This window comes from Microbacterium sp. Z11_20 (assembly GCF_057197605.1).
The window spans coordinates 905,657-960,214 of the sequence record NZ_JBXVOQ010000001.1 but is presented as its reverse complement, the minus strand read 5'-3'; the positions used below and the strand labels follow the sequence as shown (position 1 = coordinate 960,214).

Here is a 54,558-nt window from a genome sequence, read left to right as displayed (position 1 = left end):
TTGATCGGTCTCCTGGGGGGTGTCGTGCTCTTCGCGCTCCTGGGAAACGTCTTCAACCTCATGCGGATCGAGGTCTGGTACCAGCAGCTCTTCCGCGGCCTGATCATCCTCTTCGCCGCGGCACTGTTCGCCAACAAGGTCGCCCATCCCCGTCGCCCCAGACGCCCGACCACAGTGAAAGAACCCGCACCGGCGGCGTGAGCCCACGGCTGCAGACCTCGAACAAGGAGAGACATCATGGCAATGACGAGCAACGACGGCCGGGGCATGACCCCCGACGAGCTCAGCGAGTTCCTCACCACGGGCCGCCGGTTCGCCAAGATCGCGACGGTGAACGAAGACGGCTACCCCACCGTGAGCCCGGTCTGGTACACGTGGGACGGAGCATCCTTTCTCATCGTCAGCAAGGAGCGGACCGGGATGGTGAAGAACCTCCGACGGGACCCGCGCTGCGGCATCCTGATCGACAACCCCGAGTTGCCGTACAAGCGCGTCAGCGCGAAGGCGGACGTGGAGTTCCTCGGTGAAGACTTCGATTACATCGAGCCGATGAAGGAAATGATCCTGCGCTATCTCGGGCCCGAGGGCATGGAGTACGGCGAGAGCACCTTCCAGTTCCCGCGGGTGCCGTTCCGCGTGCACCCGGTGAAGATGACGAGCTGGAACGGTGGCGGCTTCGACCGCACCTTCACGAAGGACACCGTCTGGACGGACGCGAAGTGATCTCCGACCGGCTCGCCGGTAAACGCATCCTTCTGACCGGCGGCGGCTCGGGAATCTGCCTCGCCATCGCCCAGCGTTTCGCGGCGGAGGGAGCGACCGTCTCGGTCAGCGACATCAATCCCGAGGCGCGGACCGTCGTCGAGGAGTCGGGAGCGCGGTTCTCCGTCGTGGACGTGGCCGACCCGGCGGCGGTTCAGGAGTGGGTCGACGCCGAAGTCGACGCGCTCGGCGGCCTCGACGTGGTCGTGGCCGGGGCCGGGTACGAGCTCGTGGGAAAGGCGACGGAGATCTCCGTCGAGCAGTGGGATCACCACATGGCGGTCATGCTCCGTGGGCCGTTCGTCACGTTCAAGGCCGCACTGCCCCACGTCATCGACGGTGGGGGCGGCTCGCTGATCGCCCTGGGCTCTCAGCTCGCGTTCGCCGGGTTGACCGGCTTCACGTCGTATGTGCCCGCCAAGCACGGTGTGATCGGTCTCGTCCGGGTGCTGGCGATCGATTATGCCGAGCACGGCATTCGCGTGAACGCCCTCTGCCCCGGTCCGACCGACACGCCGCTCATCCGGCGACAGCTCGTGGGCGTCCCGAACCCCGAGGAGCTGTTGGCCACGTGGGAGGGCGACACCCTTCTGAACCGTCTCGGTCGTCCGGAAGAGATCGCCGCCGGCGCCGTCTTCCTCGCCAGCGACGAGTCCAGCTTCATGACGGGCTCCTCACTCATGATCGACGGCGGGTACACGGTTCGATGACCTACCCCGCAGGCGCGCCCACCGATCCAGAACGTCGCCACGGTCTCGTGCCGGACGGCCAGACCCGAGCGGGAGCAGAGACATGATCATCGACTTCCACACGCACGTCGATGAAGCACCCGCGTTCGGCTGGGTCGATCCGCCAGAGAAGATCGTCGGGCTGCTCGATGAGGCGGGCATCGACCGTGCGGTGATCATGACCTACACCGATCTCCCCGGCTCAAACCCCGATGCGCTCGACTACATCACCGATGCCGCGCGGCGATACCCGGATCGTCTCGTGCCCTTCGTGCGGGTGAACCCGAACTTCCAGGAGGAGATGCCCGGCCTCATCGCGCAGGCCGTTGTCGCGGGAGTCCGGGGGATCAAGACGCATCCCACCACGACCCTGGCGCATCCCGCCGGTGAGGCGACGATCGCGCTGCTCCGCATCGCCGCCGGCGCGGGACTGCCCGTGCTGTTCCACTGCGGAGACGACCCGTACACCACTCCGCAGGCTCTCGGGCTCGCCGCCGCCGCGGTTCCGGAGTGCGTCGTCGTCTTCGGCCACATGGGCGGCTACTTCCACGTGCGCGACGCCATCGCGACGGCGGAGCGGCTTCCGAACGTCGTCCTGGAGACCTCCGCGATGCCGCACCCCGAACTCATCGAGGTCGCCGTCGCCGCGGTGGGCGCAGAGCGGGTGGTGTTCGGCAGCGACGGGCCGGGGTGCAACCCGGCGCTGGAAGTGGCGAAGATCCGCCGTCTCGGGCTCACCCCAGAGGTGGAGAGCGCGATCCTGGGTGGAAACGCCGCCCGGCTACTCGGTCTGGAGACAGCACGATGATCGACGCCTTGGTGATCATCGGCGACAACCTGTTCGGTCCGTCGCTCGACGTCGCACGGTGCCTCGACGAAGCGGTGGCAGCCGGGGTCGAAGCGGTCATCGCGGCGCCCGCACGCGGCCGCGATTACGCACTGCCACCCGCCAACGACAGGCTCCACCGGTCGGCCGCCGGGGACGCCCGCATCCATCGGCTCGCCCGGGTGGACCCCAACCAGGGTGCGCAGGCGCTGCAGGAGCTCCGCCGCGGCGCGGAAGAGCTCGGCTGCGTCGGCGTCTATCTCGATCCGGACCAAGAGGTGTTCCGCATCCAGGACGCCCAGCCCGTCGTGGCGCTGGCGGCTGAGCTCGGACTGCCTGTCGTGATCGTCGCCGGAGTGACGAACCGATCCGAACCGCTTCAGGTGCTCGACCTCGCGCGCGCGGTACCCGACGCCCAGCTGGTGCTCACCTCCGGCGGCCAGATCAACATCTCCGGGTTGAGCATGGTTGACGCCTGGGCGGCACTTCGAGGGGCCCCGAACATCTCCGTGCTTTCGAACGGGGAGTACCGGCAGGACTTCCTCGAGCAGATCGTCAGCGAGCTCGGACCCGAGCGGCTGCTCTTCGCCTCCTTCGCGCCCGCCTACGACCAGGCATTCGAAGTTGCGCGGATCCGCAACATGAAGATCGCTCCGCACGAGAGGGTGCTCGTCGAGGAGGACAACGCCGTCCGCGTGTTCCGCCTCCCGGCAGCCTCCGCACGCATCAGCAGGCACGCGCGGGATCACTGAGCGGGATGGGGTGCGCAGGCGCGCGTCATCCGGGCAGGTAGCCGCGATCCGCGCGGCGACCATAATGAAGCATGGACGCGACGGCGCTGGGTCCTGAGGAATCTCGGGAACTCGCGGCCCTGCGCCGCCGGGCCTATGGCCCTGACCCCGATATCGTCTCCGATCCGGCGGCGGTGGCACGGCTCGAGGCGCTCGAACGGGCGTCGCACCACCGGATGCTGCAGGACGGGGGGCCGGCTCCTTCGCCGCCGGACCGGCCGCCTGCCCCCGCGGCTCCCGCACCGGATGACCGGTCGGCCGGGGAGCCCGATGTCGTGAGGGCTGGCGCGCCCGGCGGCGCCGACGGCGGTGACGCTTCGGATGAGCTCCCGCCCGATGACCCGGCGGGCCAGGAGCGGCCGCTCACGGGCGCGCTTCTTCTCCGCGCGCGGGCGCTGCTTCGGCGACGCTGGGTCGGCGGGGCCGCGGCGATCGTGCTCGTGACATGCCTGGTGTGGGGTGTCACGCAACTGTCGGCACCCCGCTCCGACAGCAGCCTCGGCCGCATCCCGGCGGGCGAGGAGGGCGAGCGGATCGCGCAGCAGGGATTCCTGGATGCCGCGGATGTCACCGTCCAGGAGGTGCAACGCTTCGAGGCGTACGAGCAGCTTCAGATCTGGCTGGTGCTGGCGACGACGGGGGAGCGGTGCCTCGTCATCGAGGCGGAGCGGTACGGCACCCTGGGGGTCAACTGCACGCCCGCCGGGCTCGACCCCCTCATCGATCTGCGGATCTGGCGCGGCATGCGCGCGAACGTGTTCGGCGACCTGCCGGCGAACACGTTCCTCCGCTTCGTGCACAACGGCGATCGCGTGCACGTGTGGGTCCGCGCGCCGGCACAGGGGAGCTGAGCCGCTCCCTGCGCCGAGAGCGTCAGATGTCGGCGCTGTCTCCCGGATCCAGGGCGAGGAACTGCCCACTGTGCTGCTCGGTCGCCCACTGCAGGCGGGCACGGCCCATGTCGCGCCCGGCGACGGAGAGGGTCATGTCGTGCGTGCCGAAGGCGCGGCGCGGCGCGACGGCGAGCACGAAGTCCATCGCCTCCCCGATCTTCAGCCACGGCGCTCCCACGGGCGCCGCGAGCAGCTGCACATCGGCTCCCTTCGGCACGGCATACGAGTCGCCCGGGTAGTAGAAGGCACCGTTGACGAGCACTCCGACGTTGTCGACGACGGGGATCGACTCGTGGATGACGGCGTGCCGGCCGCCGAAGAACTCGAGGCGGAACGGGTCGAGCTCGACGGTGTCGCCAGGAGCGACCACGGTGATGTCGTAGCCCGCTGCCGCGTGCGCGACCCCGGCCGGGGCGAAGATCGGCACGCCCCCCGTGGCCTTGAGGATGCGATCCAGCTGCTCGGCCGTCCAGTGATCGGTGTGCTCGTGCGTGACCACGATCCCGATGACGGTCCCCAGGTCGGTGAGGGGGGTGGTGAAAACCCCGGGATCGATGATGAGCTGCTTGCCTGACGCCTCGACGCGCAGCGTCGCGTGCTCGTATTTGGTCACTCGCATACCGGCGAGTCAACCGGTCCGCCGGCCCGACGGCAACCGCCCCCGGCATCGTGTGCGACGATTTGGCCGACCCGGAGAGGGCATGGCATAATCGAACGGTTGTCTGACGGCCCCATCGTATAGTGGCCTAGTACGCCGCCCTCTCACGGCGGTAACGCGGGTTCGAATCCCGCTGGGGTCACCAACACCGAAAAGTGCCTGTCCGTCTGGACGGGCACTCTTTCGTTGCCCACGCAAGAGGCCGGGGCGCAGGCGCACCCGGGGAAGGATGGCGACATGTCGAGCAACCCGTACGACTCTCGTCCCTGGCTCTCCTCCTACGCCGACGGCGTTCCCGCCGACATCCAGCCGCCCTCACAGACTCTGCCGGAGATGATGGCTGCCAGCATCGGCACCTTCCCCGGTCGCCCGGCGCTGGAGTTCTTCGGAGCGACGACCACGTACCGACAGCTCGGCGAGCTGATCGATCGTGCCGCGGAGGGGCTTCGACGCCTCGGCGTGCGGCGCGGCGACCGGGTCGCGCTCGTGTTGCCGAACTGCCCGCAGCACGTCATCGCCTTCTATGCCACGCTGCGGCTCGGCGCCATCGTGATCGAGCACAACCCGCTGTACACCGCTCGCGAATTGCGTCACCAGTTCGAAGATCACGGCTCGCGCTTCGCGATCGTATGGGACAAGGTCTACGACACCGTCGCGGGGTTCCCCTCCGATCTCGTTGTCGAGCGGATCGTCAGCGTCGACATGACCGAGGCGCTGCCCTTCGGCAAGCGCGCCGCCCTGCGTCTGCCGATTCCGAAGGCCCGCGAAGCGCGCGAGCGGATGACCAGCACCCCCAAGACGCGGCATCCCCACACCTGGCGGAGGCTCGTCGCCTCCCGGCGTCTCCCGCGGCGGGTGCCCGGACCGGCGCTCGACGACATCGCGCTGCTGCAGTACACCAGCGGGACGACGGGAACGCCGAAGGGAGCGATGCTCACGCACGCCAACCTCCGCGCGAACGCCATGCAGGGCCGAGCCTGGGTGCCCGGGCTCGTCGACGGGGAGGAGACGTTCTACGGGGTGCTGCCCCTCTTCCACGCCTACGGGATGACGCTGTGCCTCACCTTCGCGATGAGCATCGGCGCGAAGCTCGTGCTGTTCCCCACTTTCGACATCGAGCTCGTGACGGATGCGGCGAAGAAGAGCCCGCCGACGTTCCTTCCCGCCGTTCCCCCCATCTACGACCGGCTCGCACGCGCGGCGTCGCGCGGCACGATCGACCTCTCCAGCGTGCGGTTCGCGATCTCCGGAGCGATGAGCCTTCCGGTGGCGACCGTCCAGCGCTGGGAGGAGGCCACCGGTGGTCTCCTCGTGGAGGGCTACGGCATGACCGAGACTTCGCCGGTCGCCCTCGGTAACCCGATGGGGCCGACGCGCCGCCCCGGCACGGTCGGCGTGCCCTTCCCGAGCACGGAGATCCGGGTCGTGGACCCCGATGACCCGTCGGTGGACCGGCCTCTCGGGGAGACCGGCGAGCTGCTGCTGAGGGGCCCGCAGGTCTTCCAGGGCTACTGGCAGCGCCCGGGTGACACCGCCGCCACGTTGCTCGCCGACGGGTGGCTGCGTACCGGCGACATCGCCTCCGTGTCGCCGGACGGATTCGTCACGATCGTCGACCGGCTCAAGGAGCTGATCATCACCGGCGGATTCAACGTCTCCCCGACGGAGGTGGAGGACGCCCTCCGGACCCACCCCGACGTCGCGGAGGCGGCCGTCGTCGCCCTTCCCCGCTCGAGCGGAGGGGAGGAGGTGGCAGCTGCGGTGGTCTTGCGCGACGGCGCCCAGCTGGACGTCGAGGCGCTCCGCGACTACTCCCGCAAGCACCTCGCGGCCTACAAGGTGCCGCGGCGCATCGTCGCCGTCGACGACCTGCCGCGCTCGCTCATCGGCAAGGTGATGCGCCGAGAGGTACGCGAGCGTCTGCTCGCCGGCGACTGACCAGCGCGCGGCTATCGGCCGCAAGAGCCCCGCCGGTCGCGTACCGTGGAGGGGGAACGAGGAGGAGACGCCATGCGGATCGTGCAGTCATCCGATTGGCGGGATCAGATCCCGTTCGACGTGCCCACCCCCGCGGCCGATGCCGCGCCGGGCGAGGACACGCGGTGCTTCGCATGCGGCGCGGGGTCGGAGCCCCTGCCCCGCACCGAGTTGTGGGCGGTGAAGCATCGCCACCCGAACAACCACGCCGGTTACGTGCGCTTCTACTGCTCCGCACACACCCCTGCCGCGCCCGCCCCGCCTCCGGCGGCGGCGACGGCGCCCAGCCGCCCCGCCCGCCGCCCCGCCGGCCCCCGTGCCGCCCGCCCGGAGGCTGCCCCGCGCCGCCCCGCGCCGTCGGATACCGTGCGGGCGATGTGCCCGGAGTGCTACGTCGAGGTGTCGGCGACCGGCGAGTGCGGGATGTGCGGCCGCCAGGTCGCCTGATCCCGAGCCGGATTCACGCGTCCTCGACCCCCGCGCCGCGGGCGCGCGTGCGGCGGACGAGCCGGGCCACGCTCCACACGACGGCCCCGGCCGCGGCGAGCACAGCGAGCCAGGGCAGGAGGAAGCCGATGGCGATGACGAGCCCGTTGAGAGCTGCGACCAGCCCGTTCCATCCCGCCGCCACGCCGTCGGTGAACCCGGCGGGATCGGCCTGGACCGGGATCGACCGCGGCGCCACGTGGACGGTGAGGGTGGACATCTCGATTCGGCCGTCCAGTGATGCGAGCTGCTGGCGGTCGGATTCGAGGGCCGCCTGACGCTCCGAGAGCGCGCTCTCGGCCGCGAGGAGATCGGCCACATCCGCGGCCTGGGCCATGAGCTCGGTGAGCCGGGTGACGGATGCCTCGGCAGCCGCGACCCGAGCGCGCAGGTCGATGGCCTGGTCGGTGACGTCCTGGCGCGACACGGTCGACGAGGTCACATCCCCCACGTCCGACAGGCGTGCGATCGCCGCGTCCAGCTGATCGGCCGGAAGGCGGACGGTCACCGAGCCCCCGTCGCCGGGGATCGGCGCGGGGTACACCAGCACCTCGGAACCGTCCCCGACCTCGCCGACGGCGCGCCCGTCCGCGCCCACACTGAGGGACTCGACGTAACCGCCGCGCTCCTGGGCGTCCAGGGCGATCGCATCGGCCGCCGCCGCGACATCGTCGACGACGACGCTCGCCGAGCCGGTGGAGATCACGTCGCGCGGGCCCTCCGCGGCTGTGGTCTCGTCCGCGGCGCCGAGCTGCCCCTCCACCGCCGACTCGGGGATGAGTGCGATGCCGCCGTCTCGGGAACCGCTCATCGGTGCAACGGCCGAGTTCTCGCCGGCGGCGCCCGGGAGGGAGGACAGGACTGCGGGCGCGATCACCGCCGCGGCGACCACCACCGCCGCGGCGGCGCTGCCGATCGACCAACCGATTCGCCGGTGCCGGCGGTGCCGGCGCCGGTCGGCTTCGATGCCGGCGAACACGCGGCGCTCGATGACGCCGACGCGCTCGTCGCTGAGACGGGGGAGGACCGTCGGATCGACCTGGGTGGGGTTCATGCGTTCTCCGTCTCGGTCACGGCTGTCCGCACGCGCGTGCGGATGCGGGAGAGACGATTGCGTACGACACCGTGGCTCACGCCCAGGTGCTCCGCCGCTTCCTGATAGGCGTAGCCCTCTGCGGCGCACAGCCGGAAGATCTCCCGATCGAGGTCGCTCAGCCCTTCGACCTCGCGGAGTATCGCGTCGACGGTCAGGGCGTCCACGACTTCCTTCTCGATGTCGACCGGGGCCGGGATGCGGTCATCCAGGTCGGCGGTTCGGCTGCGATCGCGGCGTCGCGCACGCAGGCGATTTGCCGCCTGCAGGCGGCAAATGGTCGCGAGCCACGGCAGGAGGGAGGCCCCCTGCAGCTGGAAGCCGGGCAGCTTCTGCCACGCCAGGACGAACGTCTCCTGCGCGACGTCCTCCGCATCGGGGCCGTCGTTCAGGAGGCGGTGAGCGATCCAGTAGACCGGTCGCACGTACGCCCGATACAGCGCGCGGAAGGCGAACTCCGATCCGCTGGCGGCGTGCGCCACCAGCGCCGCGTCGTCGACCTGCTCGTGGGCCATGTCGTTCCGTCCTCGCCCGCGCACCGTCGCGGCCGGATCATTGTCTCTCACCCAGGAGGTGTCCACCGGGACCGGATCGTCTCGGCGTCTCTTCGGCGGCTGCTGCGCCGCGGTAGACTGGACGGCGCGAGAGGGAGTATCCCGACAGCACGCATTCGTCATCACGGGCTCCTTCTGCGGCGTCCCGGTGCGTGCCGCGACCCCGGTCGCGGGGAGAGACTTTCGGCTCCTATACCCTCATCCTTCGAAAGGCCCCCATGGACCTGGAACTGCCGCTGTGGTTCGAGATCGGCTCCCTCGTCGTGCTGACGCTGATTCTGGTCGCCGACCTGCTGCTGATCCTGAAGCGGCCCCACATCCCCTCGACGCGGGAGTCGACCCTGTGGGTCGTCTTCTACGTCACGCTCGCACTCATCTTCGCGGCGCTCATGTGGGTCTTCGCCGGCGGTGAGTACGCCGGGCAGTTCATCGCCGGGTGGCTCACCGAATACAGCCTGTCGATCGACAACCTGTTCGTCTTCGTGCTGATCATGTCCCAGTTCTCCGTGCCGCGTCGCTACCAGCAGGAAGTGCTGATGGTGGGCATCATCATCGCGCTCGTCCTGCGCGGTGCGTTCATCCTGGTCGGGGCGGCCGTCATCGAGAACTTCAGCCCGATCTTCTACGCCTTCGGCGCGTTCCTCGTCTACACCGCGATCCGGCAGGCCTTCCCCGGCGGTGAACATGAGGATGAGGCCAAGCGGGAGAACTTCATCGTGCGTCTGCTGCGCCGCACCATCGATATCAGCGACGAGTACGACGGGTCGAAGATCCGCACGGTGGTGGGCGGAAAGAAGATGTGGACGCCCATGGTCATCGTCTTCGTGGCGATCGGGGTCACGGACCTGCTCTTCGCGATCGATTCGATTCCCGCGATCTTCGGTATCACCCAGAGCGCCTTCATCGTCTTCACGGCGAACATCTTCGCCCTGATGGGTCTGCGCCAGCTCTACTTCCTCCTCGGCGACCTTCTGGATCGTCTTCGCTACCTGCACTACGGCATCGCGTTCATCCTCGCCTTCATCGGCGTGAAGCTCATCTTGCACGCGATGCATGTCAACGAGCTGCCCTTCGTCAACGGCGGGGAGCACATCGAGTGGGCACCGGAGATCTCCACCGGCGCGTCGCTCGTCGTGATCGTCGCCGCGATGGCCGTTGCCACCATCGCGAGCCTTCTCGCCTCGGCGCGCGACCGTCGGGCGGCCACGGCCGTCGCGGCTGCCGCGCAGGTCGCCGCGGAGAAGGGCACCCCGCCGACCGCCGAGGAGCCCTCGCCGGGGGAGAAGCGCGGGCACTGACCCGCCCGGAGCGAGGACCCCGGTTGTCGGACGATCGGGCCGGGCGCGGTGGTATCGTGGGGCCGTGCGGATCGCTCGCCTTCTCCTTAGCGGCCGCGGCGGGACCTCGTAACAGGCCTCTCTCGTCGCGGAGTTCGTCGCTGGCTTGATCTCACCCGAGGAGAACGGCAGAACCCATGGGCACTCCCCACCCCGTCATCACGTCCATCCCCGATCGTCCCCGCACCCTCGCGGAGAAGGTCTGGGACGACCATCTCGTCGTCAAGGGCGAGAACGGTGAACCCGACCTGATCTACATCGACCTGCACCTCGTGCACGAGGTGACCAGCCCCCAGGCCTTCGACGGTCTGCGCGCCGAGGGACGCCCGGTGCGGCGGCTGGACCTCACCATCGCGACGGAGGACCACAACACTCCGACCCTCGACATCGGGAAGCCGATCGCCGACCTCACCAGCCGCACCCAGATCCAGACGCTGCGCAACAACGCGGCGGAGTTCGGCATGCGGCTGCACTCCCTCGGCGACAAGGAGCAGGGGATCGTGCACGTGGTCGGGCCGCAGCTGGGCCTGACGATGCCGGGCATCACCGTCGTGTGCGGCGACAGCCACACCTCCACTCACGGCGCGTTCGGCGCGATGGCCTTCGGGATCGGGACGAGCGAGGTCGAGCACGTGCTGGCCACGCAGACCCTGCCCCTCAAGCCCTTCAAGACGATGGCGATCACCGTCGAGGGCGAACTGAAGCCCGGGGTCACCGCGAAGGACATCATCCTCGCCGTGATCGCCAAGATCGGCACCAACGGCGGCCAGGGCTACGTTCTGGAATACCGCGGCTCCGCCATCCGCGCCCTCTCGATGGAGGGACGGATGACGATCTGCAACATGTCGATCGAAGCGGGCGCGCGCGCCGGCATGGTCGCACCGGATGAGACGACCTTCGCCTACCTCAAGGGCCGCCCGCACGCGCCAGAAGGTCAGGACTGGGAGGAGGCGGTCGCCTACTGGCGCACGCTCCCCAGCGACGACGGGGCCGTCTACGACGCCGAGGTCTTCCTCGACGCCGACGAGCTCGAGCCGTTCGTGACGTGGGGTACCAACCCCGGCCAGGGCGTCTCGCTCAGCGATGTGGTGCCCGACCCCGAGGCTCTCGCCGACGAAGGCGACAAGGCGGCCGCGCGCCGCGCGCTGGAGTACATGGACCTCACTCCCGGCACGCCTCTCAAGGACGTGCGCGTGGATGCGGTCTTCATGGGTTCGTGCACGAACAGCCGCATCGAAGACCTCCGCGCCTTCGCCTCCATCATCCGCGGGCGCACCAAGGCGGAGGGCGTCCGCGTGATGGTCGTCCCCGGTTCGGCGCGGGTGCGCCTCGAGGCGGAGGCTGAGGGCCTGGACAAGATCATCGAAGAATTCGGCGCCGAGTGGCGTTTCGCCGGGTGCTCGATGTGCCTGGGCATGAACCCCGACCAGCTCGCGCCGGGGGAGAGGTGCGCCTCGACGTCGAACCGCAACTTCGAGGGGCGTCAGGGCAAGGGCGGCCGCACGCACCTGGTCTCGCCGCTCGTGGCGGCCGCCACGGCGATCCGCGGGACGCTGTCGAGTCCGAGCGACCTGTCCCCCCTGCACGAGGCCGCGTCCATCCGAGCGGAGGCCTGACATGGACAAGTTCGTCACGCACACCGGTGTCGTCGCCCCTCTCAAGCGCTCGGGCGTCGACACCGACCAGATCATTCCGGCCGTCTACCTCAAGCGCGTCACCAAGACCGGTTTCGAAGACGCACTGTTCGCCAGCTGGCGGCAGGATCCCGACTTCGTCCTGAACCAGCCGGCGTTCTCGTCCGCATCGATCCTCGTCCCCGGCCCGAACTTCGGCACGGGATCCAGCCGGGAGCATGCGGTGTGGGCGCTTCGCGACTACGGCTTCCGCGTCGTGCTCAGCCCCCGGTTCGCCGACATCTTCCGCGGCAACTCCGGCAAGCAAGGCCTGGTCGCGGGCGTCATCTCCGACGACGACCTCGCGCGGATCTGGGCGGCCGTGGACGCGCAGCCGGGCGTTTCCATGACGGTCGACCTCGAGGCGCGCGAGGCGCGCCTGGGCGACATCCGAGTCCCCTTCGACATCGACGATTACACTAGGTGGCGGCTTCTCGAGGGGCTCGACGACATCGGGCTCACGCTGCGTAACGAAGACAAGATCGCGCAGTTCGAGGCTCGCCGCGAGGCATGGCGACCGCGGACGCTGCCCGTTCGCTAAGCCCCGCCGGCCGCACCCGGGCCGGCGTGAAACTCCCTCGTCAACACCAAGTGAGGTCCACCGCATGAGAACACTCGTCCCCGACACCGGCGCCGCATACTCCGGCCCGGCAGGCGAATCCGGCGAAGTCCTCTCCATCCGTGGTGGACGACCGCTCACCGGTCGGGTCGAGGTCAAGGGCGCCAAGAACCTCGTCACGAAGGCGATGGTGGCCGCCCTCCTGGGAGAGACCCCGAGCATCCTCCGCGACGTGCCCGACATCAGCGACGTCCAGATCGTCCGCTCGCTGCTCGAGGTCCACGGCGTGCGCGTGGAGGACGGTGCGCAGGACGGCGAGATCCGGCTGGACCCGAGCGGCGCCGCCACCGCGCACTTCGAGGAGATCGACGCCTACGCCGGTTCCAGCCGCATCCCGATCCTCTTCTGCGGTCCCCTGCTGCATCTTCTCGGCGAGGCGCTCATCCCCGATCTGGGCGGCTGCCGCATCGGCGACCGGCCGATCAACTTCCACATGGACGCGCTGCGCGCCTTCGGCGCCGTCGTGGACAAGAGCTACGAGGGCATCCGCATCACCGCGCCCAACGGGCTGCACGGCGCCCCGATCGAGCTGCCCTACCCGAGCGTCGGTGCCACCGAGCAGGTTCTGCTCACGGCCGTCCGGGCCAAGGGGATCACCGAGCTTCGCGGCGCCGCCATCGAGCCGGAGATCATGGACCTGATCGCGGTGCTGCAGAAGATGGGCGCGATCATCTCGTACGAGCCCAACCGCGTCATCCTGATCGAGGGCGTCGAGTCGCTGCGCGGGTACGACCACCGCGCGATCTTCGACCGCAACGAGGCGGCATCGTGGGCGTGCGCGGCTCTGGCCACCGACGGCGACATCTTCGTCGGCGGCGCCAAGCAGCAGGAGATGCTCACGTTCCTCAACGTCTTCCGCAAGGCCGGCGGATGGTTCGACGTGCGCGAGGACGGCATCCAGTTCCGCCGTGGGGGCGCGCTCAAGCCCGTCGTGGTGGAGACCGACGTCCACCCCGGCTTCATGACCGACTGGCAGCAGCCGCTCATCGTGGCGCTGACCCAGGCCCAGGGCACGTCGGTCGTGCACGAGACGGTGTACGAGAACCGCCTGGGCTTCACCGAGGCCCTCGTGCAGATGGGCGCCGACATCGTCGTGCACCCGCAGGGCATCGACAGCCCCGACCGTCGCGTGCCGCGGCGCTCGCTCGAACAGGCCGCGGTCATCAACGGCCCGACTCCGCTCCACGGCGCGGATGTCGTGGTTCCGGACCTCCGCGGCGGGTACAGCTACGTCATCGCGGCGCTGGCGGCCGAGGGCGAATCGGTGGTGCGCAACATCGGCATCATCCGCCGCGGCTACGAGAAGTTCCTCGCGAAGCTGGACGCGCTGGGCGCCGACTTCGACGTCATCGGATAGTCGTGGCACTCACCCGTCGCGCGTCGAGCGAGAAGACCCGGCCGAGCGCCTACTGGCTGCTGGGCGGCTTGATCGTTCCGGCTATCGGCGTCCTGGCCAAGATCGAGATCTCGGGGGAGGAGAACCTCCCGCAGGAGGGGGCATACGTCATCGCCCCCAACCACTACTCGGAGCTGGACCCCCTGATCGTCGCCGTCGCGGTGTGGCGGATGGGTCGCGCGCCGAGCTTCATGGCGAAGGAGAGTCTGTTCCGCGTCCCGGTGCTGGGTGCAGCGATGCGTGCGGCCAAGATGGTGCCCGTGGCGCGCACGTCCTCGGGGGCGTCGGCTCGCGAGACGATCCGCAACGCCGAGACTCTCGTGAAGACCGGGCGGGGTGTCGTCGTCTACCCCGAAGGCACGCTCACGCGCGATCCCGACATGTGGCCGATGCGGGGGAAGACCGGCGCTGTGCGTCTGGCGCTCGCGGGGGACCTTCCGGTGATCCCCATCGCGCACTGGGGCGTGCAGGAGATCATGCCCCGATACGGCAGGCTCCGTCTCTGGCCGCCCCGTCGCCGGGTGCGTCTGGTGGTGGGCGAACCGGTCGATCTCTCGGAGTTCCGCGCCCGCGGGGCCCAGCCGGCGGTGCTCGCCCAGGCCACCGCGGTGGTCATGGACCGGATCACCGAACTGCTCGAGACGCTCCGCGGCATCCCGGCTCCGGCCGATCGCTGGGACCCCGCCGTGCACGGGCAGACCGAGACGGGGCGCCTTGAGCCGTAGGCAGGATGCGGCGATGCCGCGCGTCGCGGTTCTGGGCGCCGGAAGCTGGGGCACGACCTTCGGGAAGGTGCTCGCCGACGGTGGCGCCCACGTGACCATGTGGTCGCGCCGTCCCGAGCAGGCGGAGGAGATCCGCCAGGCGCACCGGAACACCCAATACCTCCCCGGCATCAATCTGCCGCGGTCCCTCACCGCCACGTCGCACCTCGCCGAGGCCCTCGATGGCGTCGATCAGGTGTACCTGTCGGTGCCGAGTCAGGCCCTGCGTGAGAACCTGGAAGCGGTCCGGCCGCTGGTGTCGAACTCCGACGCTCCGATCGTCTCCCTGATGAAGGGCGTGGAGAAGCGGACCGGGCAGCGGATGAGCCAGGTGATCGAGGAGGAGCTGCAGTGCGATCCCGACCGGATCGCCGTGGCCTCCGGACCCAACCTGGCCCTGGAGATCGCGCGCGAGCAGCCCACAGCGGCGGTCATCTCCTCGACGAGCCAGGCCACCGCCGAGGCCGTCGCCCTGCGGGCGCGCAATCGGTATTTCCGCACCTTCGTGAACACCGACGTCATCGGCACCGAGTTCGGCGGCGTCCTGAAGAACCTCATCGCGGTGGCGATCGGCATCGTCGACGGTGTCGGGTACGGCGAGAACACGAAGGCGTCGATCATCACGCGAGGGCTGGTCGAGATGACCGATTTCGCCGTGGCGCAGGGCGCGCACCCCGAGACGCTGCAGGGTCTGGCCGGGCTGGGCGATCTCATCGCCACCTGCCAGTCGCCGCTCAGCCGCAACAACACCGCCGGGCGTCTGCTCGGCCAGGGCGTGAGCCTGCCGGATGTAGTCAAGCAGATGCAGCAGACGGCCGAGGGGCTCGCCTCCGTCGCGCCGATCCTGCAGCTGGCCCGTGCCGTGGGCGTGGAAATGCCGATCGTGGAGCAGGTCAAGATGGTGCTGGATGGCACCATGGACCCTCGCGACATCGCGCCCCACCTCACCACCGACGACGACAAGCCCACGGGCGAGAGGACGCAGAATGGACAAGCCGGCGGTCGTGGTGCTCTTTGGCGGTCGCTCCAGCGAGCACTCGATCAGCTCCGCGACGGCGGGCGGCGTCCTCCGGGCGATCGACCGTGACCGCTACCGGGTGATCCCGGTCGGGATCACCCGCGAGGGTGCGTTCGTCCTCGAAGACGACGACCCCGACAAGTTCGCGCTCGACGCGGCGCGGCTTCCCGAGGTCGTCGACAACGGCACCCGCATCCGCTGGCCGGAGTCCGCCGCGACGCGCGAGCTCACGCTGGTGGATGCTTCGGGGGAGCGGTCGCTCGGCGACGTGGACGTGGTCCTTCCCATCCTGCACGGGCGGTTCGGCGAGGACGGCACGGTCCAGGGGATGCTCGAGCTGCTGGGCGTGCCCTACGCCGGCGCGGGTGTGCTCATGTCGGCCCTCGGGATGGACAAGAACGTGGCGAAGACCGTGTTGCGTTCGGCCGGCGTGCCGGTTGTGCCGTGGGTGGCGGTCACACGCGCCGACCTCGCGCGCAACCGCGACCTCTGGGAGCGGCGGATCGCGTCGCTCGGCCTCCCCGTCTTCGTGAAACCGAACCGGGCCGGGTCGAGCGTGGGCGTCTCGAAGGTCACGTCGTGGGACGAGTTGCAGCCGGCGCTGGAGACCGCGTTCGCCGAGGATGGGCTGGTGCTGGTCGAACAGGCCGTGATCGGACGGGAACTGGAGTGCGGCGTCCTCCCCGCCCGTGATGGCGCGCCTCCCCGCGTGAGCGTGGCGGGGGAGATCGTCGTCACCGGGCGCGACTTCTACGACTTCGAGGCGAAATACCTCGACGCGCCGGGCATCGAGCTGGTGTGCCCGGCCGATCTCCACGACGGCGAACTCGCCGAGATGCAGCGCATCGCCGCGCGATCCTTCGAGGCCCTGGGGGGTGAGGGTCTCGCGCGGGTGGACTTCTTCTACACCGGTGCCGAGTTCTTCGTGAACGAGGTGAACACGATGCCGGGGTTCACGCCGATCTCCATGTTCCCGCGGTGCTGGATCGCGTCGGGGATGACGTATCCCGAGCTGGTGACCGAGCTGATCGAGGACGGCCTCTCGCGCGCCTGACCCCTCCGTCGACTCGCCAGCTTACGTCGCGTTTTCGCTCAGAACGCGACGGATCCTGGCGACTGGACGGTCAGGTGCGGGGTGTGCAGGCCGCGCCCGTCGTGGCGAGCTCCCGGTCGAGGATGGGGGACAGGGCGCGCAGGGTGTCGGCGCTACCCACGACGTTGAAGTCCAGGTAGACCTCCACGGCGGGTGTGCGGCCGAAGGTCGTGAACCGGTAGCGGTTCTCTTCCCCCTCGGATTCGTCGATGATCCAGTCCACGCCCTCCACCGTCTCGCACCGGAGCGTCGAGGGCCCCGGCTCCTCGACCCCGCACGTGAGGATGATCGCCGCGGGAGAGCCCCACGCCCCCGTCGCCTGCGCGTCGGTCCAGCGCCGGTCCTGTCCCGCGACGGTCTCGGGAAGCCGCACGGACACCGCGGCGCACGCCGGGTCGTCGGCGTGCTCGGCGGCCTGGAGCGATACCGTCGCGGCGCAGGACGACATCCCCAGGGCGAGGAGGGCGGGGACGACCGCGGCGGCGAGAAGGCGGCGCAGGCGGGTCACACCTCCAGGCTAACCCGCCCGGTAGCGTGGGCGGTGTGAACCGGACAGTGGGCGCGACCAGCGAGGGCGAGCTCCTCCGCCGCATCCTGTCGCGCCTCCCGGCCTCGACGGCGCTGGTCGGGCCCGGCGACGATGCGGCGGTGATCGCGGCACCGGATGGGCGTGTGGTGGCCACCACCGACACGCTCGTGCACGGCCCGGACTTCCGGCTGGCGTGGTCTGACCCCTACCGCCTGGGGTGGAAGGCCGCCGCGGTCAACCTCGCCGACGTCGCCGCGATGGGTGCCCGGCCGACCGCGCTCCTGGTGGCACTGGCACTGCCGGATGCCACCCCGCTCGACTTCGTCGACGGCCTCGCGGACGGGCTGGCGGCCGCGTGCGCGCACCTCGCGCCGGGATGCGCGATCGAGGGTGGCGACCTCACCGTCTCGGACACGCTCACCATCGCGGTGACGGCTCTGGGCTCCCTGGACGGACGGGAGCCCGTCCGTCGCTCGGGGGCGCGCCCGGGCGACGAGGTGCGCATCATCGGCGACCTCGGAGTCGCCGCGCGCGGCCTCGCGGTGCTGTTCGACCGGTTCGTGGACGGCGACGGCGCGCCGGTCTGCGTCACCCCCGCACGCCTCGACGCCCTCGATGCCGGCGACGCGGAGGCGGTGGCGCGGCAGCTGGCCCCGATACCGCCGATCGCCGAGGGCGTCGCGGCCGCATCGAGCGGGGTCACGGCGATGATGGACGTGTCCGACGGCCTGGCGCTGGATGCTGTGCGCCTGGCGGACGCGTCCGGGGTCACGCTCGACCTGGACAGCGCTGCGCTCGGCGGCGACCCCCGAGCAGCCCTCGACGGCGGCGAAGACCACGCCCTGCTCCTGACCATCCCGCCCGGTTCCGAGAGCGTCGGGCGGCGGATCGGCGTCGTGCGCCCCCGCGGCTCCGCGCCGCTCACGCTCGATGGTGCACCCTACGCCGCGGGCGGAGGGTGGGACCCCTACCGCGACTGGGACGCCGGACGCGGCTGAGCCCACCACATCACGGTGTCTCCGTATGAGCGGGAGCGCAGCGGTTCCAGACCCGCCGCGGCCCACGACGGCTCGGACGAGCGGCGGCCGCGCTCCACGATCACCACGGCGTCGGCGCCCAGGTGCGGGACGAGTGCCTCGAGTGCGTCGGTCAGCTCCGTCTCCGGCAGGTCGTACGGCGGATCGACGAAGACCAGGTCGTACGGCCCGCGGCTGGTCGCGCGCAGGAACGTCGACACCGCGGTGCGGTGCACGCGGACCACGGTGCGCACCGCGGCGGTCCGGGTGACCGAGTCGGCGTTGCGGCGGATGACGGATGCTGCGCCGGAGGAGTTCTCGACGAGGTCGACGCTGATCGCGCCACGGCTGGCCGCCTCCAGCCCCAGGGCACCCGAACCCGCGTACAGGTCGGCGACGCGTGCGCCCTCGAGCAGATCCGCCGCATCCAGCGCACTGAACAGCGACTCGCGCACCCGGTCGCTGGTGGGTCGCGTGCCGGCGGGCGGTACCGCGATTCCCATGCCGCCTGCGGCGCCGGCGATGATGCGTGTCATCGTCTCACCCTACAAAGCCCCGGCGCCGGTCGTGTCGCCGCGGGTGCCTAGACTCGGAGCATGCCCGGCCTCTCGCTCGCCTCGCGTCTGGACGGCGCCGTAGGCGGCAAGACCGCCGCCGCCTTCGAGCGGGCGTTCGGCATGACGACGGTGGGGGATCTGCTCACGCACTATCCCCGGCGCTACGCCACCCGGGGCGAACTGACTCCCATCGACTCCCTGCCGATCGGCGAACCGGTCACGATCGTGGCCGAGGTGGTCAGCGCCGGTGAGCGGCGCATGCAGAACCGCAAGGGTTCGATCCTCGAGGTCGTCATCAGCGACGGCGATGGCCGCCTGACGCTCACGTTCTTCAACCAGGCATGGCGCCTGAAGGACCTGCATCCCGGCCGTCGTGGCATCTTCTCCGGCAAGGTCGGCGAATACCGCGGCGCCACCCAGCTGTCGCATCCCGACTACGAACTCTTCGAAGACGTCGAGACGGCGCGGATGTCGGCCGAGGCGTACGCCCACGTGCCGATTCCCATCTATCCGGCGACCAGCACGGTTCCCAGCACCCTCGTGCAGAAGACCATCGCGCTCGTCCTGGATTCTCTCCAGCACGTCGACGACCCGCTCCCCGACGACCTGCGCACCCGGTACGGGCTGCTCGATGCGCGCACCGCGCTCGAGCACATCCACCGGCCGGATTCCGAGGACCAGGTGGGGCCGGCCGTGGCCACCCTGCGCATGCACGAGGCGTTCGTGCTGCAGGCGGCCCTGCTCCAGCAGCGCCAGTTCGTCCGGGCCCTCTCGGCCACCCAGCGCGCGGCGATCCCGGGTGGGCTTCTCGAGCGGTTCGACGCGGCGTTGCCGTTCGATCGAACGCCCGACCAGGTCACGGTGGGCGACCAGATCGCCGCAGACCTCGCGGGCGACTGGCCCATGAACCGGCTCGTGCAGGGCGAGGTCGGATCGGGAAAGACCCTCGTGGCGCTGCGCGCCATGCTGCAGGTCGCCGAATCCGGCGGGCAGTCCGCGCTCATCGCTCCGACCGAGGTTCTCGCCGGCCAGCACGTGCGCTCGATCGCGCGGATGCTGGGACCGCAGCTGGCGCCCGAGCTGATGCCGACGCTGCTGACCGGACAGCTCTCCGCCGCGGAGCGGAGGAAGGCCGCGCTCCGCGTGGCCTCGGGTCAGGCGCGCATCGTCGTGGGCACGCACGCGCTGCTGAGTTCGACCACGACGTTCGCCGACCTCGGCCTGGTCGTCGTGGACGAGCAGCACCGCTTCGGCGTCGAGCAGCGCGAAGCCCTGCGCGCGAAGGGGACGGCCCCGCACACCCTCGTGCTCACCGCGACCCCCATCCCGCGCACCGTGGCGATGACCGTCTTCGGAGACCTGGACGTCTCGACCATCCGCACGATGCCGGCCGGGCGCGCGGGGATCCAGACCTTCGTGGCACCCGTCGCGGAGAAACCGGGGTGGTTCGCCCGGGTGTGGGACCGCGTGGCCGAGGAGGTCGGTCAGGGGCGGCAGGCGTTCGTCGTCTGCGCCGCCATCGACGCCGATCAGGGGGTCGAAGACGACACGGCGGAGGAGATCGTGGCCGATGCGGGGGAGGCCCCCCGCACGCGATGGGGGGTCGTTCAGGTCGCCGACGTCCTGTCGCGGCATCCCGCCTTCACCGGCATCCGGATGGCGACCCTCCACGGCAGGATGCCCGCGGATGCGAAGGACGCCGTCATGCAGGCCTACGCGCGCGGCGACATCGACGTGCTCGTGGCAACGACCGTCGTGGAGGTGGGTGTGGACGTGCCCAACGCGTCCACCATGGTCATCCTCGAGGCCGACCGGTTCGGCGTCTCGCAGCTGCACCAGCTGCGAGGCCGCGTCGGTCGGGGCGGGGTGCCCGGTCTGTGCCTTCTGGTGACGGAGTCCTCGCCCGGCACGCCGGCGCGGGCGCGGGTGGAAGCGGTTGCGCGCACTGTGGACGGGTTCGAGCTCGCCGAAGTCGACCTGGAGCTCCGTGGCGAGGGAGATGTCCTGGGCGCCGCCCAGTCCGGCGCGCGGTCTTCGCTGCGCCTCCTCCGGGTCGTCGCCGACGCGGATCTGATCACGCAGGCCCGCGCCGCGGCCGATACGGTGATCGCCGAGGACCCGACCCTGGCACGCCACCCGGGGCTCGCTGCGGCCATCGATCGCCGGGTCGGCGCGGAGGAGCGCGCGGCACTGGCGAAGGGGTGAGCGGTCTCCCCGGTAGGCTGGGCCCATGAACAGCCGGATCGCGGTCGTCCCCGGGTCGTTCGACCCGCCGACGCTCGGTCACCTCGATGTGATCCGACGCGCTGCGGCGCTGTACGACGAGCTGCACGTCCTCGTGGTGCACAACCCCGGCAAGGAGGCGATGCTGCCGATCGCGCAGCGCCTTGCGCTGCTCGAGCAGTCCGTCGCCGAGAGCGGCATCGACGGCGCCCAGATCGTCGTGGCCTCCTGGACCATGGGACTGCTGGTGGACTACGCCACCGACGTCGGGGCGGGCGTGCTCGTCAAGGGCATCCGCTCTCAGGTGGACGTCGCGTACGAGACCCCGATGGCCATCGTCAATCGCCACCTCGCCCATGTCGAGACGGTCTTCCTCCTCCCCGACCCCGCTCACGCTCTCGTTTCCAGCTCTCTCGTGCGACAGGTCGCCGCTCTGGGCGGGGACGTGTCGCCGTTCGTCCCGCCGGCCGTCTCCCGGTTCCTCAACACCGGCGCCCGCGACTGAGCAACCCCGCCCGCCCGCAGCACGGGTACCATTGAGCACCGTGAGAAACCGACCTGGACCCTTCTCCGTGGCCGTCCGCGACATCGTTCGCCGCCCCGGAGAGATGCGCGAATTCGAGCTGGAGGTCCCCGCACCGGAGAAATGGGGCGAGGGACTCGTCTCCATCCCCGAGGGCGAGCCGATCGGCATCGAGCTGCGAGTGGAATCGGTGCACGAGGGCATGCTCGTGTCCGGAATCGCGGATGCGACGTACTCCGGCGTCTGCGGACGTTGCCTCATCGACATCACGCAGCCCGTCGAAGTCGAGTTCCAGGAGCTTTTCGCGTATCCTGGGGATGAAGCGGAGGACTTCGAGGTTCGCGACGACCGTGTGGATCTGGAAAATCTCGTCCGAGACGCGATGGTTCTCGCGCTTCCGTTCCAGCCGGTGTGTCAGCCGGATTGCCCCGGCCTCGACCCGGCCACGGGTGAGCGAATGGCCAGAAGCACCGAGGAACGCCCGCAGGAAACCGTCGATCCTCGATGGGCCGCCCTGCAGCAATTCACCCCAGAGCCCGGCGATGACGCACCGCGCCACGATGTCCAGAACACAGGAAAGAGTTAGCCATGGCAGGTAACCCCCCGAAGCGGAAGGTATCCCGCTCCAACACCCGCTCGCGCCGCGCGCAGTGGAAGGCCAAGGGGACGGCCCTGGTCAAGACGATCGAGAACGGCAAGGTCGTCTACAGCCGTCCCCACCAGGCGAAGGTCGTCACTGACTCGCAGGGCACCGAGCTGTTCCTGGAGTACAAGGGCCGCAAGGTCGCAGACGTTTGACGTCGACGGCATCCGCCGTGACCGACGTATCTGAGCGCCACGCGCTCACCGACGAGCTCGGGGTCGACATCGACCCCGAGCTTCTGTCGCTGGCGCTCACACACCGCTCCTTCGCGTATGAGAACGGCGGCATCGCGCACAACGAGCGCCTGGAGTTCCTCGGGGACTCGGTGCTCGGCCAGGCCGTGACGGTGCGCCTGTTCACCCAGCATCCAGAGTTGGACGAGGGCGAATTGGCCAAGCGGCGCGCGAGCGTCGTCTCGACGGTCGCTCTGGCGGAGATCGCGCGTGCTGTCGGGCTGGGAGCGCACCTGCTGCTGGGACGCGGCGAAGACCTCACGGGTGGGCGCGACAAGGATTCCATCCTCGCCGACACCATGGAAGCCGTGATCGGCGCGACCTACCTGTCGGCGGGGCCCGAGGCGGCCACCGCGCTGGTCCTGCGGCTCACGGAGCCGCTGCTGGCCGATCCGGATCGATATGGTGCGGCGATGGATCCGAAGACGAGCCTCCAGGAACTCGCTGCCCGTCGCGGGATGTCGGCGCCGGCGTACGTGGTGGATGCACGCGGGCCCGACCACGACCGCCGATTCACGGCCACCGTGCGGGTGGGCGACCTCGCGGGCGTGGGCGAGGGATCGAGCAAGAAGCAGGCGGAGATGGCGGCCGCGCTCACGGCGTGGCGCGAACTCAGCGACGGTGCCTGAGCTTCCCGAAGTCGAGGTCGTCCGCTCCGGTCTCGAGCCGGCCGTCACCGGTGCCCGCATCGCCGGCGTCTCGGTGGTGGACGAGCGGGCGCTCACCCGCCACGACGCCCCGGGCGCCGCCTTCGAGGCCGCGCTCACCGGTCGGACGATCGAGGGCGCGGCGCGACGGGGCAAGTTCCTGTGGCTTCCGCTGACCGGGGGTTCTGACGCGCTGATCGCGCACCTGGGGATGAGCGGGCAGCTGCTGCTCCGCTCGCCCGGCACCGCCGCCGAGCGCCACGAGCGCATCCGGATCGAGCTGGAACACCCGGTGCACGGAGAGGTCGCCGTGGTCTTCGCCGACCAGCGAACGTTCGGCTCGCTCGCCATCGATGCGCTGATTCCGACGTCCGACGGTGCCCCGGGCGGGCAAGGGACCGCGCGCAGCGAGGTGCCGACCCAGGTGGCGCACATCGCCCGGGATCCCCTCGACCCCGCGTTCGATGACGCAGGGTTCCGCGCGGCGCTGGGCCGGAAGAACTCCGGGGTCAAACGCGTGCTCCTGGACCAGACGACGGTCAGCGGCATCGGCAACATCTACGCGGATGAGGCGCTGTGGGCCTCGCGGCTGCATCCGGAGACGCCCGCGAGCACCCTGTCCACCCGGGCCGCCCGACGGCTCCTCGCGGAGGTGCGCACCGTCCTGGAGAAGGCGCTGGCCGAGGGGGGAACGAGCTTCGACGCGCAGTACGTCAACGTCAACGGCCAGGCCGGCTACTTCGCCCACTCCCTCAATGCGTACGGCCGCACCGGGGAACCGTGTCCCCGATGCGGCCGGCCGATCGTACGCGTATCGTTCATGAACCGCTCGAGCCACTACTGCCCGCACTGCCAGAGGCCGACCCACCCGGCGTAGCGCTCACGCGGGGAGAACCTTCTTCCATGCGCCCTCGTAGGCGATGGGCGCGAACCCGATGGCCTCGTTGATGCTCAGCATCGGCCGGTTCTCCTCGGCGTTGTACGTGATCACCCGTGGCGAGTGCGGCGCGATCTCGCGCCAGGCCAGGAGCGCCGCGCACTTGACGAGCATGCCCAGCCGGTGCCCGCGGTGCCCTGAGAGCACGAGCGTGTCGTCCTGCATGGTGGCCCGTGCGGGGTCGTTGCCGATGACGAGTTCGTTGAACGCGACGAGATCACCGGAGTCGACGTGCTGAGCGGCGGTCACCAGCATCCGCCGGCCGGCGTCGAGGTAGACCTTCTCATGTCGCTCCAGGCGCCCGGCATCCCACACCTCCTCGTCGAACTCCAGCGCGGCGGCGGGTGCATCGGTGATCATCCGCGACTTCATCCAGGCGTAGCCGTCGACGAACTCCGGCGGCGTGGGTAGCTCCCACTGCACGATGCGATAACCGGCCGCCGCCGTGGTGGCCTCCTCGAGCAGACGCTGCAGGTGTGCGTCCAGCGCGGGATAGGTGAGATCCAGTGCGCTGTTGCGCTCGACCTGTTCGAGTGTGTACCCGTTCGCCAGGTAGAACCGGGCGGCGCGGTCGCGGGGGATGCTGCCGAAGCCCGTCGGGGGCTGGAGGCGGGGGCCGTCGTCGGCGGGATGCTCCGCCCACGACTGCAGCACGGTGCGTCCGTGGTCTCGCGCCGCGCGTTCCACCAGCCGGTAGGCGGCGGTGCCGATTCCGCGGCCCCAGGCCGAACGGCGCAGCTCGATGAGCCAGGAGGCGACGCGCGAGCCCTCCTCGAGCGGGATGTCGACGCCCACGCGGCCGACGACCTCACCGTCCCAGACCGCGAGCCACACGACGCGCAGCTCCGTCGGATCGGGGGCGTAGGCGGGAAGCACCTCGCGCGGCTCGAGGCGGAAATCGTCGTGTCCGGCGATCTCGGCGTACACGATGTTGCGGACGCGGACCATCTCGACGAAGTCGCCGGCGTCAGGCGATTGCACGGAGGCGGGAATGGACAGGGGGCGCAGCTCGAGGCCGGCCGGGGTGGTGCTCATGGGAGGTCCTTCGAGGGAGGGAGGGGGAGGGGATCGGCTGTGCGGGGTGGCCGTTCCGCGGCATCCGTGTGCAAAATTCAGGAGACACGCCGGGCGGGAGTACCGGAGAGGCGCCGAAGTGGCGGATTCTCCTGAGTTTTTAACGGCCGGGGCGTCGGTCTGCGGCCGGAGCATACCGCGGGGAGGGCGGTGGGAAGGGTGGCGCGGTGCGGAGCGCGGGGCAGCTGCGACGCGCGGCTTCGGACGACCTGTGAGGCTAGCGGCAATCCCGTCGGTCGGTCAAGCGTCCGTCGAGCAACCGCTGCAGCCCGACGCGTCGGCGCCCGCCTTGGGCGCGTCATCGGCACGGCATCGCGGGTCGCGGGGGCGACTCCGGTACCGTGAGGCAGTGAGAATGCCTGTCCGGAAGGCGTATCCATGCACCTGAAGAGCCTGACGATGAAGGGCTTCAAGTCGTTCGCGCAGCCGACGACTTTCGCCTTCGAGCCCGGCGTGACGTGCATCGTCGGTCCGAACGGGTCGGGCAAGTCCAACGTCGTGGATGCCCTCGCCTGGGTGATGGGCGAGCAGGGGGCCAAGACCCTGCGCGGCGGGAAGATGGAAGACGTCATCTTCGCCGGGACATCCACGCGCGGACCCCTCGGTCGCGCCGAGGTGCATCTGACGATCGACAACAGCGACGGCGCCCTGCCGATCGAGTACTCCGAGGTGACGATCAGTCGCACGCTGTTCCGCACGGGTGCCAGCGAATACGCCATCAACGGCGAGACGTGCCGTCTCCTGGACGTGCAGGAACTCCTGAGCGACTCGGGCCTGGGCCGCGAGATGCACGTCATCGTCGGCCAGGGGCGGCTGGACAACGTGCTGCAGGCCTCGCCAGAAGAGCGCCGCGGCTTCATCGAGGAGGCGGCCGGAATCCTCAAGCACCGCCGGCGCAAGGAGAAGACCCTCCGAAAGCTCGACGCGATGGAGGCCAATCTCACGCGCCTGAGCGATCTGGCCGGAGAGCTGCGACGCCAGCTGAAGCCCCTCGGACGGCAGGCCGAGATCGCGCGGGAGGCCGCGACGATCGCCGCGATCGTGCGCGACGCCAAGGCGCGCCTGTTCGCCGACGAGCTCGTGACCCTTCGCGCCCAGCTCGCCGACCACGCCCGCGCAGAGCACGAGCGTCACACCGAGCGGGTGGTGCTGCAGGATCAGGCGGAGAACCTCCGCGCGCGCGTGGAGCGTCTGGAGAACGACCAGCGTTCGGAGGCGGTCGACCGCGCGCGGGGGGTCGCCTTCTCGCTCGAGCAGGTGCAGGAGCGATTGCGGGGGTTGTATTCTCTCGCCGGTCAGCGCTTGGCGCTGCTGTCCGCCGACGAGGACGATTCCTCCGGGTTCGTTCCCACCGTCTCGCGCGGCATGATCGACGACGCCCGCGAGGAGATCGACGCGATCTCCTCGGGACTGGGGGATGCGCAGGATGCGGCAGCCCTCGCCTCGCGCGGCGTGATCCGGGCGCGAGCGGAGCTGGATGCGCTCGATGTCGACATCGCCGCCCAGAGCGCTCTCGTCTCCGAGCACGACATGCGGATCACGTCGCTGCGCGGAACGGCCGAGGCCGCCGCATCCGCCCTCGCGGCCGTCCGCACCGCAGTCGAGCGCCAACAGCGCGCCCTCGATGCGGCACTCGTCCGCCGCGCCGAGGCGGAAGCCGAGCGCGAAGGACTGGACCCCGAACTGGCTCCCGAGGAGTCTGCGGCCGAGCACGCCGCGGCATACGAGCGCGCGCAGCGCGAGGCCAACGACGCCGAGAGCACCGTCTCGGGGCTCCGTGACCGACTGCACGCGGCCGAGCGGGAGGTGGAGGCACTGACAGCGCAGACGACCGCGCTCGGTCGGGCGCTCGATGTGCGAAACGCCGCCGCCGAGCTCGTGGCCGGCGGAGGTGCGGGGGTCCGCGGTCTCGTCAGTGACGCGGTGAAGGTGCAGCCCGGTTTCGAGGCCGCGATCGCCGCGGCGCTGGGGCCGCTCGCCGAAGGCCTGCTCGTCGACACCCGGGACAGCGCCTTCGCCACGGCGGGGCTCGCGCGTGACGGCGACCTCGGCGTCGTGGACATCGTCACCGCCGACGACGTCCCCTCGACGTCGATCCCGATTCCCCCGATCCCCGGCGTCGTGTCGGCCGCGGAGGTGGTGACCGCTCCGGCAGGTGTCCGCGGCATCCTGGCCCGCGTGCTCGTCGCCGACGACCTCGCCGAGGCGCGCGCGGCTCTGACCGCCCTGGGCTCGGCGACCACGGAGTTCACGCTCGTCACCCGCGCCGGCGAGGTGGTCACCGCCTTCACGCTGCGTGCCGGCTCCGGAGCGGGACGCTCACGTCTGGAACTCGCCGCCGAACGCGATGCCGCCGCCGAACGGCTGTCGGAGATGGTGGTCGTGGCCGACTCGCTCCGCGAGGCGCTCACCGATGCGGTCGCCGCGCACGATGCGGCGCGTCGGCGCGCACGGGAATCGCTCACCGCGCTGCGCGCGCAGGATGCCGCGCTGGCCGCGCATGCCGAGAAGGTGAACCGCGCGACGGTGCGGCACGAGGCGGCCGTCGCCGAGTGCGAGCGGCTGGCCGCCGGTCTCGCGCAGGCGCAGGCGTCCGTAACCGATGCCGAGGCTGCCGAACGGGCCGCCGCCGAGGCGCTCACCCGCGCGCGGGAGGCGCCGCGGCCGATGCTGGACGCCTCTGCCCGCGAGGGGATGCTCGCGGCGCTCGAGGAAGCGCGCGACGCGGAGATGCGCGCGCGACTGGAGGTGGAGACCCTCCGCGAGCGGGTGCGGGCGGGGGAGGCGCGGGTCGTTCAGCTCGAGCGGCAGCGCGAACGTGAACGCGCCGCGGCCGAGGAGGCGGCTCGCCGCGCCGTCGTGCGCCGCGCACAGCGCGACATCGCGGCGGAGGTCGCTGCGCAGCTGCCGGCCCTCCTCGATTCCGTCGACAGGTCGGTGACCCAGGCCCGGGTGGAACTGGCCACGGCCGAGTCGGCACGTACCGCCGTCACGGCGGAACTCGCCGCAGCCCGAGCACAGGATGCGGCGCTCCGCGAGCGGCTCGGAGCCCTGACCGAGAACGTTCACGGACTGGAGTTGCAGATCCACGAGAAGCGGCTGCACGTGACGAGTCTCCTTGAGCGCGTGCACTCGGAACTCGGCCTCGAAGAGGATATTCTCGTCGCAGAATATGGCCCGGATCAGCCCATCCCTGCGGACGGAGCGCCCGGCGACGACGAGGAACCGCCGACAGTGGCGTTCGACCGCGCAGCGCAACGGCGGCGGCTCGCCGACGCCGAGCGCAAGCTCGCACAGCTCGGCCGGGTGAACCCCCTCGCGCTGGAGGAGTTCGAGGCCCTCGAGCAGCGGCACGCGTTCCTCACCGAGCAGCTCGCCGATCTCGCGCAGACCCGCAAGGATCTGCTGACGATCATCGAAGAACTCGACGAGCGGATGCAGACGATCTTCCTGTCCGCGTTCGAGGACACCCGCCACGCGTTCACCGAGGTCTTCCCCATCCTCTTTCCCGGGGGTACCGGGAGCATCTCGCTGACCGACCCCGACTCTCCGCTGACGACGGGGATCGAGGTGTCCGTGCGGCCGGTGGGGAAGAAGATCGAGCGGCTGTCTCTGCTGTCCGGCGGGGAGCGATCTCTGGCGGCGGTGGCATTCCTGGTCGCGATCTTCAGCGCCCGCCCGAGCCCGTTCTACATCCTGGACGAGGTCGAGGCCGCGCTGGACGACGCCAACCTCGGGCGCCTCCTCGGCGTGTTCGAGCGCTTGCGCGAGAACAGCCAGCTGATCGTCATCACGCACCAGAAGCGCACGATGGAGATCGCCGACGCCCTCTACGGCGTGTCGATGCGTCAGGACGGTGTCTCGGCCGTGGTCGGCCAGCGGGTGGGCGATCGCGCGACGGCCTGAGCCCAGGCCCGTAGGCTGAAGACATGGCGGAGAATTCCTGGTCGCTCGGCCGCGCGTTGCGCGGGCTGTTCGTCAAGCCCACGATCGACGAGACGACGTGGGAAGACCTGGAGACCGCCCTCCTGACCGCCGATTTCGGCCCCGACATCACCGAACGCATCGTCGATGAGCTCCGCGACAAGGTCGACCGATACCGTACGACCGACCCGCGCGACCTTCAGCGGATGCTGCGCGAGACGCTCGAAGAGCACTTCGCGAAGTTCGACACCACGCTCCGCCTCACGGAGCGGCCCGCCGTCGTCCTGGTCGTGGGTGTCAACGGCGTCGGCAAGACCACCACGATCGGCAAGTTCGCGAAGTTCCTGCAGCGGTACGGCCGCTCCGTCGTCGTGGGTGCCGCCGACACGTTCCGCGCGGCCGCCGTGGACCAGCTAGCGACGTGGGCCGAGCGCGGGGGAGCCACCATCGTGCGTCCGCAGCACGAAGGCCAGGACCCGGCGTCGGTCGCCTTCCAGACGATCACGTACGCCAAGGAGACCGGCACCGAGATCGTCCTCGTCGACACGGCCGGACGCCTGCACACCAAGGGCGGCCTGATGGACGAGCTCGGCAAGATCCGGCGGGTCGTGGAGAAGCAGGCCCCGATCAGCGAGGTCCTACTTGTGCTGGATGCCACGACGGGCCAGAACGGCGTCATGCAGGCGCAGGCGTTCCTCGAGCACGCCGGGGTCACGGGGCTCGTCATCACGAAGCTCGACGGCTCGGCCAAGGGCGGGTTCATCCTCGCCGTGCAGGAGCGCACCGGCATCCCGGTCAAGCTGCTGGGTTCGGGCGAGGGGATCGGTGACCTCACCGGGTTTACCCCGCACGTCTTCGCCGCGTCCCTGGTCGACTGACCTCGCGACTATCGCACGAACGAAGGGACTGGTTTCATAGGGCCATGGCGATCGAGCACGACTTCTTCGGACTCCTCGAGTCGGGCCCGGACGGATCCATCTTCTGGTCGGAGAACGTCGAGCTCGGCGACCAGACCGTGACGGTCGATCTGACCGCGCCCGACCAGGACGACGTGTCGCAGGCGGCCCTGGATGTGGCAGCCTCCATGGTCTCGTCGCTGGAGGCGATCGATCACACCGCGCGCAACGCCATGGTGTCGGAACTGGATGACCGCACGAGCGAGGTCATCGAGTACATCCTCCAGCAGCAGCAGGTCCTCGGCGACGAGCTCGACGACCTCCTGGTGGATGTGTCCGGCGACGTGCAGGTCGATGTCATCCGCTCGTTGCAGCTGATGAGCATGACGATCCTCGCCGACGAACACGGCGGCACCGAGCCGTTCGCGGTGCTCGAGTACGCCCTGGACCCCGACGCCACCGACGATGTGCTCCTGGTGAACCTCGCCTCCGACGGGACGGTGCAGTCTGTCACCAGCGCCGACTGAGCCCCGGGGACATCCCGGGCGGCGGCGGTCAGACGGCCTGCGCGAACCCCGATTCACCCGCCGCGATCTCGGCGGCCAGGTGCGCCAGGTGCGGGGGGATGTCCCGGCCCATCGACCTCATCGACTGCGCCCAGAGGCGACCCGCGCGATACGACGAGCGCACCAGGGGACCGGCCAGCACCCCGAGGAATCCGATGCGCTCGGCCTCCGCCTTGAACGCGACGAACTCGTCCGGCGTGACCCAGCGAGCCACCGGGAGGTGACGCGGCGAGGGCCGCAGGTACTGCGTGATGGTGATGATGTCGGTTCCGGCCGCACGCAGGTCCTGCAGGGCCTGCACGACCTCCTCCGGCTCCTCGCCCATCCCGAGGATGAGGTTCGACTTGGTGATGAGCCCCGCGTTGCGAGCCCTGGTGAGCACCCCGAGGGAGCGTTCGTAGCGGAAGGCGGGCCGGATCCGCTTGAACATCCGCGGGACGGTCTCCACATTGTGCGCGAACACCTCCGGCTGCGAGTCGAACACCTCGGCCAGGAGATCCGGCTTCCCGGAGAAGTCGGTCGCGAGGATCTCGACCCCGGTGCCGGGGTTCGCCTCATGGATGCGGCGGACGGTCTCCGCGTGCAGCCATGCCCCTTCATCGGGCAGGTCGTCGCGCGCCACCGCGGTGACGGTGGCATAGCGCAGCCGCATCCGCTGCACGCTTTCGGCGACGCGCCGCGGCTCGTCGGTGTCGTAGTCGGCGGGCCGGCCGGTGTCGATCTGGCAGAAGTCGCACCGGCGGGTGCACTGCGAACCGCCGATGAGGAAGGTGGCCTCGCGGTCCTCCCAGCACTCGTAGATGTTCGGGCAGCCCGCCTCCTGGCACACGGTGTGCAGGTCTTCGCTCTTCACGAGCGCGTGGAGAGCCGAGTACTCCGGGCCGGTCTTCGCTCGCGTCTTGATCCACTCCGGCTTGCGCTCGATGGGAGTCTGGGCGTTGCGCACCTCCAGGCGCAGCAGGCGGCGCCCGTCCGGGATGGTGGCGGTCATGCGGCGACCCCCGCGTACTCCTCGGTGAACACGCGGGTCACAGTGGCGGCGACGTCGGCCGGGGTGACGACGACTCCGGCCACCTCGCAGATCGTCGTGACGCCGGCATCCGCGATCCCACAGGGAATGATGCGGGCGAACCCCGCCAGCGTGTTGTCGCAGTTGACCGCGAAGCCGTGCATGGTCACTCCCTTCTCGACCCGGACGCCGATGGCGGCGACCTTGTCCTCGGACAGGGGGCGGCGCACCCACACGCCGCTCCGCCCGTCGACCTGGTATCCGGCCACCCCGTGCCGGGCCAGTACGGCGATGAGTACGCGCTCCAGGCGCCGCACGTGCGCGACGACGTCGACCGGTTCGGCCAGGCGCAGGATGGGATAGCCCACGAGCTGCCCGGGCCCGTGCCACGTGATCTTCCCGCCGCGGTCGACGTCGATCACCGGCGTGCCGTCCGTGGGTCGCTCGTGGTCTGCGGTGCGCCGGCCGGCCGTGTACACCGGCTCGTGCTCGAGCAGGATCAGCGTGTCGGAGCGCCCGCCGGCCGCCACCTCGGCATGGATGCGGCGCTGCAGTGCCCACCCCTCGGCGTAGGGCACATAGGCGGGGGCCAGCCCGGCCCTCACGATGTCCAGCATCCGATCTCCTGTCGCGGGGGACGTTTATGGATTGCGTCCAACAATACATCCGGGTGGATGATCCGGGCGGGCTAATCTGGGCACATGCCGACCGAGAACCGCAGCGGGCGCCCGAAAGCGTCGTCGCGCGAGACCCTCGCCGACGCCGCGTGCGAGTTGTTCCTCGAGCGCGGCTACGACTCCACGTCGGTGTCCGACATCACCACCCGCGCCGGGGTGAGCAGGTCGAGCTTCTTCAACTACTTCGCGACGAAGGGCGACGTCTTCTGGGCGGCGCTGGATGAGCGGATCCTGGCCCTCACAGCCCGACTGCGTGACGATGAGGCGGAGGGTACCGATGGGGTGAGGGCAGCCCTGGCCGGCCTGGCCGACGGCTTCCGGCCCGACAGCCTCGCGCTGGCCCTCGGGCAGGCCGAGACCATGGGCATCCGCGAGGAACTGCAGCGCGAGGCGGGGATCCGTCGCGCCCGCATCGGCGATGCGGTGTCCGAAAGGCTCCGCCGCGCGGGGGTGGAGCCCCTCAGGGCCGATGTGATCGGCGCGGCCTATGGCGGCGCGGTTCTCGCCGCCATATCGCGGTGGGCAGCGCTCGGTCCGGGCCGCACGGTGCTCGGCGACGTGCTCGCGCGGGCCCTTGACGTCGTGCCCGCGGCGACTCCCGGGCAGACCGGCGACGCGCTCGCGTAAACTTGCCGCATCATGGCTACCTTCGGCACGCTCTCCGATCGGCTCACCGAGACATTCCGCAACCTCCGCACCAAGGGCAAGCTGACGCCCGCAGACATCGACGGCACGGTGCGCGAGATCCGGCGTGCCCTGCTGGAGGCGGACGTCGCGCTGCCCGTCGTGAAGGACTTCACCGCGGCCGTGCGCGAGCGGGCACTGGGGGACGAGGTCAACCGCGCCCTCAACCCCGCGCAGCAGGTGGTGCAGATCGTCAACGAGGAGCTCGTCGGCATCCTCGGCGGGCAGCAGCGGCGCCTGCAGTTCGCGAAGAACCCGCCCACGGTGATCATGCTCGCCGGCCTCCAGGGGTCGGGGAAGACGACGTTCGCAGGCAAGCTCGCGCGCTCCCTGGAGAAGGAGGGGCACACCCCGCTCCTCGTCGCGGCGGACCTCCAGCGCCCCAACGCCGTGAACCAACTCCAGGTCGTGGCCGAGCGTGCGGGGGCCGCTATCTACGCCCCGGAGCCCGGCAACGGCGTCGGGGACCCCGTCAAGGTCGCCCGCGACGGCGTGGAGCACGCCCGCCGTCAGCAGCACGACACCGTCATCATCGACACGGCGGGCCGGCTCGGCGTGGATGCCGAGCTGATGAAGCAGGCCGCGAACATCCGCTCCGCGACCAACCCGGACGAGGTCCTCTTCGTCATCGACGCGATGATCGGTCAGGATGCGGTCAACACCGCCAAGGCGTTCCAGGAGGGCGTCGACTTCACCGGGGTCGTCCTGTCCAAGCTCGACGGCGACGCGCGCGGCGGCGCGGCCCTGTCCGTCGCATCCGTCACCGGACGCCCCATCATCTACGCCTCCACGGGCGAGGGCCTGGACGACCTCGAGCCGTTCCACCCCGACCGCATGGCGTCGCGCATCCTCGACCTCGGCGACATCCTGACCCTCATCGAGCAGGCCCAGAGCGCGTTCGACGAGGAAGAGGCGATGAAGGTCGCCGAGAAGCTGGCGACGGAGACCTTCACGCTCGAGGACTTCCTCGAGCAGATGCAGCAGATGAAGAAGATGGGCTCCATGAAGAAGATGCTCGGGATGCTCCCGGGTATGGGCTCCATGAAGCAGCAGCTGGAGAATTTCGACGAGCGCGAACTTGACCGCACCGAGGCGATCATCCGCTCGATGACCCCGGGGGAGCGGCGCAACCCGAAGGTGCTCAACGGTTCCCGGCGCCTGCGCATCGCGCGCGGGTCGGGGATGACGGTCACCGACGTCAACTCGCTCGTGCAGCGGTTCGAGCAGGCGGCGAAGATGATGAAGACGATGGCGCGCGGCGGTGTGCCGAACATCCCCGGAATGGGCCCGGTGCCCGGCGCCCGCCCCGGCGCATCCGCCAAGCGCGGGAAGCAGCAGAAGGCCAAGGGGTCGCGTTCAGGCAACCCGGCCAAGCGTGCCGCGGAGAACGCCGGCATCGCCGCATCCGCCCCCGCCGCTCCCACCGGCTCGGGCTTCGGACTCGGCGGCCGCACGGGTGCCCCGGCCGGCGAGCCGAGCGAGGCCGACCTCGCCGAGCTCCAGAAGCTCCTCGGCCGCAGCTGACGTCGTCCCCGGCCGCGCGCGGCCGGGGACGAGGGGTCAGGCGGGGAACGAGCGCAGGTGCTCGCGGAGCGTCGGACCGCTCCGGAACTCTCGGATCAGGTGCTGCACGACCTCACGGAGGTCGCCATCGGCGGCCTCGGCGACGGCGACCTGACGCGCCGAGCTGCCCCCCGTGGCGAGGATGGTGTCCAGCGCCGCAAGTTCGCGCCCGCACTTCAGTTCCACGGCGATGTCGGTGACTTCGGCGATGGTTTCGCGGAGGTGCTCGACGACCGGCGCCTGCCGTCCCTCGGCGTCGACGATGATCCGCGCGTCCAGGCCATACCGCGCCGCACGCCACTTGTTCTCACGGACGTACCAGGGCGGGATACGCGGGATCGGGCGGCCCTCGTCAAGGTCGCGGGAGAACCGCTCGACGAGCGATTGAATGAGCGCGGCGACGGCGGCGAGCTCCGGGAGCGTCGACATCCCGTCGCACGCCCGCACTTCGATGGTGCCCCACCGGGGGGCCGGCCGGACGTCCCAGCGGATTTCTGTCGCATCGGCGATGACCCCGGTGCGCGTCATGTCGTCGATGTACGCCTCGTACTGGGCCCAGTTCTCCAGCTGCCACGGCAGTCCCGCCGTGGGGAGCTGCTGGAACACGAGCGCGCGGTTGGAGGCGTACCCGGTGCGCTCACCCGCCCAGAACGGGCTCGACGCCGACAGCGCCTGCAGGTGCGGCAGGTACACCGACAGGGCGTCGATGAGGGGGAAGACCTTGTTGACGTCCTCAACCCCCACGTGAACGTGGATGCCCCAGATCATCATGTTGCGGCCCCACCACTGGGTGCGCTCGATCAGCCTGTGGTACCGCGTCTTGTCGGTGACCTGCTGATCGAACCATTGCGCGAACGGGTGACTTCCCGCGCACAGCAGCTCCACGCCGCGGGGCTCGGTCTCGGTGCGCACGGCGGCGATCGCGTCGGCGATGTCGTCCACCGCCGCAGCCACCGTGTCGCCGACGCCGCTGGTCAGCTCGATGGTGTTGGTCAGGAGCTCCTGGGTGATGGTGAAGCGCTCGAGCTTCGTGCTCTCCTCCAGCGGCGGCACGATATCGGGCGCACGCGGCACGAGATCACCGCTCTCGCGGTCGGCGAGCATCAACTCCCACTCGATCCCGACCGACGAACGTGCAGAGGGCGCGAACGGGACCGTCATGGCGACAGTCTGACATGCGACGCCGCACGACCCTGCGTTTCGCCGCATCCGCAGATGTCTGGCAGAATAGAGGGCTGGACCGTGTGCTCGACCCTCTATCCAGCCTCGGTCCGACCATTTGAGCTTCCGCCGGATGCACACCCCACTCCGGCGACCAGTTCGTCACTTCCATATCACCAGGAGAATCGTGGCTGTCAAGATCCGTCTCAAGCGTCTCGGAAAGATCCGCGCGCCCTACTACCGCATCGTCGTCGCCGACTCGCGCACCAAGCGCGATGGTCGTGTCATCGAGGAGATCGGCAAGTACCACCCCACGGAGGAGCCCTCGTTCATCGAGGTCGACTCCGAGCGCGCACAGTACTGGCTCGGCGTCGGCGCGCAGCCGACCGAGCAGGTCGCCGCACTGCTGAAGCTCACTGGAGACTGGGGCCGCTTCAAGGGCGACAAGAACGCCGTCTCGACGGTCAAGGTCGCCGAGCCGAAGCAGCCGTTCGAGATCGACTCGACCAAGAAGTCCGTCGTGAAGCCCAAGGCGGAGAAGAAGGCCGCCGAGCCCGCCGCCGAGGACGCTGACGCCGCTTCGGCGTCCGACTCGGAGTAACCCGTTGCTGGCCGCCGCGCTCGAGCACGTCGTCAAGGGGATCGTCGATCACCCTGACGACGTGACCATCCACTCCAGCACGTCCCCGCGCGGGGACGTGCTGGAGGTACGCGTGCACCCGGACGACCGGGGACGCGTGATCGGGCGCGGCGGACGCACGGCCAAGGCGCTGCGCACCCTCATCTCGGCGCTCGCGGACGGTCGTCGCGTCCGCGTCGACGTCGCCGACGACTGATGTCGGACGCAGCACCGTCCCGTTCCCCGAAACCCGCGCGCACGCAGCTGCGCGTCGGGCGCCTGGTGAAGGCCCACGGGCTCAAGGGCGCCCTCAAGCTCGAGCTGTACACCGACGACCCGGACGGACGATTCGTGCCGGGGGCGACGTTCACCCTCCAGGTGCCGACCTCCTCGCCCTGGCACGGGAAGTCGCTCACCGTCCGCGAGTTCAAGTGGATGAACAGCCACGCCGTCGCCTTCTTCGAAGGGGTCGATGACCGCTCGGCCGCCGAGGAGCTCGTCCGCGCCATCCTCTGGATCGATGAGGATGCCGAGGCCGCTCCCGCGGAAGAGGACGCTTGGTACGACCACCAGCTGGTGGGAATGGACGTCGTCCGTGACGGAACCGTCGTGGGCCGCGTCGCGCGCGTGGACCACATGCCCGCACAGGACCTCCTCATCGTGACGGCGGGGGAGCGCGAGGTGCTCGTCCCGTTCGTGAAGGCTCTCGTACCCGAGGTGGACGTCGTGGCAGGCCGCGTGGTCGTCACCCCTCCGCCCGGCCTGTTCGAAGACCTGCCCGGCGCGTCCGACGAGCCGGAGCCCGAGAGCGCTGAAACCGAACCGGTCGAGGAGTCCTCGACCGAGGACGATGGTTCCGCGCCGGGCGAGGACGGTCCCGCGCCGGGCGAGGACGGTCCCGCGCCGGACGAGGATGGTCCCGCGCCGGACGAGGACAGCGCTCGGGAGGACTGACGTGCGCATCGACGTCGTCTCGATCTTCCCCTCCTTCTTCGACGCGCTCGAGGTCTCCCTCCTCGGCAGGGCGCGAGGCGCCGGGCTTCTCGATATCCGCGTGCACGACCTTCGCGACTTCACTCACGACCGGCACCGCACGGTCGACGACACCCCGTACGGCGGCGGTGCCGGCATGGTCATGAAGCCCGAGCCGTGGGGCGAGGCGCTCGGCGACATCGCCGCCGGCGCCAGCGATCGTCCGGTGTTCATCTTCCCCTCCCCGGCGGGCGAGGTGTTCCGTCAGGCGACCGCCCGCGAACTGGCGCAACGGTCGCACCTCGTCTTCGGCTGCGGCCGCTACGAGGGCATCGACGAGCGCGTGTTCGCCGAGGCGGCCTCGCTCGGTGACGTGCGGCTCGTGAGCCTCGGCGACTACGTGCTCAACGGCGGCGAAGTGGCGGCCATGGCGATGATCGAGGCGATCGGCCGCCTCATCCCGGGCGTCGTCGGAAATCCCGAGAGCCTGGTGGAGGAGTCCCACGAGGATGGCCTCCTCGAATACCCCTCGTACACGAAGCCCGCGGTCTGGCGGGGCCTTGAAGTGCCGCCCGTCCTCCTCAGCGGCAACCACGGGGCGATCGCCGCGTGGCGGCGCGAGCAGCAGCTCGAGCGCACGCGCGAGCGGCGTCCCGACCTCCTGGCCGACTGACCCTGGCCGACTGACCCGACCCGTGGTGCAGTGTCGCCCAGGCCGGCGTGCCGGTCCCCCGTTCCGCGCCTGTTCCGCGGCATCCGTGTTCAAAACTCAGGAGACACGCGGGGCGGGGGCGCCCGAAAGGGGCCGAAGTGACGGATTCTCCTGAGTTTTGAACACCCGGGCGTCGGTCGCCGGACGGATGCCGCGGCTGGATGCGGCGGCACGGGCTGCCGCGGAGGCGTGCGGCGGAGCCACAGGGAGGCGGGCGCGCCGGCCGATCCGCGGCATCCGTGTTCAAAACTCAGGAGACACGCCGGGCGCGCGTGCCCGGAAGGGGCCGAAGTGACGGATTCTCCTGAGTTTTGAACGGCCGGGCGTCGGTCGCCGGACGGATGCCGCGGCTGGATGCGGCGGCTCGGAGTGGTGCGCGGCAGCACCGCGACCGCGGCCGGAGGTCAGTCGACGCCGAGGAACGAGCGGTCGGTGAGGATGATCGGGCCGTCGTCGGTGATCGCGACGGTGTGCTCCGCGTGGGCCCCGCGCGAGCCGTCGGCGCTGCGGAGCGTCCATCCGTCGGGGTCGGTGACCAGCAGGTCGGTGGTCGCGAGGAACCACGGCTCGAGAGCCATCACGAGTCCGGCGCGCAGGGGATAGCCGCGCCCGGGCTTGCCGTCGTTGGGGACGTGCGGGTCGCCGTGCATGACCCGGCCGACGCCGTGCCCGCCGAAATCGGTGTTGATGGAGTAGCCGTCCCCGTGGGCGACCGCGGCGATCGCGGCGGAGATGTCGCCGATGCGGTTTCCGACGACGGCCGCCTCGATCGCCGCATCCAGAGCACGTTCGGTCGTGTCGATGAGCGCCAGGTCTTCATCTCGCGCCGTGCCGACGACGAACGAGACGGCGGAATCGGCCACCCACCCGTCGATGGACACCGCGAAATCCAGCGACACCAGATCGCCGTCGCGAAGGGCGTAGTCATGCGGCAGACCGTGGAGCACGGCGTCGTTCACCGACGTGCAGATCACCTTCCCGAACGGGCTCGCGCCGAAGGAAGGGTGGTAGTCGATGTAGCAGGATTCCGCGCCGGCCCGTCGGATCAGCTCGTGGGCGCGGCGGTCGATGGCGAGGAGGTTCGTCCCCACCTTGGTCTCGTCGCGCAGGGTCGCGAGGGTTTCCGCCACGAAGCGGCCGGCCGGCCGCATGGCCTCGATCTCCGCCGGTGTGCGCAACTCGATCATGGATGTCCTTCCGTCTCGTCCCATTGTCGCGGATGGCAACCGTGCGGGTGCGGTGCACGGCCAACCCGTGAGGATGCCGTGGGAACTCCGGGCTCTCCGGCACCAGCCCCGCGGGCGGCGTTAGCATCGGGGCATGTGGCTTCGTCGGGCGTTCTTCTGGTGGCTCTTTCCGGCCGCCGTGATTCTGCCGGTGTGGCTGCTCGCCGGATGGATCGCCTTCGACGCCGGCGGATGGGCCCTGCTGTGGGTGCTGTTCCTCGCCATACCGTCGGTGTTCTTCGGTCAGCTCGTCCTCGCCCTCCTCGTGCGGGCGCGCAGCAGTGTCCGCGCGACACGGGCGGTGTCCTGGTGGGACGTGGCCGGGTTCGGCGGATGGCACGCGCTCATCATCGCGACCGGACTGTTCAGCCCGACCTGGTTCGCGCCGGCGCTGATCCTCGCGGTGATCGGAGCCGTCGCGCTCTTCTGGCTCACCATCTGGCAGCTGCTGCGGGAAGCGAAGCTCGGAGCGCAGTCGCTGCTGCGCGCCGCCGACGGCACCGCCTACCTCTCGCCTCAGCATCCGCCGCACGCAGAACCCACGGACGCGCCCGTCATCGTGATCACGGAGCGCCCCGCCGGTTCGTGATGGTTTGGGACCACACCACATCCATGGCAGAATGGATGTTTGTGTCCTGACCGGCTCTGCCTCAGGGGAGTCCGCCGCGTTCGCGGCCTCGGGCACACCCGGAACCTACCAACCATCATGCGGTCGACCTGTGGCGGCCGCAGGAAGAGACGATCATGCAGATCCTCGATGCCGTCGACGCGGCTTCGCTCCGCTCCGACATCCCCCCCTTCGCCCCCGGCGACAACGTCAAGGTGCACGTGAACATCACCGAGGGCACGCGCTCGCGTATCCAGGTGTTCCAGGGCATCGTGCTCGGCCGCTCCGGCGACGGTGTCCGCGAGACCTTCACGGTCCGCAAGATCAGCTTCCAGGTGGGCGTGGAGCGCACCTTCCCGGTGCACAGCCCGGTGATCGACCACATCGAGGTCGTCACCCGTGGCGATGTCCGCCGCGCGAAGCTCTACTACCTCCGTGCCCTCCGCGGCAAGAAGGCCAAGATCAAGGAGAAGCGCGACCGCTGATCGCGCCTGTGAAGAACGCCCCGGCATCGCCCGGGGCGTTCTTCGTTCCCGGCGAAGTGCTGAGCCGATACCCGCCGTTCAGGCGAGGTGTGCGACGCTTGAACCGCGGTTCGCCTCGTTCGTGCGGGCCGGGCGAAGGATCCCCATGAGCAGCGAGCAGACCGCATCCGCCCCCGCGTCGACCGAAGGCCGCAGCAGCGCCGAGCGCCGTCGCCGGCGCGGGCTGCTGATCTTCCTCCGCGACGTGGTGGTCATCGTCGTCATCGCGCTGCTCGTGTCGTTCCTCGTGAAGACGTTCCTCGTCCGCTCGTTCTACATCCCGTCCACCTCGATGGCTCAGACGCTGCTGGTGGACGACCGCATCCTGGTCGATGAAATCACGCCTCGCTTCGGGGAGTACGAGCGCGGTGACATCGTGGTGTTCCGCGACCCCGGCGGGTGGCTGCCCCCGTCGCACGACCCTCCGCGACCCGGCATCGTGGAAGCCGGCGACTGGCTGCTGTCGCTCGTCGGACTGTCGGCTCCGGACAGTGACGACCACCTGATCAAGCGCGTGATCGGGCTCCCCGGCGACCACGTGGTGTGCTGCAACGCCCTCGGGCAGATCACGGTCAACGGTGTCCCGATCGACGAGACGGACTATCTGAATCTGCCCCCCGGGCGCTCGGCACCGGAGCCGATGGCCTACGACGTGGAAGTCGCGGCGGATTCCGTCTGGGTGCTCGGTGACAACCGCGACAGCTCACGGGATTCGCGCTACAACCAGGACCAGCCCGGGGAGGGGTTCGTCCCTCTCGAGAACGTCGTGGGCCGCGCGTTCCTCGTCACCTGGCCGATCGCGCGGTTCGGCGGGATCGACTTCCACCACGACGTGTTCGCGGGAATCCCCGCCGCCGAGGGTGCCCCGTGACGGTCGTCGAGCCACGACTGACCCTCGAGCGACGGCTGCTGAAAGAGCACCCGCTCGTGATCGCGTGCGACGAGGTCGGGCGCGGCGCACTGGCGGGCCCGGTCGCGGTCGGTGCGGCCGTGATCGACCCGGATCGCTCGCGCAAGCGGATCCCCGCGGGGCTTCGCGACTCCAAACTCGTCCCCGAGCCCAAGCGTGCCGACGTCGCGGCGCGCGCGTCGGCCTGGGTCGCCGCCAGCGCGGTGGGGTGGGCCGGTTCCGCGGAGATCGACGAGATCGGCATCATGCGTGCGCTGGGGCTTGCGGCGCTGCGGGCGATCGAGGATCTGCGTGCCCAGGGCGTCGTCCCGGAGAGCGCCATCGTGATCCTCGACGGCAACTACGACTACATCACGCCGGCCGGAGCGACCGGGCTCCGCGTGACGCCGGTGATCAAGGCCGACCGCGACTGCGCGAGCGCCGCCGCCGCATCCGTCATCGCGAAGGTCGCCCGCGACAGCCTGATGACCGGGCTGCACGATGAACTGCCCGCGTACCACTGGTGGCGGAACAAGGGGTACGCGAGCCCGGACCACCGCGAGGCCATCCGCTCCCACGGGATGAGCGCCCATCACCGGCAGTCGTGGTCGATCCTCGACGCGCCCACCCTCTTCTGATCTGCGGCTCGCCCGCGCCACCGCGCCACCGCGCGGCGGCACCCGTCGCCCTAGGATGGAAGCACCATGGATGACGATGTCTTCGAGGATTACGACCGCGAACTCGAGCTGGCGCTGTACCGCGAGTACCGCGACGTCGTCTCGCAGTTCCAGTACGTGATCGAGACCGAGCGCCGGTTCTACCTCGCCAACGAGGTCAACGTGGTGCGGCGCGACACCGAGCACGACTTCTACTTCGAGATCTCGATGACCGACGTCTGGGTGTGGGACATCTACCGGGCCGACCGCTTCGTCAAGTCGGTGCGGGTGCTCACGTTCAAAGACGTCAATGTCGAGGAGTTGTCGCGACGCGACTTCCAGCTGCCGGAAGAGCTGTCGCTCGACGGCTGACCCGGTCTCTCCTCCCCAGGCGGGGATTTCCGGGGCGCATCCCCCGGTGCGGATGTGCGGTGACCACGGCACCGAGCAGCCGGCCAGGCTGGCTGCATGGCAGAGAAAGACGACTTCGGTAGGGCCGGCGAGGAGCGGGCGGCAGCACACCTGCGCTCCGCGGGGTACACCATCGTGGACCGCAACTGGCGGTGCCCGCAGGGTGAGATCGACATCGTCGCGGTGCGCGGGAACGCCCTCGTCGTCGTCGAGGTCAAATCCCGCCGATCCCTGGCCTTCGGCCATCCGCTGGAGGCCATCGACGAGCGCAAGGGCGCGCGGCTGTGGCGTCTCGCGGTCGCATGGATGGCGGCGCATCCCGAGCAGGCTCGCGGCCGTCGCCTTCGGGTGGATGCGATAGCGCTCACCGGATCCGACGTGCCCACCGCGATCCTCGAGCATCTCGAGGACGCCCTGTGACCACCGCCCGGACGCTCTCGATCGCGCTGTCGGGGCTGAACGGCGCCGTGGTGGAGGTCGAGGCCGACCTGTCACCGCAGACTCCGGGGTTCCGCGTCATCGGTCTCCCCGACAAAGCCATCGGCGAGGCGGTGCAGCGCGTGACGAACGCGTGCGCGAACCGCAATGTGCCCGTTCCCCGCCGTCGACTGACGGTGAACCTGTCCCCGGCGAGCCTTCCCAAGTACGGCTCGGGGTTCGATGTGGCGATCGCGGTGGCGGCACTCGCGACGGAGCGCGCCATGGATGCGGGCCGCCTGTCGTCGACCGTTCACATCGGGGAGCTCGGGCTCGACGGGCGGTTGCGGCCGCTCCCGGGCGTCCTCCCCGCCGTGCTGGCGGCCGCACGGGCAGGCGTGCCACGAGTGGTCGTGCCGTTCGCGAACCTGCGGGAGGCCGAACTGGTCGATGGCATCGAGGTCCTCGGAGCGGCGTGCCTGGCCGAAGTGCTGCGCTGGCACGGGGCGGAGGTGGATGCGGCCGACCTCGACCCGGTCGCCGCTCCCTCCGAGGAGGTCGACGTCCCCGCCGACGAGACCCCCGACCTCGCCGACGTCATCGGACAGCCCGACGCAGTGGAGGCGCTCATCGTCGCGGCGGCGGGTGGGCACCACCTGCTGCTGAGCGGTCCTCCCGGGGCCGGCAAGACCATGCTGGCGCGAAGACTCCCCGGCATCCTGCCGCCCCTGGACGACGAGGCCGCGCTGACAGCGGCCTGCGTGCGCTCGCTCGCGGGCGCCCCGGTCACGCGCCTCTCCCGCATCCCCCCGTGGGAGGCGCCGCATCACAGCGCCAGCGTGGGCGCACTCGTGGGCGGGGGCTCCCGCGTCGTGCGCCCCGGAGCGATCGCCCGGGCCAGCGGCGGCGTCCTCTTCCTCGACGAGGCCGGCGAGTTCGCGTCCTCGGCCCTGGACGCGCTGCGCCAGCCGCTGGAATCGGGCAGCATCGCGATCCACCGAGCCGGCGCCGAAGCGTCCTATCCCGCGCGCTTCCAACTGGTCATGGCCACGAACCCCTGCCCGTGCGGGCAGTACGGCGTCCCCGGGGGAACGTGCGTATGCCCACCGAACGCCATCCGCCGCTACCTCGGCCGCCTGTCCGGCCCCCTGCTCGACCGCATGGATATCGAGCTGTCTCTCCGCCGGGTCTCCGTCGCCCACCGCGACCCCGCGCCCTCGACGGCCACGAGCGCCTCCGCTCGCGAACGCGTGCGGGCGGCGCGCGAGCGGACGGCTGCCCGCCTCGCGGCGACGCCATGGCGGCGGAACGCCGATGTCCCCGGGACGTGGCTCCGGCAGGGGCCGATGGCGCCGCCCCCGATCGTGCGGCGACCGCTGGACGCCGCCCTGCACCGCGGCTCGCTCACACTGCGGGGGTACGACCGTGTGCTGCGGGTCGCGTGGACGCTGGCGGATCTCGCTGGGCGGGCCGCGGTGGATGTGGGCGACATCGGCCGTGCGCTTTTCCTCAAGCGGGGGATGACCGCGTGAGCGCGCTCGAGGTCTCACCCGAGATCGCCCATGGCGCGTTGCGCGACCTTCGAGGCTCGTCTGCCGATGCCCCGGACGCGTATGCGCGAGCGGTCTGGAGCGTGCTGACCGAGCCGGGCGACCGTGTGGCCGGAGACCTGATCGCCACCTTCGGCGCCGTCGAAGCGCTCCGACGGATGCTCGCCGGCTCGCCGCTGCGGGATGCGGAGATCCCGGCGCGGGAATTGGCGGCCGCACGCGACCGGTGGATGCCGCGGGCGGACCCCGCCCTCGTCTCCTCCGCCCTGGAGCGGGCCCGTCGAGCACGCGCGCGATTGGTCGTTCCCGGCGATTCCGATTGGCCCGCGCGCCTCCTCGACCTCGGCAGCCACGCGCCGCATGCGCTGTGGGTGCACGGTGATCTCGCCGCGATGACGCGCAAGCCGGCCGTCGCCATCGTCGGTGCCCGGGCGGCCACCGGCTACGGCGAGCATGTCGCGGCGGAGCTGGCCGCCGAACTCGCCGCTGACGGCATCGCGGTCGTCTCCGGCGCGGCATACGGCATCGACGGCGCTGCTCACCGGGCCGCCCTCGCGGCGGGGGGACTCACCGCCGCGCTCCTGGCCGGAGGCATCGACCGGCCCTATCCCTCCGGTCACGCCGACCTCTTGGCCCGGATCGCCCGGTCGGGCGTCGTCGCCAGCGAGACCCCCTGCGGCACCGCGCCCAGCAAGTGGCGCTTCCTGGCGCGCAACCGGCTCATCGCCGCGCTGTCGGACGCCACGGTCGTCGTGGAGGCGGGAACGCGCAGCGGATCGCTGAACACCGCGGCACACGCCGCATCACTCGGTCGCGCACTCGGTGCGGTTCCGGGCCCGGTGACCAGCGCCGCGTCGGCCGGGTGCCACCGCATCCTCCGCGACTACGACGGACGGTGCATCACCGGATCCGACGACGTCCGGGAACTGATCGGTCTGCCGGTCACCTCCGCGGTCGTGGCGGCGGGCCGCACCGACGAGCTGACGCGGCTGCTGGACGCGGCGAGCACGCGCGTTCGCGCGGGGGCTGGCGAGCTCGCCCGACGCAGCGGTCTGGCCGTGGCGGAGGTGGAAGCCCTCATCGGGCTCGCGGTGCTCGATGGCGCACTGGTGGCCGACGGCGACGGGTGGCGCCGCGCACCGAGCCGGTGACGCGCCGGGAGAGCGACGCTCGCGGGCACTGGTTCGCGGCATCCTGGGGGAGTGCTGCTGCGTGCCGCGATCGACGCCTACCTCTCCCAACTGGCGGAGGTACGCCGGCTCGCGCCCGCCACCGTCCGCGCCTACCGCTCCGATCTGGACGACCTGCTCGCCACCGGCGGCGATATGCCGCTCGCGGAGGTGGATGTGGAGCACCTCCGGGAGTGGTCGTGGTCGGCCGCTCAGCGGGGGCAGGCGCGCAGCACCCTCGCACGGCGTACGGCTGCCGTGCGCGGACTCTTCCGCTGGGCACAGGAGGAGGGGCTCGTCCCGATCGATCCGACGCTGCGGCTGGTGACCCCCAAACGCGGGCGTGCGCTGCCGGCCGTCGCCACCGCCGATGCCCTTCGCGAGGTCCTGGACTCGCTCGCCTCCCACGCGGCCGACGGGGATCCGACCGCCCTCCGCGACTCCGCCGTGCTCGAGCTGCTCTACGGCGCGGGAGTGCGGGTCTCCGAGTTGTGCGGTCTCGATATCGATGACCTCGACCGGGGCCGGCGCACGGTCCGGGTGCTCGGCAAGGGATCCAAGGAGCGGGTCGTGCCCTACGGCGGCGGCGCCGCCCGTGCGCTGGAGGCGTACCTCGTGCGCGGCCGGCCAGCACTCGCCGCGCGGGCCGACGACGCCGGCGCGGCGGTGTTCCTCGGCACCCGTGGGCGCCGACTCGGACCGCGTTCGGTGTACGACCTCGTCGCTCGCACCATCGGGCCGGTGGTGGGTTCGTCCGCGGTCGGTCCGCACGCCCTCCGTCACTCGGCCGCGACCCACCTGCTGGATGGCGGCGCCGACCTGCGCGCCGTGCAGGAGATCCTCGGCCATGCCAGCCTCGGCACGACCCAGATCTACACGCACGTGTCGAGCGAGCGGCTCACCGAGGCCTACCGCCTCGCCCACCCTCGCGCCTGAGCACCGTGACCTGTGGCCCTGTGCCGCGTCAGCCGAGGAGCGTAGCGTCGCTGGCATGCGCATACGGCGGACGGGTCCGGCGGTTCTCCTGGCAACGGCGGCGCTGCTCGCCGGATGCGCGGGGCAGCCGCCCGGGCCGACCGCGACCGGAGAGCCTACCGACGGTGCGCCGTCGACGTCGGCGAGCGCGTCCCCGGGTCCGGAGTCATCGCCGACCGCGGGCGCAGCGCAGAACTGCGGGGGAGCCCCCATCGTGCTCACGGCCGGAGCATCCCCGCTCACCCTCACCGGCGACTGCCCGGACGTCCAGATCCGCGGCAACGACCTGCAGGTGAACCTGGTCGCCGCCGACATCGACGCCCTGACCCTCGCGGGAGACCGCATCGAAGTGTCTGTCCGCGAGGTGGATGCGGTCACCGTCGAGGGCAACGACACCGTCGTCACCGCCGACGAGATCGACGCCCTCGTGGTGGGCGGCGACCGCAACACCGTCACCGCCCCAGACTCCATCGACAGCGTCGTCGTCCGCGGCAACGACAACACCGTGCGCGGACTCGACGACGAGGCAGTCGTGACCGACGAGGGCGACCGCAACGCGATCGAGTGAACCCGAATTCGAGGAGTTCTCGGGAATCGAGGGCGATACCGGGCCGGCGGCTCCTCGATCGGCGCGATCTCCTCGATTCGCGTGACGTCAGCAGCAGGGGAGCAGCACGGCGCGGGGGATTCCTCCGAGCAGCACGAGGGGGTTGAGGTATTCGCCGTGCAGGCGCACGCCGAAGTGCACGGTGCCCGGCTCGGCGTGTCCCCCGACGGACACCACCGCGACCTCCTCCCCGCGGGCCACCGCGTCGCCGGGCCGCAGAACCGTCTCCACGGGCTCGAAGGTTGTCACCAAGCCGCCACCGTGGTCGATCGTGACGACACCCCGATCGACCACCGCTCCGGCGTAGGCGACCACCCCGTCTGCGGGCGAGCGCACCGGACCCGTGGCGGACAGGTCCACCCCGCGGTGCCCGGGACCGTAGGCGTGGGCCGGAGCGGCATAGGCGCGGGCCACGTGCACCGGTGTCACCGGCCAGACCCAGTCCGGGGATACGGGCGACGGCGCCGCGGGGGCGGCAGCCGAGATCACGGAGACGGCCAGGAGCAGGGCGGAAGAAAGCGGATGCCGCATGGCCCCAGCCTCGCCGCCCCCGGTGCCGACGCGGGGCACGCGAGGGAGGCGGTGGAGACGTCGGCCGACCGACCGCCTGGGGAGGAGCGGCTGGTACACTTGTAGGGCACCCCGTCCGTCGGGGTGACTCCGCGTGTCCACAGCGCACCGCAGTTCTGTTGAACCGCATCGCGCGGCATTCCGCATCCACCGGTCTTCCGGGCATCCGCCCGGGAGCGGATGCGTGCCGGACACCAGGCTCGCCGCCCGACCGGGTCGGCGCGACACAACCGCAACCAGGCGCGCACGCGCCCAAAGAAGGAGAACGGCCATGGCCGTCGTCACCATTCGCCAGCTGCTGGACAGCGGCGTGCACTTCGGACACCAGACCCGCCGGTGGAACCCGAAAGTCAAGCGCTTCATCCTCACCGAGCGCAGCGGCATCCACATCATCGACCTGCAGCAGTCGCTGTCGTACATCGACAAGGCGTACGAGTTCGTCAAGGAGACCGTCGCCCACGGCGGCACGATCCTCTTCGTCGGCACCAAGAAGCAGGCCCAGGAAGTGCTCGCCGAGCAGGCGACGCGCGTCGGTCAGCCCTTCGTCAACCAGCGCTGGCTCGGTGGTCTTCTCACCAACTTCCAGACCATCTCCAAGCGTCTGGCCCGCATGAAGGAGCTCGAGGAGCTCGACTACGAGACCCCCGCCAACAGCGGCTTCACCAAGAAGGAGCTGCTGCTCAAGAAGCGCGAGCTCGACAAGCTGCACAAGTCCCTCGGCGGTATCCGCAACCTGCAGAAGACCCCTTCGGCGATCTGGGTGGTCGACGCCAAGCGCGAGCACCTCGCCATCGACGAGGCCAAGAAGCTCGGCATCCCGGTGATCGGGATCCTCGACACCAACGCCGACCCCGACGAGTTCCAGTACCCGATCCCCGGCAACGACGACGCGATCCGCTCGGTCAGCCTGCTGACCCGAATCATCGCCGACGCCGCCGCCGAGGGCCTCATCCAGCGTCACCAGCCCGCCGGCGATGCCGAGCAGGCCGCTGAGCCGCTGACCGAGTGGGAGCGCGAGCTGCTCGAGCAGAGCTCGCCCACGCAGGGTTCGGCCGAGACCGAGAAGGTCGCCGACGTCGCCGAGGCCACCGCCGAAGCGAGCGAGCTCGTCGCCGACGAGCAGGCGATCGAGGGCGAAGCCGCGACGGAGTCGGCCCCCGACGCCGACGCCGAGGGCGCCGCGGCGAACGACGAAGCGATCGCCGACGCATCGGCCGAGAGCGCCGACGAGGCACCCGCCGAGGAGGCATCGGCCGAGAACGCCGACGAGGCACCGGCCGACGAGGCTCCTGCGAAGACCGACGCGTAACACGCGCCTTCCCTACAGACGAATTCCGTCGGCGAGGTCGTTCCAGACGGCCTCGCCGACGCTTCCCCCAGAACTCACCAGAACAAGGAGCCGCCATATGGCAAACTTCACGATCGCCGACATCAAGTCGCTGCGCGAGCAGCTCGGCACCGGCATGGTCGACACCAAGAAGGCGCTCGAAGAGGCCGACGGGGACGTCGAGAAGGCCGTCGAGATCCTGCGCCTGAAGGGCGCGAAGGGCAACGCCAAGCGTGCCGACCGCTCCACCAGCGAGGGACTCATCACCGCGCGGGAGCAGGGCGGCAAGGCCACCCTGCTCGAGCTCGCATGCGAGACCGACTTCGTGGCGAAGAACGACCGCTTCATCGCGCTCGCGGACAAGGTCGTCGAGGCCGCCGCCGCCGCGTCCGCCGACTCCGCCGAGGCGGCCCTGGCCGCTCCCGCCGGCGACCAGAGCGTCGACCAGCTCATCTCGGATGAGGCCGCGATCATCGGTGAGAAGGTCGAGCTTCGTCGGGTGCGCACCCTCACGGGCGAGCACTTCTCGGTCTACCTGCACAAGACCAGCAAGGACCTGCCCCCGCAGGTGGGTGTGGTCCTGGCGTACTCGGGCGAGGACCACGAGGCTGCGCGCAGCATCGCGCAGCACATCTCCTTCGCCAACCCGACGTACCTCTCGCGCGAGGACGTGCCCCAGGCCGACGTCGACAAGGAGCGCGAGATCGTCACCGAGATCTCCCGCAACGAGGGCAAGCCCGAGGCCGCCCTGCCGAAGATCGTCGAGGGCCGCGTCAACGCGTTCTTCAAGCAGGTCGCCCTCCTGGATCAGGACTACGCCAAGGACAACAAGGTGTCGGTGGCCCAGGTCGCCAAGGACGCCGGTATCACCATCACCGACTTCGCCCGCTTCAAGGTCGGCGCGTAGGTGGAAGGAGGGCCCGGGATGCACCGCATCCCGGGCCCTTTCCCGTGTCCGCCGGACTCGGGAGGATAGGTTGGGGTCCGACGAGAGGGATGACACGTGATCGATGAAGCGACCGGGCGCCGACGGGTCTTGCTGAAGCTTTCGGGCGAGGCGTTCGGTGGTGGCCAGCTGGGTGTGAACCCCGACGTGGTGAGCCAGATGGCCCGCGAGATCGCCGCGGCCGTGGACCGGGTGGAGGTCGCCGTCGTGGTCGGCGGGGGCAACTTCTTCCGCGGCGCCGAACTCAGCCAGCGCGGCATGGATCGCGGGCGCGCGGACTACATGGGGATGCTCGGCACCGTGATGAACGCCCTGGCGCTCCAGGACTTCCTCGAGCAGGCAGGCGCCGCCACCCGCGTGCAATCCGCCATCTCGATGACCCAGGTGGCCGAGCCCTACATTCCGCGCCGTGCCGAGCGTCACCTGGAGAAGGGCCGCGTCGTGATCTTCGGGGCGGGCGCGGGCCTGCCCTACTTCTCCACCGACACCGTCGCCGCCCAGCGAGCGCTGGAGATCGGGGCGACCGAGGTACTGGTGGCCAAGAACGGTGTGGACGGCGTGTACACCGCCGACCCGCGCAAAGACGCCACCGCCACACGCATCGACACCATCACGTACATGGACGCCCTGCAGCGCGGCCTCAAGGTGGTCGACTCGACCGCCTTCAGCCTCTGCATGGACAACGGCATGGACATGCGGGTGTTCGGGATGGAGCCGCAGGGAAATGTCACCCGCGCACTGCTGGGCGAATCCATCGGGACGCTCGTGAATGCGTGAACGGCGTTGTGCGCCCGCCGGACCGGGTGGGCTTGTCTAGACTGGGACGTCGAGCCCAACGAATGGAGTTCCTGTGATCGCCGATGTTCTGGCCGACGCTGAATCGCGAATGGACCGCGCCGTGGAAGCGGCGAAGGAGGACTTCGCCACCGTTCGCACCGGGCGCGCCAACCCTCAGCTGTTCCAGAAGGTGATGGTCGACTACTACGGATCGCCCACACCGCTCGCACAGCTCGCCTCCCTCAACACGCTCGAAGCCCGCACCCTCGTCGTGACCCCCTACGACAAGTCGGCGCTCAAGGCGATCGAGACGGCCATCCGCGAGATGCCGAACCTCGGGGCCAACCCGACGAACGACGGCACCCTGCTGCGCGTCACGATGCCCGAGCTCACCGCCGAGCGGCGCAAAGAGTTCGTCAAGCTCGTCCGCTCCAAGGGCGAGGACGCCAAGGTGCACGTGCGCGGCATCCGGCGGAAGTCCAAGGACGATCTCGACGCGCTCAAGAGCGACGTCGGCGAGGACGAGCTCGGCCGGGCCGAGAAGGAGCTGGATGCGTTGACCAAGGCCCACGTCGACGCCATCGACGAGGCGCTCAAGCGCAAAGAGGCAGAGCTCCTCGAGGTCTAGGCCCCATGACCGATCCATCCGGCACGGACAGCGCGTCACCCCTTGACGCGCCGCTGTCCCGTCGTGACGCTTCCCGGGCGAGGCGCGCGCAGAGCGCGGCGGACGCGGGCGCGGGTATTCAGCCGCGCATCCGCGCCGCGCGTTCGGAGTTCGAGAACCAGGTCGCGCACGCGCGGGCGGAGTTCGAGGAGGCAAACGCGCGCATCACGCAGCGCACCGGTCGGAACCTCATCCTGGCGATCGCCATCGGCCTGGCCATCGGTGCCGCCGTGCTCGCATCCCTGCTGTTCGTGAAGTGGATCTTCCTGATCTTCGCCATCGCCGCCTGCATCCTGGGGATGTTCGAGTTCACGCGGGCGTTGCAGGCATCGGGCCGCCGGATCGATCTCGTGCCCCAGGTGGTCGCCGGCACGTTGCTGCTGGTCTCCGGTTACTTCGCGACCCTGTGGCTGCACTGGGTCGCGACGCTCGCGTCGGTGGCCCTCGTGGTCGTGTGGCGACTGCTCGGCCAGATGCTCCGACGCGACGGGCGCACCTACGGCGCGGTTCTCACCGACGTGCTCGTGTCGGCGTTCATCCAGCTCTACGTGCCGTTCCTGGCCAGCCTGGCGATGGTGCTCCTCTCCCAGCCGCGCGGCGAGTGGTGGGTGCTCGCGTTCCTCATCGTGACCGTCGTCGCCGACACCGGGGCCTATGCCTCGGGCCTGACCTTCGGCCGCGGCGGCCGACACCTGATGGCGCCCCGCATCAGTCCCAAGAAGACCTGGGAGGGCTTCGCCGGGTCGGCGGTGGTCGCGCTCGCGGCCGGCGTCGTCCTCGCGCTGTACATGCTCGACCTGCCCTGGTGGGCGGGACTCATCTTCGGCGCGGCCATCCTGGGCACCGCCACCGCCGGCGACCTCGGCGAGTCGATGATCAAGCGCGACCTCGGCATCAAGGACATGAGCTCATGGCTTCCCGGTCACGGGGGCGTGCTGGACCGGCTGGATTCGATCCTGCCGTCGGCCACCGCCGCGCTGGCGCTCTACTATCTCCTGACCCCTCTGGCGGTGACATGACCATCGACGCCGAGCACGCCCGCACGGGGCACTCCGACGCGGGAGATCGCAACGCGGAAACGAGCGACGGCGAGGTGACGCGTGCGCCCTTCCCGGATGCTCCGCGGCGTCAGAAGGGCTACGAGAAGCGCGCCGTCGACGCGTTTCTGGCGCAGGCGCGGGCGGCGTTCGAATCCGATGACCCCGAAGCCCTCCGTTCGGCCGAAGTGAGGGCCGCGGCGTTCCCGCTCGTGCGTTCGGGCTATGCCGTCGCGCCGGTGGACGCGGCGCTCGGACGTATCGAGGACGCCTTCGCCGCGCGCGAGCGCGAGCAGGCCATGGGCCGGCGAGGCGCCCGTGCGTGGGTGGCGGACTCGCGCGCGACCGCGCAGGTGGTGCTCGACCGGCTGCTTCGACCGAAGGGCCGACGCTTCGACCGGGTGAACGTGCTCCGGTACGGCTATCGGGTCGACGAGGTCGACCTCGTCGCCGAGAAGCTCGCCCGCTATCTGGCTGCAGGTGAGCCGGTGACCGTCGAGCAGGTCCGGGCCGTGGCGTTCCGGATGCAGCGCGGCGGGTACCGCGAAGCCCAGGTGGACGCGGTCCTGGACGCCGTCGTGGAGGTCATGCTCGCGGTCGCATGACCGCTCCACGGGGGATCCGTGGGCGATCCGTCGTCGTCCGGAGCATGACACGCGCGGCGGTCGACGGGTAGAATCAGGCGCATTGTGACCTCCGGCACCGAGATGACGCGCGCCAGCTCCGGACCGCTCGTCCGCAGGGCGCAGGGCGCCGCGGTCGACGTGATCCCGCCCGCCACTCCGCCGCGGCAGACGCCCCGGTGGTCGCGACGCCGCGGGGTGCTCGCGGTGTTCGCCGGGCTCTCCGCTCTCGCGTTCGTCGCCGCCTCCGTGGTTCCCACCGGTGCTGCCCTGGCCGAGGTGGACCCCGGCCGCGTGTCCCTCTACGAGAGCGCTCTGGCCGACATCCAGAACTATGCGCTTCCGGCCGGCGGCATCACGCCGGCCGCGCTCGAGCGCAGCAGCTACTCCGTCTACGTCACCCCCAAGCCGACGCCGACGCCCACGCCGGCTGCGCGCACCACCTCGGCCTCGGCCACCTCCGGCGCCGGGTGGGCCCCGCCCTTCGTGGCGCCCGACCCGGGGACCGCGCAGGCGATCGCGTACGACCTGGTGCGCGCCCGCGGCTGGGGCGACGACCAGTTCGCCTGTCTGCGGGCGCTCTGGCAGAAGGAGTCGGGCTGGCGCGTGAACGCGTACAACTCCTCCAGCGGCGCATACGGAATCCCGCAGTCCCTTCCCGGCAGCAAGATGGCCAGTGCTGGAGCCGATTGGGAGACCAACCCGGCCACGCAGATCACGTGGGGGCTGGGCTACATCAGCGGGCGCTACGGCGACCCGTGCGGCGCGTGGGCGAGCTCGCAGAGCCGCGGCTGGTACTGACCCGTGCCGCGCGCGAATCGACGGCGACCCGACCCGTCCGGCGACGACTCGCTGGCGCGCCTGATGGCGGGGTGGAAGCGCACGGAGACCCGTCGTGGCGCGGAGTGGTTCGTGCAGCCGGTGCCGGCCGGTTCGGCGCAGAAGCCGTACCTGTGCCCCGGATGCGGCAAGACCGTCGAACCCGGAGTGGCACACGTGGTCGTGTGGCGAGCCGACGGGGTTCTCGGGGACGCCGCCGACCTGGCCGCGCGTCGGCATTGGCACACGTATTGCTGGAGGATCGGCTGACATGGAAATCCGCGGACCCGTCGAGCTCCCCGCGCGGCGGGAAGAGGTCGAACTGCACACCGACGACGGGCTGACGCTGGTCGGAGAGCTGGCGATGCCGGAGCGCAACGACCCCGTCGCCACCCTCGTCACGCTGCACCCGCTTCCCACCGCGGGGGGGTTCATGGACTCGCACATCCTGCGGAAGGCGGCATCGCGGTTGCCCGCTCTCGCCGACCTGGCCGTGCTCCGCTTCAACACCCGCGGCACGAGCTCCCCGCGGGGGACGAGCGAGGGCGCCTTCGACGACGGGGAGGCCGAGCGCCACGACGTGGCCGCAGCCGTGCGGTTCGCCGCCGACCGCGGCCTGCCGCATCCGTGGCTGCTCGGATGGTCCTTCGGCACGGAGCTGGCGCTCAAGTACGGCCTCGAGCACGATGTGGAGGGCGTGATCCTGCTGTCGCCGCCGCTGCACCGGACGACCGAGGAGGAGGTGGCTGCATGGGCGGGTGACGCGCGAGGATTCGTGGTGGTCGTCCCCGAGTTCGACGACTACCTGCGTCCCGCCGAGGCGGCCCAGCGCTTCGGACCGGTACCCCAGGCCCGGCTCATCCCGGTCGAGGGCGGCAAGCATCTGTGGGTGGGGGAGAGCCAGACCCGCCGCGTGCTGTCGGAGATC

Annotated in this window: 61 protein-coding genes and 1 tRNA gene (2 of these 62 only partly in view); 51 read left to right on the top strand and 11 right to left on the bottom strand. The window is 70.4% G+C overall.

Annotation, left to right across the window (positions count from 1 at the left end):
• The 6 genes from AC2DFQ_RS04660 to AC2DFQ_RS04635 form a co-directional block, all read left to right on the top strand.
• A protein-coding gene (locus AC2DFQ_RS04660) for an ABC transporter permease (RefSeq protein ID WP_484509001.1) crosses the window boundary here: on the top strand, positions 1–201 show its end. Its footprint begins 804 nt before the window's first position; only the last 201 of its 1,005 coding nucleotides appear in the window; its start codon lies off the left edge, out of view; the stop codon is at positions 199–201.
• A gap of 36 nt (positions 202–237) precedes the next feature.
• A complete protein-coding gene (locus AC2DFQ_RS04655) occupies positions 238–723 on the top strand; it encodes a TIGR03618 family F420-dependent PPOX class oxidoreductase (protein ID WP_484509002.1) in 486 nt (161 codons plus the stop codon).
• The gene (locus AC2DFQ_RS04650) at positions 720–1,472 is read left to right on the top strand and encodes an SDR family NAD(P)-dependent oxidoreductase (RefSeq protein ID WP_484533084.1); all 753 of its coding nucleotides are present in this window, start codon (positions 720–722) and stop codon (positions 1,470–1,472) included. The genes AC2DFQ_RS04655 and AC2DFQ_RS04650 overlap by 4 nt, the downstream gene beginning before the upstream one ends.
• A gap of 82 nt (positions 1,473–1,554) precedes the next feature.
• Positions 1,555–2,298 carry an amidohydrolase family protein gene (locus AC2DFQ_RS04645; RefSeq protein ID WP_484533083.1) on the top strand — a complete coding sequence of 248 codons (744 nt, stop codon included), beginning with the start codon at positions 1,555–1,557 and terminating at the stop codon, positions 2,296–2,298.
• Positions 2,295–3,068 carry an amidohydrolase family protein gene (locus AC2DFQ_RS04640; RefSeq protein ID WP_484533082.1) on the top strand — a complete coding sequence of 258 codons (774 nt, stop codon included), beginning with the start codon at positions 2,295–2,297 and terminating at the stop codon, positions 3,066–3,068. Before AC2DFQ_RS04645 ends, AC2DFQ_RS04640 begins: the two co-directional genes overlap by 4 nt.
• 71 nt (positions 3,069–3,139) lie before the next feature.
• Positions 3,140–3,958: a hypothetical protein gene (locus tag AC2DFQ_RS04635; protein WP_484533081.1), complete on the top strand. Its 819-nt coding sequence runs from the start codon at positions 3,140–3,142 to the stop codon at positions 3,956–3,958.
• Between the two features lie 22 nt (positions 3,959–3,980).
• Here AC2DFQ_RS04635 and AC2DFQ_RS04630 read toward each other — a convergent pair whose 3' ends face one another.
• Positions 3,981–4,619 (bottom strand): MBL fold metallo-hydrolase, encoded by a 639-nt coding sequence (locus AC2DFQ_RS04630; protein ID WP_484533080.1) that lies wholly within the window; start codon positions 4,617–4,619, stop codon positions 3,981–3,983.
• Positions 4,620–4,727: 108 nt separating this feature from the next.
• On the opposite strand from AC2DFQ_RS04630, the gene AC2DFQ_RS04625 reads away from it, so the two are divergent.
• From AC2DFQ_RS04625 to AC2DFQ_RS04615, 3 genes are all read left to right on the top strand, one after another.
• A tRNA-Glu gene (locus AC2DFQ_RS04625) sits at positions 4,728–4,803 on the top strand.
• Between the two features lie 92 nt (positions 4,804–4,895).
• On the top strand, positions 4,896–6,596 hold the full coding sequence (locus AC2DFQ_RS04620; RefSeq protein ID WP_484533079.1) for a long-chain-fatty-acid--CoA ligase: 1,701 nt from the start codon (positions 4,896–4,898) through the stop codon (positions 6,594–6,596).
• Positions 6,597–6,668: 72 nt separating this feature from the next.
• A complete protein-coding gene (locus tag AC2DFQ_RS04615; RefSeq protein ID WP_484533078.1) occupies positions 6,669–7,082 on the top strand; it encodes a glucose-6-phosphate dehydrogenase in 414 nt (137 codons plus the stop codon).
• Positions 7,083–7,095: 13 nt separating this feature from the next.
• On the opposite strand, the gene AC2DFQ_RS04610 is transcribed toward AC2DFQ_RS04615, so the two are convergent.
• Both AC2DFQ_RS04610 and AC2DFQ_RS04605 read right to left on the bottom strand, forming a co-directional pair.
• Positions 7,096–8,175, bottom strand: a complete 1,080-nt coding sequence (locus AC2DFQ_RS04610; protein ID WP_484533077.1) for a DUF4349 domain-containing protein — start codon at positions 8,173–8,175, stop codon at positions 7,096–7,098.
• Positions 8,172–8,729, bottom strand: a complete 558-nt coding sequence (locus tag AC2DFQ_RS04605; protein ID WP_484533076.1) for an RNA polymerase sigma factor — start codon at positions 8,727–8,729, stop codon at positions 8,172–8,174. The genes AC2DFQ_RS04610 and AC2DFQ_RS04605 overlap by 4 nt, the downstream gene beginning before the upstream one ends.
• Positions 8,730–8,986: 257 nt before the next feature.
• On the opposite strand from AC2DFQ_RS04605, the gene AC2DFQ_RS04600 reads away from it, so the two are divergent.
• The 7 genes from AC2DFQ_RS04600 to AC2DFQ_RS04570 all read left to right on the top strand — a co-directional run bounded on the left by AC2DFQ_RS04600 (position 8,987) and on the right by AC2DFQ_RS04570 (position 16,629).
• Positions 8,987–10,066 (top strand): TerC family protein, encoded by a 1,080-nt coding sequence (locus AC2DFQ_RS04600; RefSeq protein ID WP_484533075.1) that lies wholly within the window; start codon positions 8,987–8,989, stop codon positions 10,064–10,066.
• A 176-nt stretch (positions 10,067–10,242) separates the two neighbouring features.
• The gene (gene leuC, locus AC2DFQ_RS04595; protein ID WP_484509013.1) at positions 10,243–11,721 is read left to right on the top strand and encodes a 3-isopropylmalate dehydratase large subunit; all 1,479 of its coding nucleotides are present in this window, start codon (positions 10,243–10,245) and stop codon (positions 11,719–11,721) included.
• A 1-nt stretch (position 11,722) separates the two neighbouring features.
• Complete coding sequence (gene leuD, locus AC2DFQ_RS04590; RefSeq protein ID WP_484533074.1) at positions 11,723–12,319, top strand: 3-isopropylmalate dehydratase small subunit; 597 nt, start codon at positions 11,723–11,725, stop codon at positions 12,317–12,319.
• A 64-nt stretch (positions 12,320–12,383) separates the two neighbouring features.
• Positions 12,384–13,754 (top strand): UDP-N-acetylglucosamine 1-carboxyvinyltransferase, encoded by a 1,371-nt coding sequence (gene murA, locus AC2DFQ_RS04585; protein ID WP_484533073.1) that lies wholly within the window; start codon positions 12,384–12,386, stop codon positions 13,752–13,754.
• A complete protein-coding gene (locus AC2DFQ_RS04580) occupies positions 13,751–14,518 on the top strand; it encodes a lysophospholipid acyltransferase family protein (protein WP_484509985.1) in 768 nt (255 codons plus the stop codon). Before murA ends, AC2DFQ_RS04580 begins: the two co-directional genes overlap by 4 nt.
• A gap of 13 nt (positions 14,519–14,531) precedes the next feature.
• Complete coding sequence (locus AC2DFQ_RS04575; protein WP_484509016.1) at positions 14,532–15,644, top strand: NAD(P)H-dependent glycerol-3-phosphate dehydrogenase; 1,113 nt, start codon at positions 14,532–14,534, stop codon at positions 15,642–15,644.
• Positions 15,544–16,629 carry a D-alanine--D-alanine ligase family protein gene (locus tag AC2DFQ_RS04570; protein WP_484533072.1) on the top strand — a complete coding sequence of 362 codons (1,086 nt, stop codon included), beginning with the start codon at positions 15,544–15,546 and terminating at the stop codon, positions 16,627–16,629. The genes AC2DFQ_RS04575 and AC2DFQ_RS04570 overlap by 101 nt, the downstream gene beginning before the upstream one ends.
• Before the next feature lie 70 nt (positions 16,630–16,699).
• Here the strand turns inward: AC2DFQ_RS04570 and AC2DFQ_RS04565 are convergent, their stop codons facing one another.
• Positions 16,700–17,176: a DUF3515 family protein gene (locus AC2DFQ_RS04565; RefSeq protein ID WP_484509018.1), complete on the bottom strand. Its 477-nt coding sequence runs from the start codon at positions 17,174–17,176 to the stop codon at positions 16,700–16,702.
• Positions 17,177–17,211: 35 nt separating this feature from the next.
• Here AC2DFQ_RS04565 and thiL point away from each other — a divergent pair, with 35 nt between their 5' ends.
• A complete protein-coding gene (gene thiL / locus AC2DFQ_RS04560) occupies positions 17,212–18,195 on the top strand; it encodes a thiamine-phosphate kinase (protein ID WP_484533071.1) in 984 nt (327 codons plus the stop codon).
• Here the strand turns inward: thiL and AC2DFQ_RS04555 are convergent.
• The gene (locus AC2DFQ_RS04555; RefSeq protein ID WP_484533070.1) at positions 18,165–18,749 is read right to left on the bottom strand and encodes an RsmD family RNA methyltransferase; all 585 of its coding nucleotides are present in this window, start codon (positions 18,747–18,749) and stop codon (positions 18,165–18,167) included. The genes thiL and AC2DFQ_RS04555 overlap by 31 nt on opposite strands.
• Positions 18,750–18,809: 60 nt before the next feature.
• Here AC2DFQ_RS04555 and AC2DFQ_RS04550 point away from each other — a divergent pair, with 60 nt between their 5' ends.
• The 6 genes from AC2DFQ_RS04550 (at position 18,810) to mutM (ending at position 23,916) form a co-directional block, all read left to right on the top strand.
• Positions 18,810–20,975, top strand: a complete 2,166-nt coding sequence (locus AC2DFQ_RS04550) for an ATP-dependent DNA helicase RecG (RefSeq protein ID WP_484533069.1) — start codon at positions 18,810–18,812, stop codon at positions 20,973–20,975.
• A gap of 25 nt (positions 20,976–21,000) precedes the next feature.
• A complete protein-coding gene (coaD, locus tag AC2DFQ_RS04545; protein WP_484509022.1) occupies positions 21,001–21,498 on the top strand; it encodes a pantetheine-phosphate adenylyltransferase in 498 nt (165 codons plus the stop codon).
• A gap of 103 nt (positions 21,499–21,601) precedes the next feature.
• Positions 21,602–22,102: a YceD family protein gene (locus AC2DFQ_RS04540; protein WP_484533132.1), complete on the top strand. Its 501-nt coding sequence runs from the start codon at positions 21,602–21,604 to the stop codon at positions 22,100–22,102.
• Between the two features lie 2 nt (positions 22,103–22,104).
• Positions 22,105–22,314 carry a 50S ribosomal protein L32 gene (gene rpmF, locus AC2DFQ_RS04535; RefSeq protein WP_484533068.1) on the top strand — a complete coding sequence of 70 codons (210 nt, stop codon included), beginning with the start codon at positions 22,105–22,107 and terminating at the stop codon, positions 22,312–22,314.
• Positions 22,315–22,331: 17 nt separating this feature from the next.
• Positions 22,332–23,021: a ribonuclease III gene (gene rnc / locus AC2DFQ_RS04530; RefSeq protein WP_484509024.1), complete on the top strand. Its 690-nt coding sequence runs from the start codon at positions 22,332–22,334 to the stop codon at positions 23,019–23,021.
• The gene (gene mutM / locus AC2DFQ_RS04525) at positions 23,014–23,916 is read left to right on the top strand and encodes a bifunctional DNA-formamidopyrimidine glycosylase/DNA-(apurinic or apyrimidinic site) lyase (protein ID WP_484533067.1); all 903 of its coding nucleotides are present in this window, start codon (positions 23,014–23,016) and stop codon (positions 23,914–23,916) included. Before rnc ends, mutM begins: the two co-directional genes overlap by 8 nt.
• A 3-nt stretch (positions 23,917–23,919) precedes the next feature.
• On the opposite strand, the gene AC2DFQ_RS04520 is transcribed toward mutM, so the two are convergent.
• Positions 23,920–25,011, bottom strand: a complete 1,092-nt coding sequence (locus AC2DFQ_RS04520; protein ID WP_484533066.1) for a GNAT family N-acetyltransferase — start codon at positions 25,009–25,011, stop codon at positions 23,920–23,922.
• A gap of 417 nt (positions 25,012–25,428) precedes the next feature.
• Here AC2DFQ_RS04520 and smc point away from each other — a divergent pair, with 417 nt between their 5' ends.
• Genes smc through AC2DFQ_RS04505 form a run of 3 tightly spaced genes read left to right on the top strand, consistent with a single transcriptional unit; the run spans position 25,429 to position 30,397 of the window.
• Positions 25,429–28,956 carry a chromosome segregation protein SMC gene (gene smc, locus AC2DFQ_RS04515; protein ID WP_484533065.1) on the top strand — a complete coding sequence of 1,176 codons (3,528 nt, stop codon included), beginning with the start codon at positions 25,429–25,431 and terminating at the stop codon, positions 28,954–28,956.
• 23 nt (positions 28,957–28,979) lie between these two features.
• On the top strand, positions 28,980–29,852 hold the full coding sequence (gene ftsY / locus AC2DFQ_RS04510) for a signal recognition particle-docking protein FtsY (RefSeq protein WP_484509028.1): 873 nt from the start codon (positions 28,980–28,982) through the stop codon (positions 29,850–29,852).
• A gap of 44 nt (positions 29,853–29,896) precedes the next feature.
• A complete protein-coding gene (locus tag AC2DFQ_RS04505; RefSeq protein ID WP_484509029.1) occupies positions 29,897–30,397 on the top strand; it encodes a DUF2004 domain-containing protein in 501 nt (166 codons plus the stop codon).
• 28 nt (positions 30,398–30,425) lie between these two features.
• Here AC2DFQ_RS04505 and lipA read toward each other — a convergent pair whose 3' ends face one another.
• Positions 30,426–31,427, bottom strand: coding sequence for a lipoyl synthase (lipA, locus tag AC2DFQ_RS04500; RefSeq protein WP_484533064.1), 1,002 nt, complete (start codon positions 31,425–31,427; stop codon positions 30,426–30,428).
• On the bottom strand, positions 31,424–32,062 hold the full coding sequence (gene lipB, locus AC2DFQ_RS04495; RefSeq protein ID WP_484533063.1) for a lipoyl(octanoyl) transferase LipB: 639 nt from the start codon (positions 32,060–32,062) through the stop codon (positions 31,424–31,426). The genes lipA and lipB overlap by 4 nt, the downstream gene beginning before the upstream one ends.
• A gap of 84 nt (positions 32,063–32,146) precedes the next feature.
• Between lipB and AC2DFQ_RS04490 the strand changes: the two genes are divergently transcribed.
• Entirely contained in the window at positions 32,147–32,749 is a 603-nt protein-coding gene (locus AC2DFQ_RS04490) for a TetR/AcrR family transcriptional regulator (RefSeq protein WP_484533062.1), read from the top strand.
• 12 nt (positions 32,750–32,761) lie between these two features.
• A complete protein-coding gene (ffh, locus tag AC2DFQ_RS04485; RefSeq protein WP_484533061.1) occupies positions 32,762–34,330 on the top strand; it encodes a signal recognition particle protein in 1,569 nt (522 codons plus the stop codon).
• A gap of 36 nt (positions 34,331–34,366) precedes the next feature.
• Here ffh and AC2DFQ_RS04480 read toward each other — a convergent pair whose 3' ends face one another.
• Complete coding sequence (locus tag AC2DFQ_RS04480; RefSeq protein WP_484509034.1) at positions 34,367–35,530, bottom strand: glutamate--cysteine ligase; 1,164 nt, start codon at positions 35,528–35,530, stop codon at positions 34,367–34,369.
• 187 nt (positions 35,531–35,717) lie between these two features.
• Between AC2DFQ_RS04480 and rpsP the strand changes: the two genes are divergently transcribed.
• From rpsP to trmD, 4 genes are read left to right on the top strand one after another with little or no spacing between them, the layout of a single operon-like run.
• Positions 35,718–36,131: a 30S ribosomal protein S16 gene (rpsP, locus tag AC2DFQ_RS04475; protein ID WP_484509035.1), complete on the top strand. Its 414-nt coding sequence runs from the start codon at positions 35,718–35,720 to the stop codon at positions 36,129–36,131.
• Positions 36,132–36,135: 4 nt separating this feature from the next.
• The gene (locus AC2DFQ_RS04470; RefSeq protein ID WP_484509036.1) at positions 36,136–36,366 is read left to right on the top strand and encodes an RNA-binding protein; all 231 of its coding nucleotides are present in this window, start codon (positions 36,136–36,138) and stop codon (positions 36,364–36,366) included.
• Entirely contained in the window at positions 36,366–37,103 is a 738-nt protein-coding gene (gene rimM, locus AC2DFQ_RS04465; RefSeq protein WP_484533060.1) for a ribosome maturation factor RimM, read from the top strand. Before AC2DFQ_RS04470 ends, rimM begins: the two co-directional genes overlap by 1 nt.
• A 1-nt stretch (position 37,104) precedes the next feature.
• The gene (trmD, locus tag AC2DFQ_RS04460) at positions 37,105–37,794 is read left to right on the top strand and encodes a tRNA (guanosine(37)-N1)-methyltransferase TrmD (protein ID WP_484533059.1); all 690 of its coding nucleotides are present in this window, start codon (positions 37,105–37,107) and stop codon (positions 37,792–37,794) included.
• Positions 37,795–38,237: 443 nt separating this feature from the next.
• On the opposite strand, the gene map is transcribed toward trmD, so the two are convergent.
• Positions 38,238–39,020: a type I methionyl aminopeptidase gene (map, locus tag AC2DFQ_RS04455; RefSeq protein ID WP_484533058.1), complete on the bottom strand. Its 783-nt coding sequence runs from the start codon at positions 39,018–39,020 to the stop codon at positions 38,238–38,240.
• A gap of 133 nt (positions 39,021–39,153) precedes the next feature.
• Here map and AC2DFQ_RS04450 point away from each other — a divergent pair, with 133 nt between their 5' ends.
• From AC2DFQ_RS04450 to AC2DFQ_RS04405, 10 genes are all read left to right on the top strand, one after another.
• Positions 39,154–39,648, top strand: a complete 495-nt coding sequence (locus AC2DFQ_RS04450; protein WP_484533057.1) for an MFS transporter permease — start codon at positions 39,154–39,156, stop codon at positions 39,646–39,648.
• A 155-nt stretch (positions 39,649–39,803) separates the two neighbouring features.
• Positions 39,804–40,151: a 50S ribosomal protein L19 gene (gene rplS, locus AC2DFQ_RS04445; protein ID WP_484509041.1), complete on the top strand. Its 348-nt coding sequence runs from the start codon at positions 39,804–39,806 to the stop codon at positions 40,149–40,151.
• 145 nt (positions 40,152–40,296) lie between these two features.
• Positions 40,297–41,061, top strand: a complete 765-nt coding sequence (lepB, locus tag AC2DFQ_RS04440) for a signal peptidase I (protein ID WP_484509042.1) — start codon at positions 40,297–40,299, stop codon at positions 41,059–41,061.
• On the top strand, positions 41,058–41,717 hold the full coding sequence (locus AC2DFQ_RS04435; protein WP_484509043.1) for a ribonuclease HII: 660 nt from the start codon (positions 41,058–41,060) through the stop codon (positions 41,715–41,717). The genes lepB and AC2DFQ_RS04435 overlap by 4 nt, the downstream gene beginning before the upstream one ends.
• A gap of 66 nt (positions 41,718–41,783) precedes the next feature.
• The gene (locus tag AC2DFQ_RS04430) at positions 41,784–42,107 is read left to right on the top strand and encodes a DUF2469 family protein (RefSeq protein WP_125132127.1); all 324 of its coding nucleotides are present in this window, start codon (positions 41,784–41,786) and stop codon (positions 42,105–42,107) included.
• A gap of 96 nt (positions 42,108–42,203) precedes the next feature.
• On the top strand, positions 42,204–42,566 hold the full coding sequence (locus tag AC2DFQ_RS04425) for a YraN family protein (RefSeq protein ID WP_484509044.1): 363 nt from the start codon (positions 42,204–42,206) through the stop codon (positions 42,564–42,566).
• Positions 42,563–44,095, top strand: a complete 1,533-nt coding sequence (locus AC2DFQ_RS04420; protein WP_484509045.1) for a YifB family Mg chelatase-like AAA ATPase — start codon at positions 42,563–42,565, stop codon at positions 44,093–44,095. The genes AC2DFQ_RS04425 and AC2DFQ_RS04420 overlap by 4 nt, the downstream gene beginning before the upstream one ends.
• Positions 44,092–45,264 carry a DNA-processing protein DprA gene (gene dprA / locus AC2DFQ_RS04415; RefSeq protein WP_484533056.1) on the top strand — a complete coding sequence of 391 codons (1,173 nt, stop codon included), beginning with the start codon at positions 44,092–44,094 and terminating at the stop codon, positions 45,262–45,264. The genes AC2DFQ_RS04420 and dprA overlap by 4 nt, the downstream gene beginning before the upstream one ends.
• Positions 45,265–45,315: 51 nt before the next feature.
• Positions 45,316–46,218 (top strand): tyrosine recombinase XerC, encoded by a 903-nt coding sequence (locus tag AC2DFQ_RS04410; RefSeq protein ID WP_484533055.1) that lies wholly within the window; start codon positions 45,316–45,318, stop codon positions 46,216–46,218.
• Between the two features lie 55 nt (positions 46,219–46,273).
• Positions 46,274–46,825, top strand: coding sequence for a DUF3060 domain-containing protein (locus AC2DFQ_RS04405; RefSeq protein ID WP_484533054.1), 552 nt, complete (start codon positions 46,274–46,276; stop codon positions 46,823–46,825).
• A gap of 87 nt (positions 46,826–46,912) precedes the next feature.
• Here the strand turns inward: AC2DFQ_RS04405 and AC2DFQ_RS04400 are convergent, their stop codons facing one another.
• Complete coding sequence (locus AC2DFQ_RS04400; protein ID WP_484533053.1) at positions 46,913–47,395, bottom strand: murein hydrolase activator EnvC family protein; 483 nt, start codon at positions 47,393–47,395, stop codon at positions 46,913–46,915.
• Positions 47,396–47,705: 310 nt separating this feature from the next.
• On the opposite strand from AC2DFQ_RS04400, the gene rpsB reads away from it, so the two are divergent.
• From rpsB to AC2DFQ_RS04355, 9 genes are all read left to right on the top strand, one after another.
• Positions 47,706–48,743 carry a 30S ribosomal protein S2 gene (gene rpsB, locus AC2DFQ_RS04395; protein WP_484533052.1) on the top strand — a complete coding sequence of 346 codons (1,038 nt, stop codon included), beginning with the start codon at positions 47,706–47,708 and terminating at the stop codon, positions 48,741–48,743.
• 97 nt (positions 48,744–48,840) lie between these two features.
• Positions 48,841–49,668, top strand: coding sequence for a translation elongation factor Ts (tsf, locus tag AC2DFQ_RS04390; protein ID WP_484533051.1), 828 nt, complete (start codon positions 48,841–48,843; stop codon positions 49,666–49,668).
• Positions 49,669–49,764: 96 nt separating this feature from the next.
• Entirely contained in the window at positions 49,765–50,484 is a 720-nt protein-coding gene (gene pyrH, locus AC2DFQ_RS04385; RefSeq protein WP_484509052.1) for a UMP kinase, read from the top strand.
• 73 nt (positions 50,485–50,557) lie between these two features.
• Positions 50,558–51,112, top strand: a complete 555-nt coding sequence (gene frr, locus AC2DFQ_RS04380; protein WP_484533050.1) for a ribosome recycling factor — start codon at positions 50,558–50,560, stop codon at positions 51,110–51,112.
• 5 nt (positions 51,113–51,117) lie between these two features.
• Positions 51,118–52,170 carry a phosphatidate cytidylyltransferase gene (locus AC2DFQ_RS04375; protein ID WP_484533049.1) on the top strand — a complete coding sequence of 351 codons (1,053 nt, stop codon included), beginning with the start codon at positions 51,118–51,120 and terminating at the stop codon, positions 52,168–52,170.
• Positions 52,167–52,793, top strand: a complete 627-nt coding sequence (locus AC2DFQ_RS04370) for a DivIVA domain-containing protein (protein ID WP_484533048.1) — start codon at positions 52,167–52,169, stop codon at positions 52,791–52,793. The genes AC2DFQ_RS04375 and AC2DFQ_RS04370 overlap by 4 nt, the downstream gene beginning before the upstream one ends.
• A gap of 84 nt (positions 52,794–52,877) precedes the next feature.
• Positions 52,878–53,612, top strand: a complete 735-nt coding sequence (locus tag AC2DFQ_RS04365) for an aggregation-promoting factor C-terminal-like domain-containing protein (RefSeq protein WP_484533047.1) — start codon at positions 52,878–52,880, stop codon at positions 53,610–53,612.
• A 3-nt stretch (positions 53,613–53,615) separates the two neighbouring features.
• Positions 53,616–53,900: a hypothetical protein gene (locus tag AC2DFQ_RS04360; RefSeq protein WP_484509057.1), complete on the top strand. Its 285-nt coding sequence runs from the start codon at positions 53,616–53,618 to the stop codon at positions 53,898–53,900.
• Between the two features lies 1 nt (position 53,901).
• Positions 53,902–54,558, top strand: partial view of an alpha/beta hydrolase gene (locus AC2DFQ_RS04355; RefSeq protein WP_484533046.1) — the 5' portion only. It continues 69 nt past the right edge of the window; only the first 657 of its 726 coding nucleotides appear in the window; its start codon is at positions 53,902–53,904; its stop codon lies off the right edge, out of view.

What these genes read in the sequence shown, in the direction of transcription:
- AC2DFQ_RS04600 (WP_484533075.1), top strand. Translation starts at nt 8,987, where the DNA reads ATGGACCTGGAACTGCCGCTGTGGTTCGAGATCGGCTCCCTCGTCGTG.
- smc (WP_484533065.1), top strand. Translation starts at nt 25,429, where the DNA reads ATGCACCTGAAGAGCCTGACGATGAAGGGCTTCAAGTCGTTCGCGCAG.
- AC2DFQ_RS04425 (WP_484509044.1), top strand. Translation starts at nt 42,204, where the DNA reads ATGGCAGAGAAAGACGACTTCGGTAGGGCCGGCGAGGAGCGGGCGGCA.
- AC2DFQ_RS04605 (WP_484533076.1), bottom strand. Translation starts at nt 8,729, where the DNA reads ATGGCCCACGAGCAGGTCGACGACGCGGCGCTGGTGGCGCACGCCGCC.
- AC2DFQ_RS04490 (WP_484533062.1), top strand. Translation starts at nt 32,147, where the DNA reads ATGCCGACCGAGAACCGCAGCGGGCGCCCGAAAGCGTCGTCGCGCGAG.
- rimM (WP_484533060.1), top strand. Translation starts at nt 36,366, where the DNA reads ATGTCGGACGCAGCACCGTCCCGTTCCCCGAAACCCGCGCGCACGCAG.
- lipB (WP_484533063.1), bottom strand. Translation starts at nt 32,062, where the DNA reads ATGCTGGACATCGTGAGGGCCGGGCTGGCCCCCGCCTATGTGCCCTAC.
- AC2DFQ_RS04405 (WP_484533054.1), top strand. Translation starts at nt 46,274, where the DNA reads ATGCGCATACGGCGGACGGGTCCGGCGGTTCTCCTGGCAACGGCGGCG.
- AC2DFQ_RS04630 (WP_484533080.1), bottom strand. Translation starts at nt 4,619, where the DNA reads ATGCGAGTGACCAAATACGAGCACGCGACGCTGCGCGTCGAGGCGTCA.
- rpmF (WP_484533068.1), top strand. Translation starts at nt 22,105, where the DNA reads ATGGCAGGTAACCCCCCGAAGCGGAAGGTATCCCGCTCCAACACCCGC.
- leuC (WP_484509013.1), top strand. Translation starts at nt 10,243, where the DNA reads ATGGGCACTCCCCACCCCGTCATCACGTCCATCCCCGATCGTCCCCGC.
- AC2DFQ_RS04375 (WP_484533049.1), top strand. Translation starts at nt 51,118, where the DNA reads ATGACCGATCCATCCGGCACGGACAGCGCGTCACCCCTTGACGCGCCG.
- AC2DFQ_RS04570 (WP_484533072.1), top strand. Translation starts at nt 15,544, where the DNA reads ATGGACAAGCCGGCGGTCGTGGTGCTCTTTGGCGGTCGCTCCAGCGAG.
- AC2DFQ_RS04505 (WP_484509029.1), top strand. Translation starts at nt 29,897, where the DNA reads ATGGCGATCGAGCACGACTTCTTCGGACTCCTCGAGTCGGGCCCGGAC.
- AC2DFQ_RS04400 (WP_484533053.1), bottom strand. Translation starts at nt 47,395, where the DNA reads ATGCGGCATCCGCTTTCTTCCGCCCTGCTCCTGGCCGTCTCCGTGATC.
- ftsY (WP_484509028.1), top strand. Translation starts at nt 28,980, where the DNA reads ATGGCGGAGAATTCCTGGTCGCTCGGCCGCGCGTTGCGCGGGCTGTTC.
- AC2DFQ_RS04620 (WP_484533079.1), top strand. Translation starts at nt 4,896, where the DNA reads ATGTCGAGCAACCCGTACGACTCTCGTCCCTGGCTCTCCTCCTACGCC.
- murA (WP_484533073.1), top strand. Translation starts at nt 12,384, where the DNA reads ATGAGAACACTCGTCCCCGACACCGGCGCCGCATACTCCGGCCCGGCA.
- lipA (WP_484533064.1), bottom strand. Translation starts at nt 31,427, where the DNA reads ATGACCGCCACCATCCCGGACGGGCGCCGCCTGCTGCGCCTGGAGGTG.
- ffh (WP_484533061.1), top strand. Translation starts at nt 32,762, where the DNA reads ATGGCTACCTTCGGCACGCTCTCCGATCGGCTCACCGAGACATTCCGC.
- AC2DFQ_RS04610 (WP_484533077.1), bottom strand. Translation starts at nt 8,175, where the DNA reads ATGAACCCCACCCAGGTCGATCCGACGGTCCTCCCCCGTCTCAGCGAC.
- rplS (WP_484509041.1), top strand. Translation starts at nt 39,804, where the DNA reads ATGCAGATCCTCGATGCCGTCGACGCGGCTTCGCTCCGCTCCGACATC.
- AC2DFQ_RS04480 (WP_484509034.1), bottom strand. Translation starts at nt 35,530, where the DNA reads ATGACGGTCCCGTTCGCGCCCTCTGCACGTTCGTCGGTCGGGATCGAG.
- AC2DFQ_RS04550 (WP_484533069.1), top strand. Translation starts at nt 18,810, where the DNA reads ATGCCCGGCCTCTCGCTCGCCTCGCGTCTGGACGGCGCCGTAGGCGGC.
- lepB (WP_484509042.1), top strand. Translation starts at nt 40,297, where the DNA reads ATGAGCAGCGAGCAGACCGCATCCGCCCCCGCGTCGACCGAAGGCCGC.
- AC2DFQ_RS04635 (WP_484533081.1), top strand. Translation starts at nt 3,140, where the DNA reads ATGGACGCGACGGCGCTGGGTCCTGAGGAATCTCGGGAACTCGCGGCC.
- AC2DFQ_RS04370 (WP_484533048.1), top strand. Translation starts at nt 52,167, where the DNA reads ATGACCATCGACGCCGAGCACGCCCGCACGGGGCACTCCGACGCGGGA.
- coaD (WP_484509022.1), top strand. Translation starts at nt 21,001, where the DNA reads ATGAACAGCCGGATCGCGGTCGTCCCCGGGTCGTTCGACCCGCCGACG.
- AC2DFQ_RS04520 (WP_484533066.1), bottom strand. Translation starts at nt 25,011, where the DNA reads ATGAGCACCACCCCGGCCGGCCTCGAGCTGCGCCCCCTGTCCATTCCC.
- leuD (WP_484533074.1), top strand. Translation starts at nt 11,723, where the DNA reads ATGGACAAGTTCGTCACGCACACCGGTGTCGTCGCCCCTCTCAAGCGC.
- AC2DFQ_RS04655 (WP_484509002.1), top strand. Translation starts at nt 238, where the DNA reads ATGGCAATGACGAGCAACGACGGCCGGGGCATGACCCCCGACGAGCTC.
- map (WP_484533058.1), bottom strand. Translation starts at nt 39,020, where the DNA reads ATGATCGAGTTGCGCACACCGGCGGAGATCGAGGCCATGCGGCCGGCC.
- AC2DFQ_RS04575 (WP_484509016.1), top strand. Translation starts at nt 14,532, where the DNA reads ATGCCGCGCGTCGCGGTTCTGGGCGCCGGAAGCTGGGGCACGACCTTC.
- AC2DFQ_RS04430 (WP_125132127.1), top strand. Translation starts at nt 41,784, where the DNA reads ATGGATGACGATGTCTTCGAGGATTACGACCGCGAACTCGAGCTGGCG.
- AC2DFQ_RS04555 (WP_484533070.1), bottom strand. Translation starts at nt 18,749, where the DNA reads ATGACACGCATCATCGCCGGCGCCGCAGGCGGCATGGGAATCGCGGTA.
- AC2DFQ_RS04450 (WP_484533057.1), top strand. Translation starts at nt 39,154, where the DNA reads ATGTGGCTTCGTCGGGCGTTCTTCTGGTGGCTCTTTCCGGCCGCCGTG.
- AC2DFQ_RS04615 (WP_484533078.1), top strand. Translation starts at nt 6,669, where the DNA reads ATGCGGATCGTGCAGTCATCCGATTGGCGGGATCAGATCCCGTTCGAC.
- AC2DFQ_RS04645 (WP_484533083.1), top strand. Translation starts at nt 1,555, where the DNA reads ATGATCATCGACTTCCACACGCACGTCGATGAAGCACCCGCGTTCGGC.
- tsf (WP_484533051.1), top strand. Translation starts at nt 48,841, where the DNA reads ATGGCAAACTTCACGATCGCCGACATCAAGTCGCTGCGCGAGCAGCTC.
- rpsB (WP_484533052.1), top strand. Translation starts at nt 47,706, where the DNA reads ATGGCCGTCGTCACCATTCGCCAGCTGCTGGACAGCGGCGTGCACTTC.
- AC2DFQ_RS04540 (WP_484533132.1), top strand. Translation starts at nt 21,602, where the DNA reads ATGCGCGAATTCGAGCTGGAGGTCCCCGCACCGGAGAAATGGGGCGAG.
- AC2DFQ_RS04640 (WP_484533082.1), top strand. Translation starts at nt 2,295, where the DNA reads ATGATCGACGCCTTGGTGATCATCGGCGACAACCTGTTCGGTCCGTCG.